Annotated in this window: 61 protein-coding genes (1 of these 61 cut by a window edge); 33 read left to right on the top strand and 28 right to left on the bottom strand. The window is 65.2% G+C overall.

Annotated elements, in window-relative coordinates; translation table 11 throughout:
- The 7 genes from AO501_RS26430 to AO501_RS26460 all read left to right on the top strand — a co-directional run.
- Positions 1 to 852, top strand: the 3' portion of a protein-coding gene (locus tag AO501_RS26430; RefSeq protein ID WP_055580538.1) for an amidohydrolase family protein. Its footprint begins 447 nt before the window's first position; 852 of the gene's 1299 nt are visible here — the last part of the coding sequence; its start codon lies beyond the left edge, outside the window; it ends in the stop codon at positions 850 to 852.
- Positions 853 to 942: 90 nt separating this feature from the next.
- Positions 943 to 2109, top strand: coding sequence for an acyl-CoA dehydrogenase family protein (locus tag AO501_RS26435; RefSeq protein ID WP_055580539.1), 1167 nt, complete (start codon positions 943 to 945; stop codon positions 2107 to 2109).
- A gap of 95 nt (positions 2110 to 2204) precedes the next feature.
- Positions 2205 to 3353 carry a thiolase family protein gene (locus AO501_RS26440; RefSeq protein WP_055580540.1) on the top strand — a complete coding sequence of 383 codons (1149 nt, stop codon included), beginning with the start codon at positions 2205 to 2207 and terminating at the stop codon, positions 3351 to 3353.
- Between the two features lie 99 nt (positions 3354 to 3452).
- Complete coding sequence (locus tag AO501_RS26445; protein ID WP_055580541.1) at positions 3453 to 4067, top strand: TetR/AcrR family transcriptional regulator; 615 nt, start codon at positions 3453 to 3455, stop codon at positions 4065 to 4067.
- Positions 4064 to 4567 carry a hypothetical protein gene (locus AO501_RS26450; protein ID WP_055580542.1) on the top strand — a complete coding sequence of 168 codons (504 nt, stop codon included), beginning with the start codon at positions 4064 to 4066 and terminating at the stop codon, positions 4565 to 4567. The genes AO501_RS26445 and AO501_RS26450 overlap by 4 nt, the downstream gene beginning before the upstream one ends.
- Before the next feature lie 95 nt (positions 4568 to 4662).
- Positions 4663 to 5937, top strand: coding sequence for a cytochrome P450 (locus AO501_RS26455; RefSeq protein WP_055580652.1), 1275 nt, complete (start codon positions 4663 to 4665; stop codon positions 5935 to 5937).
- The gene (locus tag AO501_RS26460) at positions 5934 to 6122 is read left to right on the top strand and encodes a ferredoxin (protein ID WP_055580543.1); all 189 of its coding nucleotides are present in this window, start codon (positions 5934 to 5936) and stop codon (positions 6120 to 6122) included. Before AO501_RS26455 ends, AO501_RS26460 begins: the two co-directional genes overlap by 4 nt.
- A gap of 100 nt (positions 6123 to 6222) precedes the next feature.
- Here AO501_RS26460 and AO501_RS26465 read toward each other — a convergent pair whose 3' ends face one another.
- The 6 genes from AO501_RS26465 to AO501_RS26490 all read right to left on the bottom strand — a co-directional run bounded on the left by AO501_RS26465 (position 6223) and on the right by AO501_RS26490 (position 11834).
- Complete coding sequence (locus AO501_RS26465; RefSeq protein WP_055580544.1) at positions 6223 to 6411, bottom strand: ferredoxin; 189 nt, start codon at positions 6409 to 6411, stop codon at positions 6223 to 6225.
- A complete protein-coding gene (locus AO501_RS26470; protein WP_055580545.1) occupies positions 6408 to 7613 on the bottom strand; it encodes a cytochrome P450 in 1206 nt (401 codons plus the stop codon). The genes AO501_RS26465 and AO501_RS26470 overlap by 4 nt, the downstream gene beginning before the upstream one ends.
- A gap of 114 nt (positions 7614 to 7727) precedes the next feature.
- On the bottom strand, positions 7728 to 8609 hold the full coding sequence (locus AO501_RS26475; RefSeq protein WP_055580546.1) for an alpha/beta hydrolase: 882 nt from the start codon (positions 8607 to 8609) through the stop codon (positions 7728 to 7730).
- Entirely contained in the window at positions 8606 to 10270 is a 1665-nt protein-coding gene (locus AO501_RS26480) for a thiolase C-terminal domain-containing protein (protein ID WP_055580653.1), read from the bottom strand. The genes AO501_RS26475 and AO501_RS26480 overlap by 4 nt, the downstream gene beginning before the upstream one ends.
- A complete protein-coding gene (locus AO501_RS26485; RefSeq protein ID WP_055580547.1) occupies positions 10267 to 10563 on the bottom strand; it encodes a ferredoxin in 297 nt (98 codons plus the stop codon). Before AO501_RS26485 ends, AO501_RS26480 begins: the two co-directional genes overlap by 4 nt.
- Positions 10560 to 11834 (bottom strand): NADH-ubiquinone oxidoreductase-F iron-sulfur binding region domain-containing protein, encoded by a 1275-nt coding sequence (locus AO501_RS26490; protein WP_055580548.1) that lies wholly within the window; start codon positions 11832 to 11834, stop codon positions 10560 to 10562. Before AO501_RS26490 ends, AO501_RS26485 begins: the two co-directional genes overlap by 4 nt.
- 27 nt (positions 11835 to 11861) lie before the next feature.
- On the opposite strand from AO501_RS26490, the gene AO501_RS26495 reads away from it, so the two are divergent.
- Positions 11862 to 12335 carry a hypothetical protein gene (locus tag AO501_RS26495; protein ID WP_055580549.1) on the top strand — a complete coding sequence of 158 codons (474 nt, stop codon included), beginning with the start codon at positions 11862 to 11864 and terminating at the stop codon, positions 12333 to 12335.
- Positions 12336 to 12340: 5 nt separating this feature from the next.
- Here the strand turns inward: AO501_RS26495 and AO501_RS26500 are convergent, their stop codons facing one another.
- From AO501_RS26500 to AO501_RS26530, 7 genes are all read right to left on the bottom strand, one after another.
- Positions 12341 to 13207 carry an alpha/beta fold hydrolase gene (locus AO501_RS26500; RefSeq protein ID WP_055580654.1) on the bottom strand — a complete coding sequence of 289 codons (867 nt, stop codon included), beginning with the start codon at positions 13205 to 13207 and terminating at the stop codon, positions 12341 to 12343.
- Positions 13208 to 13218: 11 nt separating this feature from the next.
- Positions 13219 to 13611 carry a Rieske (2Fe-2S) protein gene (locus AO501_RS26505; RefSeq protein WP_055580550.1) on the bottom strand — a complete coding sequence of 131 codons (393 nt, stop codon included), beginning with the start codon at positions 13609 to 13611 and terminating at the stop codon, positions 13219 to 13221.
- The gene (locus AO501_RS26510; protein WP_055580551.1) at positions 13612 to 14757 is read right to left on the bottom strand and encodes an amidohydrolase family protein; all 1146 of its coding nucleotides are present in this window, start codon (positions 14755 to 14757) and stop codon (positions 13612 to 13614) included.
- Positions 14758 to 14783: 26 nt separating this feature from the next.
- Entirely contained in the window at positions 14784 to 15881 is a 1098-nt protein-coding gene (locus AO501_RS26515) for an amidohydrolase family protein (protein ID WP_055580655.1), read from the bottom strand.
- Positions 15882 to 15995: 114 nt separating this feature from the next.
- Positions 15996 to 16883: an NAD(P)-dependent oxidoreductase gene (locus AO501_RS26520; protein WP_055580552.1), complete on the bottom strand. Its 888-nt coding sequence runs from the start codon at positions 16881 to 16883 to the stop codon at positions 15996 to 15998.
- 3 nt (positions 16884 to 16886) lie between these two features.
- The gene (locus tag AO501_RS26525) at positions 16887 to 17267 is read right to left on the bottom strand and encodes a carboxymuconolactone decarboxylase family protein (RefSeq protein WP_055580553.1); all 381 of its coding nucleotides are present in this window, start codon (positions 17265 to 17267) and stop codon (positions 16887 to 16889) included.
- A gap of 88 nt (positions 17268 to 17355) precedes the next feature.
- Positions 17356 to 17751, bottom strand: a complete 396-nt coding sequence (locus AO501_RS26530; RefSeq protein ID WP_063892925.1) for a DUF4189 domain-containing protein — start codon at positions 17749 to 17751, stop codon at positions 17356 to 17358.
- Positions 17752 to 17985: 234 nt separating this feature from the next.
- Here AO501_RS26530 and AO501_RS26535 point away from each other — a divergent pair, with 234 nt between their 5' ends.
- The gene (locus AO501_RS26535; protein WP_055580555.1) at positions 17986 to 18621 is read left to right on the top strand and encodes a nitroreductase family protein; all 636 of its coding nucleotides are present in this window, start codon (positions 17986 to 17988) and stop codon (positions 18619 to 18621) included.
- A 158-nt stretch (positions 18622 to 18779) separates the two neighbouring features.
- On the opposite strand, the gene AO501_RS26540 is transcribed toward AO501_RS26535, so the two are convergent.
- From AO501_RS26540 to AO501_RS26550, 3 genes are read right to left on the bottom strand one after another with little or no spacing between them, the layout of a single operon-like run.
- Positions 18780 to 19760: an NAD-dependent epimerase/dehydratase family protein gene (locus AO501_RS26540; RefSeq protein WP_055580556.1), complete on the bottom strand. Its 981-nt coding sequence runs from the start codon at positions 19758 to 19760 to the stop codon at positions 18780 to 18782.
- A complete protein-coding gene (locus tag AO501_RS26545; RefSeq protein ID WP_055580557.1) occupies positions 19760 to 20860 on the bottom strand; it encodes an NAD-dependent epimerase/dehydratase family protein in 1101 nt (366 codons plus the stop codon). The genes AO501_RS26540 and AO501_RS26545 overlap by 1 nt, the downstream gene beginning before the upstream one ends.
- Entirely contained in the window at positions 20857 to 21357 is a 501-nt protein-coding gene (locus tag AO501_RS26550) for a nuclear transport factor 2 family protein (RefSeq protein ID WP_055580656.1), read from the bottom strand. Before AO501_RS26550 ends, AO501_RS26545 begins: the two co-directional genes overlap by 4 nt.
- Positions 21358 to 21468: 111 nt before the next feature.
- Between AO501_RS26550 and AO501_RS26555 the strand changes: the two genes are divergently transcribed.
- Together AO501_RS26555 and AO501_RS26560 are read left to right on the top strand one after the other, a co-directional pair.
- A complete protein-coding gene (locus tag AO501_RS26555; RefSeq protein ID WP_055580657.1) occupies positions 21469 to 22467 on the top strand; it encodes an acyl-CoA dehydrogenase family protein in 999 nt (332 codons plus the stop codon).
- The gene (locus AO501_RS26560) at positions 22451 to 23626 is read left to right on the top strand and encodes an acyl-CoA dehydrogenase family protein (RefSeq protein WP_055580558.1); all 1176 of its coding nucleotides are present in this window, start codon (positions 22451 to 22453) and stop codon (positions 23624 to 23626) included. The genes AO501_RS26555 and AO501_RS26560 overlap by 17 nt, the downstream gene beginning before the upstream one ends.
- A 70-nt stretch (positions 23627 to 23696) precedes the next feature.
- Here AO501_RS26560 and AO501_RS26565 read toward each other — a convergent pair whose 3' ends face one another.
- The 3 genes from AO501_RS26565 to AO501_RS26575 are packed head-to-tail and all read right to left on the bottom strand — an operon-like array spanning position 23697 to position 25989.
- Entirely contained in the window at positions 23697 to 25058 is a 1362-nt protein-coding gene (locus AO501_RS26565; protein WP_055580658.1) for a cytochrome P450, read from the bottom strand.
- A gap of 20 nt (positions 25059 to 25078) precedes the next feature.
- Positions 25079 to 25273, bottom strand: a complete 195-nt coding sequence (locus AO501_RS26570) for a ferredoxin (RefSeq protein WP_055580559.1) — start codon at positions 25271 to 25273, stop codon at positions 25079 to 25081.
- A gap of 14 nt (positions 25274 to 25287) precedes the next feature.
- Positions 25288 to 25989 carry an SDR family NAD(P)-dependent oxidoreductase gene (locus AO501_RS26575; RefSeq protein WP_055580659.1) on the bottom strand — a complete coding sequence of 234 codons (702 nt, stop codon included), beginning with the start codon at positions 25987 to 25989 and terminating at the stop codon, positions 25288 to 25290.
- 287 nt (positions 25990 to 26276) lie between these two features.
- On the opposite strand from AO501_RS26575, the gene AO501_RS26580 reads away from it, so the two are divergent.
- The 10 genes from AO501_RS26580 (at position 26277) to AO501_RS26625 (ending at position 38655) form a co-directional block, all read left to right on the top strand.
- The gene (locus AO501_RS26580; RefSeq protein ID WP_055580560.1) at positions 26277 to 27812 is read left to right on the top strand and encodes an aldehyde dehydrogenase family protein; all 1536 of its coding nucleotides are present in this window, start codon (positions 26277 to 26279) and stop codon (positions 27810 to 27812) included.
- Positions 27809 to 29014: a CaiB/BaiF CoA transferase family protein gene (locus AO501_RS26585; RefSeq protein ID WP_055580561.1), complete on the top strand. Its 1206-nt coding sequence runs from the start codon at positions 27809 to 27811 to the stop codon at positions 29012 to 29014. Before AO501_RS26580 ends, AO501_RS26585 begins: the two co-directional genes overlap by 4 nt.
- Positions 29015 to 29291: 277 nt before the next feature.
- The gene (locus AO501_RS26590; RefSeq protein WP_055580562.1) at positions 29292 to 30098 is read left to right on the top strand and encodes an MlaE family ABC transporter permease; all 807 of its coding nucleotides are present in this window, start codon (positions 29292 to 29294) and stop codon (positions 30096 to 30098) included.
- Between the two features lie 29 nt (positions 30099 to 30127).
- The gene (locus AO501_RS26595; RefSeq protein WP_055580563.1) at positions 30128 to 30973 is read left to right on the top strand and encodes an MlaE family ABC transporter permease; all 846 of its coding nucleotides are present in this window, start codon (positions 30128 to 30130) and stop codon (positions 30971 to 30973) included.
- 19 nt (positions 30974 to 30992) lie between these two features.
- Complete coding sequence (locus tag AO501_RS26600) at positions 30993 to 32252, top strand: MCE family protein (protein WP_055580564.1); 1260 nt, start codon at positions 30993 to 30995, stop codon at positions 32250 to 32252.
- Complete coding sequence (locus AO501_RS26605; RefSeq protein WP_055580565.1) at positions 32249 to 33280, top strand: MCE family protein; 1032 nt, start codon at positions 32249 to 32251, stop codon at positions 33278 to 33280. The genes AO501_RS26600 and AO501_RS26605 overlap by 4 nt, the downstream gene beginning before the upstream one ends.
- Positions 33273 to 34355 (top strand): MCE family protein, encoded by a 1083-nt coding sequence (locus AO501_RS26610; RefSeq protein ID WP_055580660.1) that lies wholly within the window; start codon positions 33273 to 33275, stop codon positions 34353 to 34355. The genes AO501_RS26605 and AO501_RS26610 overlap by 8 nt, the downstream gene beginning before the upstream one ends.
- A complete protein-coding gene (locus tag AO501_RS26615) occupies positions 34352 to 35761 on the top strand; it encodes an MCE family protein (RefSeq protein WP_082658852.1) in 1410 nt (469 codons plus the stop codon). Before AO501_RS26610 ends, AO501_RS26615 begins: the two co-directional genes overlap by 4 nt.
- Positions 35758 to 37023 (top strand): MCE family protein, encoded by a 1266-nt coding sequence (locus AO501_RS26620; RefSeq protein WP_082658853.1) that lies wholly within the window; start codon positions 35758 to 35760, stop codon positions 37021 to 37023. The genes AO501_RS26615 and AO501_RS26620 overlap by 4 nt, the downstream gene beginning before the upstream one ends.
- Positions 37024 to 38655, top strand: coding sequence for an MCE family protein (locus AO501_RS26625; protein ID WP_055580566.1), 1632 nt, complete (start codon positions 37024 to 37026; stop codon positions 38653 to 38655).
- Between the two features lie 11 nt (positions 38656 to 38666).
- On the opposite strand, the gene AO501_RS26630 is transcribed toward AO501_RS26625, so the two are convergent.
- The 3 genes from AO501_RS26630 to AO501_RS26640 form a co-directional block, all read right to left on the bottom strand.
- Positions 38667 to 39182, bottom strand: a complete 516-nt coding sequence (locus AO501_RS26630) for a hypothetical protein (protein ID WP_055580567.1) — start codon at positions 39180 to 39182, stop codon at positions 38667 to 38669.
- Positions 39183 to 39260: 78 nt separating this feature from the next.
- Positions 39261 to 39728, bottom strand: coding sequence for a twin-arginine translocation pathway signal (locus AO501_RS26635; protein ID WP_231752615.1), 468 nt, complete (start codon positions 39726 to 39728; stop codon positions 39261 to 39263).
- Between the two features lie 53 nt (positions 39729 to 39781).
- Positions 39782 to 40477, bottom strand: coding sequence for a hypothetical protein (locus AO501_RS26640; RefSeq protein ID WP_055580569.1), 696 nt, complete (start codon positions 40475 to 40477; stop codon positions 39782 to 39784).
- Between the two features lie 175 nt (positions 40478 to 40652).
- Here AO501_RS26640 and AO501_RS26645 point away from each other — a divergent pair, with 175 nt between their 5' ends.
- Positions 40653 to 41057, top strand: a complete 405-nt coding sequence (locus tag AO501_RS26645; RefSeq protein WP_197419954.1) for a hypothetical protein — start codon at positions 40653 to 40655, stop codon at positions 41055 to 41057.
- A gap of 7 nt (positions 41058 to 41064) precedes the next feature.
- Here the strand turns inward: AO501_RS26645 and AO501_RS26650 are convergent, their stop codons facing one another.
- On the bottom strand, positions 41065 to 41352 hold the full coding sequence (locus AO501_RS26650) for a hypothetical protein (RefSeq protein ID WP_055580570.1): 288 nt from the start codon (positions 41350 to 41352) through the stop codon (positions 41065 to 41067).
- Between the two features lie 59 nt (positions 41353 to 41411).
- Complete coding sequence (locus AO501_RS26655; protein ID WP_231752618.1) at positions 41412 to 41924, bottom strand: TetR/AcrR family transcriptional regulator; 513 nt, start codon at positions 41922 to 41924, stop codon at positions 41412 to 41414.
- 175 nt (positions 41925 to 42099) lie between these two features.
- Here AO501_RS26655 and AO501_RS26660 point away from each other — a divergent pair, with 175 nt between their 5' ends.
- From AO501_RS26660 to AO501_RS26675, 4 genes are read left to right on the top strand one after another with little or no spacing between them, the layout of a single operon-like run.
- Positions 42100 to 42879, top strand: coding sequence for a hypothetical protein (locus AO501_RS26660; RefSeq protein ID WP_055580664.1), 780 nt, complete (start codon positions 42100 to 42102; stop codon positions 42877 to 42879).
- Positions 42876 to 43631: a hypothetical protein gene (locus tag AO501_RS26665; RefSeq protein WP_055580572.1), complete on the top strand. Its 756-nt coding sequence runs from the start codon at positions 42876 to 42878 to the stop codon at positions 43629 to 43631. Before AO501_RS26660 ends, AO501_RS26665 begins: the two co-directional genes overlap by 4 nt.
- Before the next feature lie 53 nt (positions 43632 to 43684).
- Positions 43685 to 44215, top strand: a complete 531-nt coding sequence (locus tag AO501_RS26670; RefSeq protein WP_055580665.1) for a cytochrome c oxidase subunit 3 — start codon at positions 43685 to 43687, stop codon at positions 44213 to 44215.
- Between the two features lie 3 nt (positions 44216 to 44218).
- The gene (locus tag AO501_RS26675; RefSeq protein ID WP_055580573.1) at positions 44219 to 44500 is read left to right on the top strand and encodes a cytochrome C oxidase subunit IV family protein; all 282 of its coding nucleotides are present in this window, start codon (positions 44219 to 44221) and stop codon (positions 44498 to 44500) included.
- Positions 44501 to 44503: 3 nt separating this feature from the next.
- Here AO501_RS26675 and AO501_RS26680 read toward each other — a convergent pair whose 3' ends face one another.
- On the bottom strand, positions 44504 to 45775 hold the full coding sequence (locus AO501_RS26680) for a cytochrome P450 (RefSeq protein ID WP_055580666.1): 1272 nt from the start codon (positions 45773 to 45775) through the stop codon (positions 44504 to 44506).
- Between the two features lie 209 nt (positions 45776 to 45984).
- On the opposite strand from AO501_RS26680, the gene AO501_RS26685 reads away from it, so the two are divergent.
- On the top strand, positions 45985 to 46680 hold the full coding sequence (locus AO501_RS26685; RefSeq protein ID WP_055580574.1) for a TetR/AcrR family transcriptional regulator: 696 nt from the start codon (positions 45985 to 45987) through the stop codon (positions 46678 to 46680).
- On the opposite strand, the gene AO501_RS36330 is transcribed toward AO501_RS26685, so the two are convergent.
- The gene (locus tag AO501_RS36330) at positions 46596 to 47018 is read right to left on the bottom strand and encodes a hypothetical protein (RefSeq protein WP_082658854.1); all 423 of its coding nucleotides are present in this window, start codon (positions 47016 to 47018) and stop codon (positions 46596 to 46598) included. The genes AO501_RS26685 and AO501_RS36330 overlap by 85 nt on opposite strands.
- Positions 47015 to 47779: an enoyl-CoA hydratase/isomerase family protein gene (locus tag AO501_RS26690; protein ID WP_055580575.1), complete on the bottom strand. Its 765-nt coding sequence runs from the start codon at positions 47777 to 47779 to the stop codon at positions 47015 to 47017. The genes AO501_RS36330 and AO501_RS26690 overlap by 4 nt, the downstream gene beginning before the upstream one ends.
- Positions 47780 to 47892: 113 nt before the next feature.
- Between AO501_RS26690 and AO501_RS26695 the strand changes: the two genes are divergently transcribed.
- The 3 genes from AO501_RS26695 (at position 47893) to AO501_RS26705 (ending at position 51059) form a co-directional block, all read left to right on the top strand.
- Positions 47893 to 48321: a lipoprotein LpqH gene (locus AO501_RS26695; protein WP_055580576.1), complete on the top strand. Its 429-nt coding sequence runs from the start codon at positions 47893 to 47895 to the stop codon at positions 48319 to 48321.
- Between the two features lie 102 nt (positions 48322 to 48423).
- Positions 48424 to 49614, top strand: a complete 1191-nt coding sequence (locus AO501_RS26700) for an amidohydrolase family protein (RefSeq protein ID WP_055580577.1) — start codon at positions 48424 to 48426, stop codon at positions 49612 to 49614.
- A complete protein-coding gene (locus AO501_RS26705) occupies positions 49611 to 51059 on the top strand; it encodes a FadD3 family acyl-CoA ligase (RefSeq protein ID WP_082658856.1) in 1449 nt (482 codons plus the stop codon). The genes AO501_RS26700 and AO501_RS26705 overlap by 4 nt, the downstream gene beginning before the upstream one ends.
- A 50-nt stretch (positions 51060 to 51109) precedes the next feature.
- Here AO501_RS26705 and AO501_RS26710 read toward each other — a convergent pair whose 3' ends face one another.
- Positions 51110 to 51898, bottom strand: a complete 789-nt coding sequence (locus tag AO501_RS26710) for a TauD/TfdA dioxygenase family protein (RefSeq protein WP_055580578.1) — start codon at positions 51896 to 51898, stop codon at positions 51110 to 51112.
- A gap of 248 nt (positions 51899 to 52146) precedes the next feature.
- On the opposite strand from AO501_RS26710, the gene AO501_RS26715 reads away from it, so the two are divergent.
- From AO501_RS26715 to AO501_RS26725, 3 genes are all read left to right on the top strand, one after another.
- Entirely contained in the window at positions 52147 to 53283 is a 1137-nt protein-coding gene (locus tag AO501_RS26715; RefSeq protein WP_055580579.1) for an LLM class flavin-dependent oxidoreductase, read from the top strand.
- Positions 53280 to 54047: a DUF1684 domain-containing protein gene (locus tag AO501_RS26720; protein WP_055580580.1), complete on the top strand. Its 768-nt coding sequence runs from the start codon at positions 53280 to 53282 to the stop codon at positions 54045 to 54047. The genes AO501_RS26715 and AO501_RS26720 overlap by 4 nt, the downstream gene beginning before the upstream one ends.
- 453 nt (positions 54048 to 54500) lie before the next feature.
- Positions 54501 to 55376, top strand: coding sequence for a hypothetical protein (locus AO501_RS26725; protein ID WP_231752616.1), 876 nt, complete (start codon positions 54501 to 54503; stop codon positions 55374 to 55376).
- The last annotated feature ends 70 nt before the right edge of the window (positions 55377 to 55446 follow it).

Genomic DNA, 55446 nt, shown 5'->3' on the forward strand with positions numbered 1-55446 from the left:
ATGGCGATTCCGGTGATCTGGGACGCCGAGGCGTGCGCCGCCGAGGTGCGCCGGGTTGCCAAGAAGGGCGTACACGCGCTCACCTTCACCGAGAACCCGGCCGCGATGGGCTACCCCAGCTTCCACAACGAATACTGGAATCCGTTGTGGAAGGCGTTGTGCGACACCGACACCGTCATGAATGTGCACATCGGGTCCTCGGGCCGGCTCGCGATCACGGCGCCCGACGCCCCGATGGACGTGATGATCACGCTGCAGCCGATGAACATCGTGCAGGCGGCCGCTGACCTGCTGTGGTCTCGGCCCATCAAGGAGTACCCGGACCTCAAGGTCGCGCTGTCCGAGGGGGGCACCGGATGGATTCCCTACTTCCTGGAGCGCGCGGACCGTACCTATGAGATGCACTCGACCTGGACGCATCAGAACTTCGGCGGGAAGCTGCCGTCCGAGGTCTTCCGTGAGCACTTCCTCACCTGCTTCATCAGCGACAAGGTGGGCGTGGCGCTGCGCAACATGATCGGTATCGACAACATCTGCTGGGAGGCCGACTACCCGCACAGCGACTCGATGTGGCCGGGAGCGCCCGAGGAGTTGTGGGACGTGTTGTCGCTGAACGACGTACCCGATGACGAGATCCACAAAATCACCCACCAGAACGCGATGCGCTGGTACTCGTTCGACCCGTTCACCCACATCACGCCCGAGCAGGCGACGGTCGGCGCGCTGCGCAAGGCCGCCGAAGGGCACGACGTGTCGATTCGGGCGTCGGGCCACGCAAAGGACACCCGTGGTGGTTCGTCGTTCGCCGACTTCGCCGCCAACGCGAAGTCCCTCTCCGGCAACACGGACTGACGTTCTACCGGCGAGCAGACGCGAACTCGCATCATCTGGACCCAGATCGTGCGAGTTTGCGTCTGCTCGCGCAAGGAAAGGTGCGGGCAGATGGAGTTTGAGCTCACCGAGGATCAGGAGCTGATCCGCCGTTCGGTGGCCGAGTTGGCGGCCAGGTTCGACGACCACTATTGGATGGAAAAGGACCAGGCGCACGAGTTCCCCGCCGAGTTCTACCGCGCCATCGCCGACGGCGGCTGGCTGGGCATGACGATCCCCGCCGAATACGGCGGCCACGGCCTCGGCATCACCGAGGCCACGATCCTGCTCGAAGAGGTCGCCAAATCCGGCGGCGCGATGAATGCGGCGAGTGCGATCCACCTGTCGATCTTCGGCATGCAACCGGTTGTGGTGCACGGCTCCGACGAACTCAAAAAACGCACCCTGCCGAGCGTTGCGACGGGGGAGACCCACGTGTGCTTCGGGGTGACCGAGCCCGGCGCCGGGCTGGACACCTCGCGCATCACCACGTTCGCCAAGCGCAACGGCGACCACTACGTCGTCAACGGCCGAAAAGTGTGGATTTCCAAGGCAATGGAGTCCGACAAGATCCTGTTGCTCACTCGCACCCAGGCGTACGACGAAGTCGCCAAGAAGACCGACGGCATGACGCTGTTTCTCACCGATCTCGACCGCAGCCGGGTCGACATCCGGCCTATCAACAAGATGGGCCGCAACGCCGTCAGCTCCAACGAGCTGTTCATCGACAACCTCGAAGTCCCGGTCGAAGACCGAGTCGGCGAGGAGGGCAAGGGGTTCCAATACATCCTCGACGGGCTGAACCCGGAGCGGATGCTGATCGCGGCCGAGGCGCTCGGTATCGGCAGGGTCGCACTGGACAAGGCCGTGAAGTACGCCAACGAACGCGAGGTCTTCGGCCGGCCGATCGGGATGAATCAGGGCATTCAGTTCCCGCTGGCGGATTCCCTGGCCCGACTGGATGCCGCCGAGCTCATGCTGCGCAAGGCCACGTGGCTGTACGACAACGGCAAACCCTGTGGGCGCGAGGCGAATACCGCCAAATACCTGTGCGCCGACGCCGGATTCGCCGCCGCGGACCGGGCGCTGCAAACCCATGGCGGCATGGGCTATGCGGAGGAGTACCACGTCACGCGCTACTTCCGGGAAGCGCGGCTGATGAAGATCGCCCCGATCAGCCAGGAGATGATCCTGAACTTCCTCGGCTCGCATGCGCTTAAGCTGCCCAGAAGCTACTGACGTAATTTGTAGCCATCGAACGTGAAGTGATGGCGAGTTTTTCGCGTTTTTTCCGCCGTGAGTGCACGTTCGGCGACTGAAAGGCGGAGTGGAGCATGCGCGAAACAGTCATCGTCGAGGCGGTGCGCACAGCGGTCGGCAAGCGCAACGGCGGGCTCGCGGGCGTGCACCCCGCCGACCTGTCGGCCGTCGTCCTCAACGAACTGATGGAACGCGCCGGCGTCAGCCCTGAGCTCGTCGACGACGTGATCTGGGGCTGCGTCAGCCAGGTCGGCGATCAGTCCGCCAACATCGGCCGCTATGCCGTGCTGGCGGCGGGCTGGCCGGAGAGCATCCCCGGGACCGCCGTCAACCGCGCCTGCGGATCCAGCCAACAGGCCCTCGACTTCGCGGTGCAGGCCGTCATGTCGGGTCAGCAGGACGTGGTGGTGGCCGGCGGCGTCGAAGTGATGAGCCGGGTGCCGCTCGGCGCGGCCCGGGCGACCGGCATGCCCTACGGCCCGAAAGTCCTTGCACGCTATGATGATTTCTCGTTCAACCAGGGGATCAGTGCGGAGCTGATCGCCAAGAAGTGGGGCCTGTCGCGCGCCCGGCTCGACGAGTACTCCGCCCGGTCTCACGAACTGGCCGCCGCGGCTCAGGACAGCGGCGCCTTCACCGAGCAGATCGTTCCGGTGTTCTGCGATGACGGTTCGATAGTGCACGAGGACGAAGGCGTGCGCCGCGGGACGACGGCCGAGAAACTCGCCGGACTGAAACCGGCTTTCGTCGAGGACGGTGTGATCCACGCCGGCAACTCGTCACAGATATCCGACGGCGCCGCCGCGCTGTTGGTGACGACGTCAGAACTCGCGCTGGAGATGGGTCTGACGCCGATCGTGCGTTACCGCGCCGGTGCGGTCGCCGGCGCGGACCCGGTGCTGATGCTGACCGGGCCGATCCCGGCGACGGAGAAGGTGCTCGGAAAGTCCGGCGTCCGGGTCGACGAGGTGGGCGTGTTCGAGGTCAACGAGGCCTTCGCGCCCGTGCCGCTGGCCTGGCTCGCCGAGACCGGCGCGGACCCGGATCGGCTCAATCCGCTGGGCGGCGCGATCGCGCTGGGTCATCCGCTGGGCGCCTCCGGCGCGGTGTTGATGACGCGAATGGTGCATCACATGCGCGCCAACGGAATTCGCTTCGGACTGCAGACCATGTGCGAAGGCGGCGGTACGGCTAACGCGACGCTGGTTGAGTTGATCGGCTGAAAGACGGCACCTGAGGGCCCTCTTGTCACGTGCCGCAAACCAACCTACTGTGTATTCACTAGGTTGGTTTCCGCCCGCAACGGTTCGACGAGGAATTCGGTGCCCGACGTACGTCCGTACGAGACGCTTCTCGCCAAAGGCGAAGACCGCAAACAGCGGATCCTCGAGGTGGCGCAGCGGTTGTTGTCGCGAAACGGCTGGCGCAGTACGACGCTCGCGCAGATCGCCCGCGAGGCGGGGGTGACCCCCGCGGGTCTGCTGCATCATTTCGACTCCAAAGAGCAACTTCTGCACGCGGTCCTGGACGCGCGCGACCTCGACGACGACACGCACTCAGACCGGGGCGGTGATCTGCTGGGCGAGATCGCTCAGGTGGCCGACCGCTTCAGCCGGCAGCCCGAGCTGCTCGGCACCTTCACGGTGCTGCTGGTGGAGAACATCGCCCCGGACGCCCCGCTGCACGACCGCCTGGTGAACCGGCAACGGGCCGCCACCGAGATCGTCGCCGCCGGCATCCGCCGAGGCCAGGCCGCGGGCCGCTATCGCGCCGACATAGACCCCGCCGTCAAGGCAGTGGAGATTCTCGCCTTCATCCACGGAATGGAAATGACATGGCTACTCGATCCTTCGATACCCCTGGCCGAGGTGTTCAAGGAGTACGCGGAGACGCTGGCGCGCGACTTCTCTCCACCCACTCCGACGAGCGCGACATGAGATACCGGCTCGACGTCGTGGCTTCCAGCGTGGTCGACGTGGTGACGTTCGCCGGCGGATGGCTCTTCGACCGGTCGATGGCGGGCTGGGATGTCACGGTCCTGCTCACGGACCGCCCCGACGACCGGCCCCTGCACATCCTGGGCGCCAAGACTCTCGACCTGGAGTCGGTGCTGGCGTCGGTGGGGACCCATCCGCGACCCCAGGCCCTGGCCGCCGCCGCTGACCTGCTGGGCTCGGACCCGCGGGTGCGGACGGGGGTGTTGCAGGCGCTCGACCACGGCGTCACCGAAGTCACGCTCTGGGGTACCACCTGGCCCGCTGAGCTGGATGACAGCGTGGGACGGGTTCAGCACCGGTTGAGCATGGCCGCCCAGACCTTCAAAGCGAAGGCGCTGGCCGCCGCGGCGGTGCCGGCCGAGTCGGTCGCCAACATTGAGACGTTCCGCAGCGGATTGATGGCGGGCCGGTCGGTGGCCGCGGATCTGCTGCCGGCCTGATTACGCGACGTTGCGGTCCGGGACGTCCTGTGGAAATGTAATACTCGTATGTGAGAGTCCCATTCTCGAATGTGGAGATTCGAATGGAGCAAGACATGGCGGATGATGTCACCGAACTGGATTTCTTCCGCGACCGCCAGCTTGTCGAGGACCCCTACCCCTACTACGAGGCGCTGCGGCAGCAGTGTCCGGTAGCCCGGGAACCGCACCACGGCGTCACCATGGTGACGGGCTGGGAAGAAGCCTGCGCGGTGCTCAACGACGCCAAGACATGGTCGTCGTGCACGTCGGTAACCGGTCCGTTCCCGGGATTCCCGGTGCCTCTGGAAGGCGACGACGTCACCGAACTGATCGAGCAGCACCGTGACGAGTTGCCGTTCAGCGACCAGCTGCCCACCCTCGACCCGCCCACCCACACCAATCACCGCTCCCTGTTGATGCGGCTGATCACCCCGAAGCGGCTCAAGGAGAACGAGGACGCCATGTGGGCGCTCGCCGATCAGGTGCTCGACGAGTTCCTGGCACCGGGTAAGGGTGAGTTCATCAGGGGATTCGCCGGTCCGTTCACGCTGCTGGTGATCGCCGACCTGCTGGGTGTGCCGATGGAGGATCGCGATTCGTTCGTCAAGGGCATCCGCCAGCACTCGGGTGGCGGCATCGGGGGCACCGGCAAGGAGTCGCTGGCGCACAGTCCGCTGGAGTTCCTCTACGGCCTGTTCTCGGACTACGTTCGCGACCGCCGCGGCGAACCCCGCGACGACGTGCTGACCGGCCTGGCCACCGCGACCTACCCGGACGGCTCGATACCGGAGATCGAAGACGTGGCCCGCGTCGCCAGCAACGTCTTCTCGGCGGGGCAGGAGACCACCGTGCGGTTGCTGGGCGCGGCGTTGCAGATCCTGGCGGAGCGTCCTGACATCCAGCAGCAACTGCGCCGGGACCGCAGCCTGATCCCCAACTTCATCGAGGAGGCGCTGCGGGTCGAGAGCCCGGTCAAGGGAGACTTCCGCTTGAACCGGGTTCCCGTCAGCGTCGGCGGGGTCGACCTTCCGGCCGGCACGACGGTGATGATCCTGCAGGCGGCCGCCAACCGCGACCCGCGCCGCTTCGACGACCCCGCCACCTTCGACCCGGGCCGCAAGAACGCACGTCAGCATCTGTCGTTCGGTCGGGGCATTCACAGTTGCCCCGGCGCACCGCTGGCGCGGGCCGAAACCAGGGTCGCGCTCGAGCGTCTGCTGGACAGGACGTCGGACATCAGGCTCGATGAGCGGGAGCACGGGCCGGCGAATGACCGCCGCTACCAATACGTTCCGACGTACATCCTGCGTGGCCTGACCGAGTTGCACCTGGAATTTGCGCCGGTATGAAAGTTTGGGTGGATGACGGGACGTGCCGCGGCCACGGCATGTGCCTGACGCTGTGCCCGGAAGTCTTCAGTCTCACCGACGACGGCTATGCCGAGGCGATGTCCGGTGACGTTCCAACAGAATTCGAGGCGGCGACCCGCGAGGCCATCGAGTGCTGTCCGGAGCAGGCGATCAAAGAACGCTGACGGTTTCGTAGCCGGGCAGACCGTCGCCGAACGTGAACTGAGGGCGGGAATTTCGGCGTCGGGCCACCGCCAGTTCACGCTCGGGGCGCAGCGCCTGCTGTTAGACGATGGATATCGCCTGGCGCGGGCACTGCCGCACCGCTTCGCGAACCAGTTCCTCGTTCTCGGGTGTGACCTCTGGCTGCAGGACGGTCAACATGTCGTCGTCACCGAGCAGGAATACGTCGGGTGCGATGCCCATGCACACGGCGTTGCTCTCGCACAGATCCCAGTCCACTTCGATTCTCATGGCAGCACCTTTACTGGAACGTTCTTCCATCCCGCGACATTCTGCATATGCACGCGGTTGCAATTCTCCCAGTCCACCTCATAGCGCGGCATGAAGTCGAGCAGTTTCTCCAGCGCGATCACACTCTCCATGCGGGCCAGCGCCGCGCCCAGGCAGCTGTGAATTCCGTAGCCGAAGCTGAGATTCAGCGCCTCATGCCGGTCCCGGTCGATGTCGAACTCGTCAGGATTGGTCCAGGCGGCCGGATCACGGTTGGCCGCGGCGTTGATCAGGAACACCGGCTTCATCGCCGGGATCGTCACGCCATGCAGCTCAACGTCTTTCAGCGAGCAGCGCACCTGGTACTGGGACGGCGCCTCATAGCGCAGCAGTTCCTCGACCGCGGCGGGAACCTTGCTGCGGTCGTCGAGCAGCTTCTGCCACTGCTCGGGGAACCGCGCGAACACCACCGGCGCATTGCCCACCAGCTTGGTCACGGTCTCGGCGCCGGCTCCGCCCAGTAACGTTGCGAATCCGGCTATCTCGATGTCGTCGAGCTTGGTCATCTGGCCGTCTTCGCGCTCGATCTCGGCGTTGATCAGCCTGGTGAACAGGTCGTCCCGCGGCTCGGCGCGACGTTGTTGCAGGAGCTCGTAGTACAGCATCCAGGTTTCGATGTTCGCCTGCATGCCGCGTTCGCCGACCTCGACCTGTCCTGGCTCGCGGTGCAGGGACTCGTCGATCAGGTGGCGCACCCGCTGCGCATGCTCCTCGGGGACTCCCAGCATCGTGGTGATCACCTCGACCGGGAACGGCCCCGAGAAGTCCTGCACCACATCGAATCGGTCCTTGTCGACCTGGCCGAGGTACTTGTCGATCTTCTCGCCGACCATGTCCCGCTGAGACTGTATGGCGCGCGGTGTGAAGACCTTGTTGAGCAGGCTGCGCATATGGCGGTGATCCGGTGGGTCCATGAAGATGATCGACTTCTGCTCCGGCGGCTTGCCAGTCCGCACCATCGACAGGTCGATACCGTAGGCCGAGGAGTAGGTCTGGAAGTTCTTCAGGCCGGCCGCGACGTCGGCGTGCCGGGTCAGCGCATAGAAGTCGTACTCCTCGCTGTAATACACCGGCGCCTCTTCCTGCATGCGCCGATACGTATCCCAGGCACCGTTGAAGAAGTCTTCGGAGAACGGATCGAAGGTGACCTTCGATTTGGTCATATAACGCTCCTCGCTGCTGAGCTGCGGGCTGACACCGTTACAGCTGAACGCCTGACTGTAACCCTAACGGTAGCGGCTTCCGGGTGCGGCGAAAAGGAGCACAAGGTCCCCTTTTCATCGGTCTTCCGCCGACCGTGAGGCGCCACCCGCTGCCGCGCATTCGTCGACAAACGCGAACACGGTGCGGTGGTAGTCGGCGGCGTTGAGCCCAAGGCTGAGGTTGTGTCCCGCCTCGGGAAACCGGTTGCTGGTGAAACGCGATGCTTGAGAGAACATTTGGGCGATTTCGGCGAGGTTATGGTCGTCGCCCCGGTAGACCCGGTCGTGCTCGCCGATGGTGAACCGCACCGGGACCCGCACCGCAGGTGCGAGTTCGGGGAAGTAGCGGTGTGGCCAATTCACGGCTACGTCTCGCTCGTAGGGCGGGGACGTCGACGAATTCGTGGCCCCGCGCAGGATGTCGGGCGGGTAGAGGCGCATCGGCTCCCACAGCAGCTCGCGGGTGCCGGGCGGACGCTCCTTGACGGCCGCCGCCTTCATGATCTCCTTGGCGACGTCGTGATAGCGCCTTCCGGTGCCGCCCAGTTCCAGGCCCAGCAACGCGGCACCCCGGTCGTCGGCAGCCATTCGGGTCGCCAGCTCGCAGCCGCCGGAATGGCCCAGCAAGAACAATCCCGCACCGCGTGATCGCTCACCGAGAATTCGTTCGACGGCACCGTATGCAAGGTCGACGCGCTGCTCCGGGGTCTGCACCGCCTCCGGGTACGGGGCTGAACTTCCGTGCCCAGGCCGGTCGATCGCGATCACCGTATAACCCAGCGCCGCGCCGAGCCGCAGCAACGACAACTCGGGGTGCCCCGGGCAGTCGAAATACGCGGCGGTGGTGCCGCCGCCGTGGATCGCCACGATCACTGCCTTGGGCTCGTCGGCCTCGGCGATCACGCCGGACATGGGCACACCGTCGGCAATCACCACGCGTGGGCGGGGGGCGGTCATGTGTCCGCCCGCAACAGAATGACGCCGCTGGGCGTCAGCCCGCCGCTGCTGACCACCCCGACGCGGGCTCCGGCGACCTGCCGCTCGCCGGCGTCGCCACGCAGCTGCGTGACCGCTTCGTGCAGCAGGCCCATGCCGTGGGTGCGGCCGTGCGACAGCTGCCCGCCGTGGGTGTTCAGTGGTATGACGCCGTCGCGGGCGATGTTCTTGCCGCCGTCCAGGAACTCGCGCGCCTCGCCGATGCCGCAGAAGCCGAGCGCCTCGATCCACGAGAGACAGTTCATGGTGAATCCGTCGTAGAGTTCGGCGACGTCAACGTCGCCGGGACGCAGTGAGGTGCGCGTCCACAGATGCGCCGCCTGGCCCAGCACCTGCGGTTCGTGAGTGAGCGTGCTCTGATCCCAGTCGATGCGTTCGATGATCTGCGTTCCCACCGCCTCGACCAGGACAGGCGGCTTGGCCAGATCTCGGGCGGCGTCGACGGCGGAGACGATGACGGCGATCGCGCCATCGCAGGGGACGTCGCAGTCGTAGAGGCCGAACGGCGTGGTGATGGGCCGCGCGTTCAGGTAGTCCTCCATCGTCATCGGGTCGCGATAGACGGCGGTCGGGTTGAGGGCGGCGTTGGCGCGTTGATTCAGCGCGATCCAGCCCAGCGTCTCTTTCGTAGTGCCGTAGCGATGGAAGTGCCGCTGCGCGTTGAGCGCCAGCGTGTGGGCGGCGGAAGTCGCCCCGAACGGCCACTGCCAACTCGTGGTGCGCCCGCCGGACGGAACGATCTTGCCCTGCTTCATCAGCTCGTTGAAGGTCGCTTCCCACAGCGTCCGGAAACACAGCACGTGACGAGCCAGGCCGGCCGAGACCGCCAGCATCGCCGCGATCACCGAACCGCCCGGACCGAAGGTCTCCATGCCGCCGTTGTGCCAGGTCGGCCGGATACCCAGCGCCGCTTCCAGTGCGGTGACGCCGCCTTCGCCGAAGCCGCCGAAGTTGCCGCCCCCGGGGTAGGTGGACAGGCCGTCGATGTCGGCGAAAGTCAGGCCGGCATCGGCGATCGCGGCCTCACAAGCCTGCACGGTCAGCGACAGGGCGGGCACCATCTGACGGCGACCGATCGGCGACATGCCGATGCCGGTCAGCGCGACCTTGTCCTCGAACTTCTCCGTGGTCAGCATCGGGCGGACGTACTCGCCGAAACGTTCCGGCGCGATCTCGTCCTCGGGCAGCGGCGAAGGCTCAGCGTCCGGGACGGGGCGGAACAACGGCAGCCACACGTCCTCGATCTGGTCGAACACCACCTCGACGGTCTGACCGAGTTCCAGTTCGTCGGGATCGGAGCCGATGATGTTGGTGGTCAACCGAACTCGGGGATCCTCGACGATGGCCACCTCTGCGATGACGTACGGCGCCGGCATTCCCGGCACGCTGAACCGGTGGTTGACCGTGAAGCCGGCGAGGGTCGCACGGCCCGAAACCTCGCGCACGCCGATGTCGCGGCCGCGGCAGTAGCGGCACACCGGCGCGGGCGGGTGGATCAGCGACCGACAGCCCCGGCACTCCCGGAAACGTAATACGTTGTCAGCGCCGGCTTTCCAGAAGAACTCGTTCTCATCCGTGAGCTGGGGCAGCGGACGTCCCGGTGCAGCTGACTTGCCGGTCAACGGATGAATCCCCACTCCGCTTCGTTGTCCTCGGTTTTCACGTGCGAGGCGGGGTCGTCTTCGTCGTGCAGTTCCGGGTGCGGGATGCTCGGTTTGGGCTCGCCGATCTCGGTGATGGCGTGCACCGGGCAGTCCAGCAACGCCCGCATCACCTTGTCGTGGTCTTCTTCCGGCACGTTGCCGTCGCCGATCAGGCAGGCGTAGCCCCAGTCGTCGAGCGAGAAGTAGCCGGGAGCGTGCTTGCCGCACAGTCCGAAACCGTCGCACACGGTGCGGTCCAAACGAATTCTCATGATCCCCCGATGGCTTCGTAGGGGCGCTCGGCGCGATATGCACCGCGACTGCAGTCCGGACAGGTTCCATCGAGATGGCGCCCCACCTCGTCGGGAAACTCCTCGAGCAGGGTGGCCGCGACGTTGCAGGCGGCATCCAGCGTGCCGCAGGCGCCACGGCCCCGGAGCACCACCGACCAGCGCTTCAAACGGTCGAGATCCTCAGTGGTCGCCACACCGTCGCGCAGCGCCCCGGCCGCGGCAGCCATCGCCGCGGTGCCGTTGAAGCACGAACCACACTGCCCGGCGTTCTCCCGGTCGAAATACGCCGCGACCGCTGCCGCGACCGCGACCGGGCACTCGTCGGTGATCAACGATATTGCGCCGCAGCCCAATCCGCTGCCGATGCCCCGAATCGTCTCATGATCCAGAGTGGTGCCCAGCACCCGCCGGTTGACCAGCCCGGCGAAGTAGCCTCCCATCAGGACACCGCGTACCTTTGCCGGTGAAACATTATGCCGGGCAAGCAGTTCGGTAAACGGCAAGCCATGCGGGATCTCGTAGAGAACGGCTGGCCCGCCGCCCCCGGTGATGGTGGCCAGGAAGGTCCCCGGTGACTGCGCCGTGCCTTGCGAGCGGAACACCGCCGCGCCGTGGCCGTGGATATACGCCAAGTTGGCCAGCGTCTCGACGTTGCTCACCAGCGTCGGACGCCCGTCGACCCCGGATTCGAAGGGACGCGGCGGCTTGTCGGTCGGTTTGGCCGGTCCGCCGTTGATGGCCTGCACGGCCGCGGTTTCCTCGCCGGCCACGTAGCCCGGCTGCACCGGGAACACCTCGATGCTGACATCGCGAGTGTCGACTTCCCCCAGCGCGGACTCGACACTGCGCGCCGAATCCGCGTCAGAGACAAACACATAAGCGCGCGGGGCACCTACGAGTGCCGCAGCCAGGCGCAGCCCGTCAAGCACCAGGTGGGGCCGGTTGCGCAACAACCACCGGTCCTTGACCGAAGCGGGCTCACCCTCTTCGCCGTTCGCGACGACGACCGGGGCGCCCGAGGGCCCGTTGGCCCGTACCGCCCGCAGTTTCACCGCAAGCGGGAACGCCGCACCGCCACGGCCCAGCAGTCCGCTGGCGTCGACATCGGCGAGCAGTTCATCGGCGTCGCCCAGCAGTCGGTAGCCACCCCGTTCGCGGTAGGCCGCCAGATCCTCGCGACCCTCGGCGAGCAGTCGGGGTGGGTAGCCCGGCCACGCGACGGTGCTGATCGCAACGTCGGCGGTGGTCATCGACCGGCTCCGGTTAGGCTTGGCCGCATGCGGACTGCGGTGGTGCGCGTCAACGTCGACGAGTCCGGTGTGCTCACGCCGGAGCAGTTAGGTGAGGGCATGGCCACGCTCCTCGGTCTTGCTGGTCAAAACGGTGCTGAGGTAGTCGAAAACGATCTCGCCAGCAGGCCGCCGCGCCGGCGAGAGGTCGAACTGCTGATCGCCGGTGCGGACGTCGAGTTCACTAAAACCGCGGCAATGGAATTGTGCGGCAAGGCGTTTGGCACCGAACCGGTGGTCGGCGTGGTGACCTTCATCAGCAGGGGAACCGACGACGACGCCCACGGCGTACTGGCGGCGTTCGGCCTGTCCGGCGACATCGTGCGCGAACCCGGTGATGACGGCTACGACATCGTCTACGTCACGCTGCCCGAAGCCGACCTCGACCGGGTGCCGGAAAGCCGGATCCACACCGCGCTCGAGGCCTCGCTCAACTGCGAGGTCCACATCCGCACCAGGTGAACGCATCAGCGATCCAGGAACTCGAGGATCGCGGGCGCGGCCTGTACCCAGGTGTCGAACATGTTGAAGTGAGTCACCCGGCCCGCGGCGCGGTCTTCGGATGCCCGTTCCCAGGCGTCCTCCGGCCACGGCGGGTCGATCAGCTCCGAACCTTTGACCAGGCAATGCACTTCCAGCGAGGTGCGCTTAGGGTGATCCATATCGTTCTCGCCGCCTCGGATGATCAGCGTGGGAACCCTGATGCGGTCGAACATTTCGTCCTCGACGCCCGGAATGGTCTGTCCCGGTTTGGAGACGAACGCATTGAGCCAGCGCAGCATCACTTTGAGGAAATCGGCGGAGTCGAAGTCGAGGAACCGCTGCTTGTTGGCGGGGTTCTCGGCGATGCGATCGCGCCACTCCGACACCTTGATCACACCGTCCATCCCGGTGCCCCGCACCGCGAGAATGCTTGGGACGATATAGAAGCTACCCAGCACGAACGTGCCGTAGATGCCGCCGACGATGTTCCACACCACCAGCTTGGTGACCATCTCCGGGTAGAGCATCGTGGTGAGCATGGAATCCCTTGCGCCGCCGGAGCCTCCGGCCAGGATGCACTGCTGGAAACCCAGACCTGTCACCAGCTTGTGCAGGGTTTCGGCGCGCATGTGCGATTCGCTCTGGCCGTAGAACTGCACATGGGAGGCGCCACAGTTGGGGCGGTCCCACAACAGCACACGGTAGCCGCCGTCGACCAGCGCCTCAGCCAGCGGACGCAACCCCTCGATGTCCTTGCTGAACCGGCCGCCCGGCGTCAGGGCGATGAGATCGCCTGCCTCGCCCAGCATCTCGTAGACGACGTTGCCGCCGTTGATCTCGAGCGACGACACGCCGGGGCCGGTCACGCCTGCACCAATACGTCGTTGCCGATCACACGGACCGGATAGGTGCGGATGCTCCACTCCGGCTTGACCGCGGTGGTACCCGTCGCCAGCTCGAAACCCCACTGATGCCAAGGGCAGTAGATGTATTCCAGATCGCGCACCATCACCGCGTCACCGGCTGCCGTCTCGTCGACGACGGTGCGTCCGCGGGCCCGTCCCGAGCACAGCGGACCACCTTGGTGCGGGCAATAATTCGCGATCGCGTAGAAGGTGCCGTGTACGTTGTACACGCCCACCCCGTGCCGCCCGATCGGCACCAATTTGTGTGTGCCCGGTGGAATTTCGTCCACCGTCGCGACGACGTGTTCGCGACCCTGAGCCAGGCGGGGTCGCGGCTTCTCCTCGAGCATTCAGAGCACCCGGACCTGACCCTCGAGGACCGGGACGGTCTCCGGGAGGTGGTAGGTGGCGATGCCGTTCTTGTACATCACCGCATCCCGGGCACCCTTGGGCAGATGCTTGACCAGCCAGCGCGGATCGTCGAAGGTCCAGTGCGGGTAGTCCGAGGAGAACAACAGGATCTTCTCGCACTCCATCCACTCCAGCATCCGGGTCAACTCGGTCTTGTCCTCGGGATAGTCCAGTGGCTGGGTGGTGAACTTGATGTGGTCCTTGACGTAGTCCGACGGCTTGCGCTTGATGTCGACGCGGGACTTGCGGGCTTCGTAGATCGAGTCCATCCGCCACATCAGCGGCAGGATCCAGGTGAAGGCGTGCTCGACGAACACGATGCGCAGCGTCGGGAACCGGTCGAAGACGCCGTCGAAGATCAGGCTCATCACCTGGTTGGCAGCCAGCAGCGAGTAGGTGACCATGAAGTCGTGGTTGTAACTGGGGAACCCGACGGGCGGCGTCGGCAGCATCTCGTAGTTGCTGCGGGACAGGTGACAGCTCACCGTGATGTCGTGCTTGGTGGCCGCCTCCCAGATCGGGTTGTACATGGGATGTCCCCATGACGGGCGCGGTTCGGCCTTGATCAGAATCTGCGCCATATAGGGGTGGCCGGCCCACTCCTCGATCTCACGGGCGGCGCCCGCGGGGTCTTCGACGGCCGCGCAGATCGACCCACGCCAGCGCTGGTGCCAGTTGTTGTGACCGTCCAGCCAGTGGTTGGCCTGCCAGTGGTTCAGGGCCGTCGAGTAGGCCTGGTGAGCTTCGGGTAGCCGCGGGGTGCGCCCACCTGGCTCCAGGATCGCGATGTCGGAACCGGCTTCCATGATCAGCTGCCGAAACGCCATGTCCGGGTCGCTGCCCGGGAATTCGCCGTCGGGCGGGAAGGTGTCGACCCGCATCGCGAAGGAGTGCGCGTAGTCGGGTGCGTCGTAGTAGATCAACTCGCCGACCTTGTGGTCGAGGAAGAACTTGCTGCGCCACGGCTCGGGGATGTACTGGGTGATCTCACCGCGTTTGGGCACCGGGTGGACGTCGGAGTCGACGCACCGGACGGCGATGCGCTCGGCGGCGGGAACCCGTTCGTGTATGTGAGTCAGCGACATTGCGATCTCCTAGCTCTCACTCACTTCTACTGTGCGCCCGAGCCGACGGCGATGTCTATGCCGTAGAGCTCGGCCGCGTTGCGCCAGCACAACTTCTCGTGCTGCTCGGCCGAAAGTGCCTGGGGCAATTTGGTGATGTCGCCGCACTGCCAGTGCGGGTAGCTGGAGCCGAACATCACCATGTCGTCCTTGCCGGTGAACCGCAGCCAATCCCCGGCGAAGTCGACGTCACCCGGTCCGTCCATGGCGCCCTGGACGAAGTACACGTGGCCCGGCAGGTAGTCACTCGGTATCCGCGGTGCCCACGGTGTCTGCTCGAGATGCGGGCGGCCGAACGTATCCATCCGCCAGATGAACGGCGTGACGAAATCTCCCGCGCCGTCCGCGAATACGAATTTGAGGGCCGGAAAGCGCTCGAACACGCCCTCGGCGATCATGTTCATCAGGTGATACAGGTAGTTCAGCGCCATGAAGCTGACGTATTGCTCGTAGGTGCGGGTATGTCCGGAAGGCGTCGGCGGGAACCCGATGCCCTCGCCCGACTCGATGTGCACGGCCACCGGAAGGTTCGCCTCCGCCGCCGCTTCCCACAACGGCCAGAACTGCGGTTTGCCGTAGACCTCGCGCGACTGCAGTGGGACGCCGATCTGCACCACCCGCGGATGCCCCCGCCATTTCTCCAGTTCGCGCACCGCGCCGGCGATGTCGTCGGGGTTCACCCGGATGGTGCCACGGAAGCGGTCACCGAACTCGGCGTGCTCGAGCCAACGCGACACCATCATCTCGTTGTGTGCGGCGTGCAGTGCGGTACCCAGGTGGCGGTCCGGCATGATCCCGCGCCCCATCGGGTGCAGGATCGCCACATCCACCCCCCGATTCGAAAACAGCTCATTGGCAACGAAATCCGGGTCCGACCCGGGATAGCGGCGGCCGCGCTCAGGTCCTTCGGTATTCGGCGCGTACTCGCTGCCGGGTGCGCCGTACCAGTCCATCTCGTAATCGGGGAAGCCGCGGCTCTTGAACGGCTCACGTAGGAAGCCGCGCAGGTCCTTGTTGGTCGGGAAGAAGATGTGAACGCTGGCGTCGATGACCGGCGTACGCGTCCCATTGGCGTGTTCGATCATGTAGTCCATCCTCCCGCCGCCACTGCATATGTCCTGGTAACAGCGCTTTTACGACCCAATACGCGAGTATTGTTCTTAAAACCGGATAATAACATTCTCTACTCGAAATGTAACTCAGCGTCTCGCCGGTCCGACAGTGACGCCCGCGGCCTCTTCGAACGGCTTGATCACGGTCGTGAAGTCGGAATCGGGCCCCTGGGACTGCGCTGCCGCCTCCCAGAGTCGCCCCACGGTGTCGGCGATCTCGATGGGGACGCCGAGCGCTCGGGCTTCCTCGAGATACAGGCCTACGTCCTTGACCATCAGTGCGGTGGCGAACCCGTAGTCGAAGGTGCGCGGCAGAATGGCGCGTGGGAACTTGTCGCGACTTGCGCTGGTGGCACCCGACCCCGCGTTGAGCACCTCGATCATGACCTCCGGGTCCAGGCCTGCCTTGACGCCCATCACCACGACCTCTGCCGTCGCGACCAGCACGTTGGCCGCCAGCATGTTGTTGGCCAGCTTCATGGTCTGGGCGGAACCGGGTTTGTCGCCGACGTAGACCGCGCGGCCCAGGACACCGAGCACCGGCCCGACGGCATCGAATTCCGCGCGCGGGCCCGACACCATGAGGGTCAGCGCGCCGCGTTCGGCGCCGCCGACGCCGCCGCTGACCGGGCTGTCCAGCGTGACGATGCCGCGGGTGGCCAGCAGATCGTGCATCTGTACCGCCGCCACGCTGCCGACGGTGGACAGGTCGATGAAGCGCTTGACGCGGGAGCCTTCGATCACCCCGGCCGGGCCGGTCGCCACTTCCAGGGACACGGCGGGGCTGGGCAGGCTGGCCAGCACGGTCTCGGCGCGATCGGCCACGTCTCGGGGCGACGTCGCGGCCTGCGCCGCCCCGAGTTGCGCGATGGCATCGCCGCGCCGGTCGAAGGCGACGACGTCATGGCCCGCTTCGACGAGGCGGCGCGCCATCGGCTGCCCCATGTTGCCCAGGCCGATGAAGCCGATGGTCACGCGCTAACCCTCGTCCAGTTCGGCGAAGACCTCGCCCGCGGTCCGGAAGCTGTCGACCGCGGCCGGCACCCCGGCGTAGATGGCGACCTGCAGAAAAACCTCGCGGATCTCGTCGCGCGTGACACCATTGGTCACTGCGGCTCTGAGATGGGTACGCAGTTCGTGCGGCCTGTTCAGCACCGATGTCATGGCCAGGTTGAGCATGCTGCGCGTCTTGCGCGTCAGGCCCTCGCGCCCCCACACCGCACCCCAGCAGTACTCGGTGACCAGATCCTGCAGTGGCCCGGTGAAGTCGTCGGCCTGCGCGATCGCGTTGTCGACGTATTCCTTGCCCAGGACTTCGGAGCGGATCTGCCGTCCACGCTGATAAGTTTCGCTGTCCAATGCCGTGCTCCTTTGCTACGAGTGCGAGTAGCAGGAGTCTAGGCCGTCAGCGAATTATCTTGCCGGAAAACGGCATTGCGTGGCCGGCTCAGTGACACGCCCAGTTGACGACCCAGCCGCCGCCGAGATTGGCGATGGCGCGTTGTTCGGCCGCCTGCCGCGAGAGTCCTACGCCGCCGTGGTAGGTGGTGCCGTCGTGGGCGACCGCACCGCACTTCGTGAAGCTGGACACGATGGTGCAGGTGTCGATGCCGCAGCGCTGCAACGCCAGTCGCTCGGCCGTCGATTTGTTCTTCTGTCGCCAGGCTTTACCCGAGGAACCGTCGTGTCCATAGGCGATGGCCCCGTAGAAGGTGTGATAGGGGGGCAGGTTGGCCGGGTGGGTACGGGCGTCGGCAGGGTGAATCAGAGTGGAGGCCATCGCGATGGCCGCCAGCAGGCTGGCGAGCACCAGTGCGACGCGACGCCGTTGTCGTGTCGTCATGCGTGTGAACCCTTTCAGTGCGTATGAACATGTAACAGCCATGTTACCGAATCCTCACACTGCCGTCCCGGTGATGGGCCAGGTCAAAACACGAAGAGTGGAGTGGGCTTGTGCGAGTCCGGTTTTCATATCGCTTTGGTTCTCTCAACACCGCCCGCGCGGCGCTGCGGTAAACTTCGCACACTTTACAGATCCGACTGAAAATGTCACGCTGCGGGGCGGAGGGAGAAGTTCATGACCGGGGCGAGCGACGACGTCTGGGAGGTGATGTCGACCGCGCGCACCATCCGGCGCTTCACCGACGAATCTGTCGATGACGCGACGTTGACGCGGTGCTTGGAAGCTGCCCGGTGGGCACCTTCGGGAGCCAACGCACAGGGCTGGCGTTTCATCGTGCTGCGATCGCCCGAAATGCGTGCGGTGGTGGCCAAGGCCGCGGCGCAAGCACTATCGGTGATCGAGCCCGTCTATGGCATGAGTCGCCCCGGCCCAGGCGATGACAGCCGCCAGGCCCGGAACAACCGCGCTACCTACGAATTGCACGACCGGGCAGGCGAATTCACTTCGGTGCTGTTCGCCCAGATCCATTATCCGACGGCGTCCGAACTGCTGCTGGGTGGGTCGATCTTTCCTGCTATGCAGAACTTCCTACTGGCCGCCCGCGCCCAGGGTCTCGGCGCTTGCATGACCAGTTGGGCCTCCTACGGCGGCGAGCGGCTACTGCGGGAAGCCGTTGGTGTGCCCGCCGATTGGATGTTGGCCGGCCATATCGTGGTCGGCTGGCCCAAGGGCCGCCACGGACCGGTGCGGCGGCGACCGCTCGCCCAGGCGGTCAACCTCGACCATTGGGGCGAGCCGTATTCGGTCTGAAGGGTGCGGGCCGTGTAGTGAACCCTGCGGGTCAGATCCGTGGTCCCACCAGCCACATCAGTAACCGTCAGCTGGACGTGACCCTCTGCTGAAATTTGATATCGCCGCCGATGTCAACAGGATTCGTCCTTACGATGATGAACCGCATTGGCCACCAATTACCCGGGCGCCTGCGCGGCGAACCACCGCGCAGCCTTCGCGATGGATTTTTCGACAGGCTCTGGTTTCCAGCCGAGTTCGCGCTCGGCCTTGCTGTGGTCCAGCGGCGACATCAGGTCCGCCATTCGCGCGCCGACGTAGGCCATCGGCAGGTCGCGGTTCAACAGCCGCGCCGCGAGGTCGTTGACGCGGGAAGCGGCATACATGACGCTCATCGGAATCCGGATGCGAGGCGGACGCCGGCCGACGGCGCGGGCCGCTATCGCGTGGACCTCTCTGGTACTCAGATAGCGGTCGGAGATGATGTAACGCTCGCCGTCGCGGCCATGGTCAGCGGCGAGAAGCATTGCCCGGGCGGCATCTTCGATACCGACAACCTCAGAAGAGAACCCCATGTAGAACGGGAATCGGCCGGCGGCAACCTGGGCGATGAGCGCGCCGTGCGGAGTCGGTGCCCAGTCGCGTGGTCCGTAGGTGGTCGAGATGCACAGCGCGACGGCCGGTAATCCCAGTTCGCGCGCGTAGCGCAGCACCAGATCCTCGGCGGCGACCCGGGATTCGATGTAGGGGCCGCCGTCATTCCAGTTGTGTGGGTCCTCTTCGGTGACCGGCCGCTGATCGCTGATCGCCAATGTGCCGCTGCTGCTGGTGAAGACGAACCTGCGTAGCTCGGCGCGGACTGCCGCGTCCAGCACGTGACGCAGTCCCTCCACATTGGTGCGGAACAGCGGTGCCGGGTCGCGCAGCCACATCCGGGCGTCGACCACGCAGTAGTAGACGACGTCGCAACCCGCCATGGCCTCCCGCAGGGCGATGTCGTCGAACACGTCGCCGTAACGGCGTTCCACCTTCAGGTCGTCGATGCCCTTGGTGGAGCTGGTTTTTCGCACCATGACCCGCACGTCTTCACCCGCCAGCACCAGTTGACGGGTGACGTGGGAACCCAGGAAACCGCTGGCGCCGATGACCAGTTTCTTCATCACGCCTCGGTGCCGGCCAGCATCTCAGGTCCGTACTTGCCGCGCATGAACGTCCACGGGTCGGCATACCGGCCACGGTGCTCCAGCCGGCGCTGCAGCGCGAGGAACACGAGTATCACCGGCCGGATGGCTGGTCCGAGCGCTCGCAGCAGCAGGCGGCGAACGCCCACCGACTCGGCCACCCACGTGACGGTGTCCGACCAGTCGTGTTCCTGATAGTCCAGCAGCTCTTGGGATTCTGTCGTGTCGAACCAGCCGGTGAATGCCCAGCCGCGGTCGTCGTGCGGATCACCGGGCAGGCCGACCGCTGGGCCGAGGCGGCCGATGCCGAGGGCGGCCATGATGTCGTCCTGCATATCACCCATCGTGCAGAGATTGGTGTCGTTTCCGGCGATCACGAACACCTTGCCGGCGACAGCAGCACGCCGGTCGACGGCGTTGGCGAACGCCAGCGCGACGTCCCGGGCATCTGTCGCATGCATGCGGTTGTCCACCGGAGTGGCCCGCACGAGCGCCAGATGGTCGCCGTTAAACGTGGCGGCAGTGTCGGGCGAGACTATCGCGGCAAGTCGGAGCAGCGCGTAGGGCACCCCGCTCCTGACAATCGCCCGCTCGGCCAGCACCTTGTCTTCGCCGTACTGCTCGATCGGATTGACCGGCGTCTCGCCGGTGATCAGTTCCGGGTGGCGGTGCGGATTGCGGGACCCGTAAACGGCCGCGCTGGAGGCGAATACGAACAGGGGAGGGTCGTTCATCGACCGCGCGGCCGTCACCAAATGCCGGGTGCCTTCGACATTCACCTTGCGGGCGAAGCGCGGGTTGCGGTAGGAGGGCGGTGAAACGATCGCGGCCAGGTGCACAATCGCGCCGGGCCGGTGGCGTCTCACGACGGCGTCGACCGCGTCGGAGTCGGTGAGGTCGATGAACTCCGGGACGAGGGTGCCCGGGTGCGCGGCGCCGGCCAGAGTCTTGGCTGCCGCCGTCGAGGCGTCGGTGCCGAGGTCCACGGCAATCACGGTGTGGCCCCGGCGCAGCAGAATTTCGGTGCAGCGCTTGCCGACCTGTCCGAAGGCGCCGGTGATCAGCGTGACGGGGCTCATTTGCCGAACCTGCGTGCCAGCGCGGCCCCGGCATCCCGGAGCCGAGGCGAGATACGCACGGACAGAAAAGGATTGAACACGTCCTCCCGCAGCCGGGTCAGGGTCGAAGACTTGATCAGCCAGCGTCCGTCGACCTTTTCGTAGGTTTCGTGGTAGTGCCCACGCCCGATGAGATTGATCCCCGGCCCCAGCCGGACCACGTCCTCGAGTGCCCACACACCGGTCGCCCTCGTCTCCGACGTCAGCTCGATCTCCGGCGCGTGCACCTGATGGGCGGTCGGCTGGGACGCCTTGCCCAGCGTGCCGCGGACGAAGGCCACGAACTCGTCGGCCCCGCTGATCAATTTGCCGCCCGACGCGGAGGTGTCGCTGATGAAGTCGTCGGTGAACAGCCGCCGCCAGTCGTCCCACCGCTTGGTGTCCAGGTAGCGGCAGTAGCGGGCTTTGAGCTGCTTGATCGCCTCGATCTCCCAGAGCGCGGTTGCGGCGTCCGGCATTTGCGGGCCCCTTCGTAACTCGTATGTAAGGCGTAGGCAGATTTCGAGATTACTACTTCCATCAAAGAGAATGTTATTCTCGCCAGGTACTCGTGACGGGAGGCGGCCCGGATGCTCTTGGAGTTTGATGCCGATCAGCGGCTGTGGCAGGACACGGTGCGCGACGTCGTCACCAAGCAATGTCCTCCGTCTCTGGTGCGGAGCGTCGCTGAGGACGGTGCCGACACCGAGCCGCTGTGGAAGCTCTACCGCCAGCTCGGCTGGACCGAACTGAACGATCCGGCCGGCGCGGTGGAACTGGCGATCGTGCTCGAGGAACTCGGCCACGCCACGGACCCCACCCCGTTCCTGGCGACCATGAGCCAGTTCGCTCCGCTGGCGGGTGAGCAGTTCGATCCGAACCAGTCCGGCACCGCCGTGTACGGCGGAGTCTCCGCGCGCCGCAACGCCGAAGGCTGGTTGCTCGACGGCACCGCCCGTCATGTGCTCGACGGTGACCGGGCGGAGCGCGTCGCGGTGGTCACCGAAGCTGGGGTGTTCCTCACCGATGCCGGCCAGTTGTCCGCCCGGCGGGAATCCGTGTTCGACCCCGTGCTGCACGTGGCCGATCTGTCGTTTGACGACGTTCGGGTGCCCGACAGCGACCGGGTGAACGTAGACCGCGAGCGAGCGCACCACATCGCTCTGACCGGTATGGCCCTCACCATGGTCGGCGCCTGCCAGCGCATCCTGGATCTGGTCCTCGAACACGTCCGCAGCCGGCACCAATTCGGCGTTCCCATCGGATCTTTCCAAGCCGTCCAGCACAAGGCGGCCGACATGCACGTCGCCGTGCAGCGAGCCAGGGCACTGGCCTACTTCGCCGCGCTGACCATCTCCGTCGACGATCCGCGACGACGGCTGGCCGCGGCCATGGCCAAGGCATCGGCAGGGGAGTGCCAGTCGCTGGTTTTCCGGCATGGGCTACAGCTGCACGGGGCGATGGGATTCACCTGGGAGAACGACCTGCAGTTCGCGCTCAAGCGCGCGAAAGCGGGCGAGCTGATGCTCGGAGGCGCGGCCGAACACCGGGCGCGGATCGCCGAGGAGTACCGTGCAGCTGACTTTTGACAGCGACGTCGAGGAGTTCCGCGCGGAGTTTGCCGCGTTCCTGGACGAAAACCTGCCTGCCGCAAGCGAAACCGTGGAACGGCCCCGCTCGGTGTCGCACATGCCGGGCTGGGCCCGTCGTTGGCAGCGGCTGTTGTTCGACAACGGCTGGCTGTTGCCGACCCAGCCCCCGGAGTTCGGCGGGCGCAATGCGACGGTGTTGCAGCAGTACGTCTATCTCGAGGAGCTGTGCCGCCGCCGGATCTACCACAGCCTCAATCCGCAGGGTGTCAATATCGTTGCGGCTTCCCTGATCTCGTTCGGTAGCGAGGAGCAGAAACATCGCTGGGCGGTGCCGATTCTGCGTGCTGAGATCACCGCGTCGCTGGGCATGAGCGAGCCGAGTGCCGGTTCCGACCTGGCGTCGTTGCGTACCCGGGCAGTGCGGGACGGGGATCACTTCGTCGTCAACGGGCAGAAGGTGTGGACGTCCGGCGCCCACGACGCCGACGTGTTGTTGACGTTCGTGCGGACCGATGCCGACGCGCCAAAACACAAGGGCATCAGCGCATTGCTGATTCCCACCGACACCGAGGGCGTGGTGCGCCGCCCCTTCGCGTCGATCTGCGCCCACGACGACCTGGACTTCAACGAGGTGTTCTTCACCGACGCGAAAGTGCCGGCGGAGAACCTGGTGGGCGAGCTCAACCAGGGCTGGCGGGTGGCCAACGGCTCACTGGGGCACGAGCGCACCATGATGTGGCTGGGATTCGCCGACCGCATGGACAACATGCTCGCCGATTTCCGTCCGGCCACTGACCTCGACCGCGACCAGTACGCCAGCACCATCATGGACAAACAAGCCCTGCGTCTGCTGGGTTCGGTGGCGCTGGCCCGGGCCTCCCGCGGCGAGGACGACACCTCGGCGATCTCGGTGCTGAAACTGCTTGGCTCCGAGGCTGAGCTGCGCATCAGCGAACATGCGCTGGAGGCCGCCGGTGGTGACGGGCTCGTGCACCCGGGGCTCACCGGACCGTATGCGCCGATGAACCTCGACCACTACTTCGCCAGCTGGTTCGAGCGCTACGCGCGAAGCTTCTCCGGCACCATCGCCGGGGGCACGTCGGAAATCCAGCGCAACATCATCGCCCAGCGCATCCTCGGCCTGCCACGGGGCTGAGTTCCCCTCGCGAGCAGACACAAAATCGCACAATCGCAAGCGATTTAGTGCGAGTTTGTGTCTGCTCGCGCTAGGAAATCTCCGCGGATTCCTTGCGCTCGGTGATCGGACGAGCGAGTTCCTGCTCGTCGCAAATGCGTTGTAGCTTCTCGAGAGTCTCATCCAGGCCGGCGCCGACGCGGGGGCCGGGCGTGAAAGTGGCCGGCAGCTTGCGCATGCCCTGGATCACGCCGATCGTCTCGTAGTGCACGGTGTTGGCCAGGTGACAGCGGTAGTCGGGCATCCGGTCGAGCACCGCGTTGAGCATCGACTTGAACACCGTACGCGCCACATTCGAGCCGATGCAGCGGTGCATACCGATGCCGAAGCTGAAGTGCCGGTTGCCCTTACGGTCCAAGAGCACGTCATCGGGATCGTGGAACACAGCGGGGTCGCGGTTGGCCATGGCCCACGAGATCCACAGCCGCTCACCCTCTTTGAACTGCGTGCCGTCGAGTTCGGTGTCCTCGGAGAAAGTGCGACCGTCTCCGGGTGCCGGCGTGAAGTAGCGCAGGAACTCTTCGGTCGCAGGGTCCAGAAGTGTGTCGCGCTCGCGCCGAAGCCGTTCCCGCTGATCGGGATTGTCCGACAGCCATTCCAGCGAATGCGCCGTCAGCGCTGTGGTGGTGTCGAAGCCGCCGCCGATGATCAGGCCGAGGTTGCCGAGGATCTCGAGATCGGGAGCCGGCTCACCGTCGATCCGCATCTGCAACAACGCATTAACCAGGCCGGGACGCGGGTTCTCCCGAATCTCGATCATGTTGTTGACCATGTCCAGGCCCATCTGGCGGTGCATCTCGGTGACCCGTTCGATGTCCGGTGAGTGCTCCGGTGTGTAGACCGCGGCATGGACCGGCTCGCTGTACAGGTTCCACTTCGCCAGCGGGATGCCCAGCATCGCCAGAGTCAGCACGGCCGGAACGACATTGGCCAGGTCGTCCACGAAATCGATCCGGCCGGTCTCGATCGCCTCGTCGAGGCAGGCGCGGGTCACGTCGTCGATGAATGGCTCCCAGCGCTTGACGGCCGCGGGTGACAGGTACGGGTTGAGCACGGTGCGATAGATGCGGTGCTCGGGGTCGTCCATCTCCAGGATGCCGCCGCGCACGACGCTGACCCGGCGGGCGGTCGGGATCGAAATGCCCTTGTAGCCCCGACGTTCGCCACGGATATCGTGGTCGTTGGACACGGCGGGACAACGGGCCAGCTCGAAAACCTCGTGGCTGCCCGCGGCGACCCAGTGCCCGCCGTAGGTGTCGGTCCACGCCATCGGGCACCTGGCGTGCATCTCCTCGGTGATCGTCTTGAACTGCGAGCGGTACTCCGCGGAGTGGCGGTCGAAGTGGTAGCTGTGCCTCTTCCGGTCGTCGGCCACGACATCATCGACGCTCAATGCGTTGTCTCCCTTGGTGTTCAATCGCGCAGAATGATGGCCTGCTCGGGGCAGGACTGCGCGGCCTCGCGGACCTGATCGACCTGATCCTCCGGCACCACCTCGTTGACCGCCGACGAACTACCGTCAATGTCGCTGAGCTGGAAGGAATCCGGTGCGATCATGGCGCACAGGGTATGGCCCTGGCAGCGTTCCGGATCAACCCAGACCTTCACGAAACCTCCCTCGCTCAGGTGTTCCGACCGCCGTTGACACCCAGTATCTGACCGGTGATGTAACTGGCCTCATCCGAAGACAGGAAGGCACACGCCGCGGCGATGTCCGCGGGCTTGCCGATGCGGCGCACCGGTGTGCGGGCGATGTTCTGTTCGACATCACCCAGGAACCCCTGGTTCTCGGCATTGCGCAACATCGGGGTGTCGATGAAGCCAGGGGGCACGGCGTTGACCGTGATGCCGCTCGGCCCGTACTCGAGCGCCAGGGACTTCGTCAGTCCGTTGACGGCGGACTTGGCGGCCACGTAGTGCGACATGTACGGAACGCCGGAATGCGTGCTCGACGAGGAGATGTTGACGATGCGTCCCCAACCCGCGTCCAACATGTCGGGCAACACCGCCTGGATCATGTGGAACACGCCGTGCAGGTTGACGTCGATCACCCGCTGCCAATCCTCGAACGTGATGTTGGTGAACCGCTTGAAGCCGTCCAGTCCTGCCGCGTTGACCAGAATCGTGACGGGTCCCAGGCGCTCCCGGATTGCCGACAGCGCCGCGTCGATCTGCGAGCGGTCGGTGACATCCGCGGTGTAGCAGAGGTCGTCATCGGACGGCTTGAGGTCTATGGTCGCGACTGCGCGCCCGTCCGCCTGGAGGCGTTGCGCAACCGCCAGGCCGATGCCGGACCCGCCTCCGGTAACCACCGCAGTTCTCACGGTCACCGACTCCGAGTCGTCACGTTGTCGATCTCATACACAAAGAATCTCCCTCGCAATTATGAGAATCGTACTCTCAGTCTGAAGCGGCCCGCAAGAGAGGCGAGAAACCGCCCTGGACGTGCGGCAAGCTGCCAGGACGGGAGGTCGCTGAGCGGTCGCTCAGCCCGTGACCTGGGTAATCAGGGGTGAGAACTCGCTTGTCTTCTCACGTCCCGAATGTAAGATTCGCCGGAGATGAGAATGAAATTATCGTGACGGCCACCACACCAAGCGCGAGAGGCCCTATGTCAGTGCAGGACGCGGCCGCGACCCAGGACGCTCACGTGGGCGATCAACCGACCCGGGACGGCGCTGAGTCCGGCGACGGGCCGAGCCGCAGATTGCTGATCGACGGTCGACTGGTGCCAACGGAGCAGACGTTTCCCACCATCAATCCCGCCACCGGCGAAGTGCTGGGATATGCGCCCGACGCCGGCGTCGAGGAGGCTGAACAGGCCATCGCGGCGGCCCGGCGCGCCTTCGACACCACCTCTTGGTCCACCGATGTCGAGTTCCGCATCCGCTGTCTGGATCAGCTGCATCAGGCGCTGCTCGAACATGCCGACGAATTGCGTGAACTGACGATCGCCGAGGTTGGCGCCACCCGCGCGCTGACCCACGGCGCGCAGCTCGACGAGCCGATCGGCATCGTCCGGTTTTACGCCGACCTGTTGCGCACCTATGAGTTCTCCGAAGACCTCGGGGAGAAAGAGTCGCGCGGCATGCGCCACCACCGCTGGGTGGAGAAGGAAGCCGCGGGGGTGGTCGCGGCGATCATCGCCTACAACTACCCGAACCAGCTCGCGCTCGCCAAGCTGCCGCCTGCGCTCGCCGCCGGCTGCACCGTCGTACTCAAGGGAGCGCCGGACACGCCGCTGGTCACGCTGGCCCTCGGTGAGCTGATCGCCAACCACACCGACATCCCGCCCGGCGTGGTCAACGTGCTGAGTTCTTCGGATCCCGCGGTGGGCGAAGCGCTGACCACCAGTCCCGACGTCGACGTGGTGACCTTCACCGGATCCACGGCGGTCGGGCGCAAGATCATGGCCGCGGCCAGCAACACCGTCAAGCGCGTCTTCCTGGAGCTGGGCGGCAAGTCCGCGGTGATCATGCTCGACGACGCCGACTTCGCCGGTGCGGCCATGTTCGCCGCGTTCAGCATGGTCACGCATGCCGGCCAGGGCTGCGCGCTCACCTCGCGGCTGCTGGTGTCGAGGAAGCACCATGACGAGATCGTCGACCTGATCGCGCAGAACTTCGCCAAGGTTCGCCACGGCGACCCGGGCGATCCGAAAACCTATATGGGACCGCTGATCAACGAGCGCCAGCGCGACAAGGTCGACGGCATGGTCCAGCGGGCCGTCGCCGCGGGTGCCACGCTGGTCACCGGCGGCAAGCGATTGGATCCCGGTTTCTTCTACGCGCCGACCCTGCTCACCAACGTCGACCCGGACAGCGAGATCGCACAGGACGAGGTGTTCGGACCGGTGCTGGCAGTGATCGCCTTCGACGACGACGACGATGCGGTGCGCATCGCCAACAACTCGATCTACGGGCTGGCCGGTGCGGTCTTCAGTCGCGACCAGGAACGTGCCCTGTCGGTCGCGCGCCGGATCCGTGCCGGATCGTTTTCGGTCAACGGCGGCAACTACTTCGGCGCGGACAGCCCGTTCGGCGGCTTCAAACAGTCCGGCGTCGGCCGGGAGATGGGGGTTGCCGGGCTCGAGGAGTTCTTGGAGGGCAAGACATTCGCAGTGCCGGCCGGGGGAGGTAAGGCGTGAGACCGCTCGAGGGCATCCGCGTTCTGGAAGTTGCCATGTACGGGTTCGTACCGTCGGCGGGTGCGGTGCTGCGCGAATGGGGAGCCGACGTCATCAAGGTCGAGCACGCGGTGACCGGTGACCCGCAGCGCGGACTGCGCCAGACCGGCATGTTGCGCGTCGAGGGGGACCCCAACCCCAATATCGAGCACGCCAACCGCGGCAAGCGCAGCATCGGCCTGGACATGTCGGTGCCCGAAGGCAGGGAGGTGCTCTACGAACTCGCCCTTCGTGCAGATGTTTTCCTGACCAGCTTCCTGCCGGACCATCGGCAGAAGTTCGGTATCGATGTCGACAACATAAGAGCGGTCAACCCGAACATCGTCTACGCTCGCGGGAGCGCGCTCGGGCCACGCGGCAGTGAAGCCACCAAGGGTGGCTACGACATGACCGCCTTCTGGTGTCGAGCCGGAACCGCGGCCACCATCACCCCGATGGGTTATGAGGGCATGATCAATCCGCCCGGTCCGGCATATGGCGACACCATCTCCGGCACCAACCTGGCCGGCGGTATCGCCGCGGCCCTGCTCAAACGTGAACGCACCGGGGAGCCCTCGGTCGTCGACGTCTCGCTGCTCGGCAGCGGGCTCTGGGCGCTGGGCCACACGGTGGCGCTCACCAGACACCTGGGTCAGCTGATGCAGGCGCCGCCGCCGGGCATTCACGGTTCGCCGGTCAATCCTCTGGTGGGGGTGTACCCCACGTCCGACGGACGCTACATCTCCTTGGTGATGATGCAGCCCGGCAAGTTCTGGGCCGATGTGTGCCGGCACATCGACCGTCCGGAACTGATCGACGACCCGCGGTTTGCGAACGGCGAGACGATCGCCGCCAATACGGCAGATGCGGTGGAGATCTTGACCAAAGTCTTCGCAACCCGCACTCTTTCCGAGTGGAGCGAACGCTTTGCGACGCTCGCGGGACCTTGGGCGCCGGTGCAGGACACCCTGCAAGCGGCCGACGACGCGCAGATCCGGGCGAACGAATACATGGTGCGCGCAGGCGAACTCGAACTTGTCGCCAACCCGGTGCAATTCGATGTCGCCGCGCCGCAGACCGGCCCCGCTCCCGGTTTCGCCGAGCAGACCGACGAGATCCTGCTGGAATTGGGACTGGACTGGGACCGCATCATCGAACTCAAGACCGCCGGCGCGGTCACCTAGGACATGAGGTGGCAACGGTGTGCGCGCAGATAACGGTTGTGCGATTTCGGTTCCCACGGGACGCGGCATGAGTCATAATCGCCGAACGCTTCCAGGGTTGGCGCGCGGGCAGCTGACCTGGTCTGGAAACGGCAGCTCACGCAACCGAATGGAGAAACCGGCGTGAGATTGATAGCGCGTGTTGAGGGCGTCGGAAAGCCGCAGTCGCAGCCGATGATGGCGCTGGCGGCCCGAATGCTCCACGCGCACAACACGATCCGGAGAGGATCTCATACCGATGGCGAGTAAGGGAGCGGAGCGTTGGACCCCGGGCATCGTGCTGGGTCGTGGTTCCAAACCCATGGAGGCCGTCGGTGCCCTGTTCGCGATGTCGGCCGATGCCATCAAGTTCGCGTTCCGCCGGCCCGTCCAGTGGCGTGAATTTCTGGAGCAGTCGTGGTTCGTCGCCCGCGTCGCGCTGGCGCCAACGTTGTTGGTGGCCATCCCGTTCACGGTCCTGGTCAGCTTCACCTTGAACATTCTGTTGCGCGAACTCGGCGCCGCCGACCTCTCGGGTGCGGGTGCCGCATTCGGTGCGGTCACGCAGGTCGGGCCACTTGTGACGGTGTTGATCGTGGCCGGTGCCGGGGCCACGGCGATGTGCGCCGACCTGGGATCCCGAACGATCCGCGAGGAGATCGACGCGATGGAAGTCTTGGGGATCAACCCGATTCAGCGGTTGGTGACGCCCCGGATGCTGGCCTCCGGTCTGGTGGCGCTGCTGCTGAACAGCCTGGTCGTGATCATCGGAATTCTTGGCGGCTACATCTTTTCGGTGTTCGTTCAGGACGTGAACCCGGGCGCGTTCGCCGCCGGCATCACCCTGCTGACCGGCGTGCCCGAGGTGATCATCTCGTGTGTCAAGGCAGCGCTTTTCGGTCTGATCGCCGGGTTGGTGGCCTGCTACCGCGGCCTGACGATCACCGGCGGTGGAGCCAAGGCCGTCGGCAACGCGGTCAACGAGACGGTGGTGTACGCGTTCATGTCGCTGTTCGTGGTCAATGTCGTCGTCACGGCTATCGGCATCCGGATGTCGGCGAAGTAGCGCATGAGAAGGAGGTGTAAGCACTCACCGTGGCGCTGAGAGCCGTCTATCCGCGTTTCACGCGGCAACTCCAGAGACCGGTCGGCAGTCTGGGCCGAATCGGCGATCACACGCTGTTCTACGGTAGGGCGCTCGCCGGTATCCCCTTCGCGGTGAGCCGCTACGGGCGCGAGATCATCCGTCTCATCGCCGAAATCAGCATGGGTGCGGGCACTTTGGCGATGATCGGCGGCACACTGGTGATCGTCGGCTTCCTCACCCTCGCCGCGGGCGGCACGCTGGCGGTCCAGGGGTACAGCTCGCTGGGCAACATCGGCATCGAGGCGTTGACCGGATTCCTCGCGGCGTTCATCAATGTCCGCATCGCTGCGCCGATCGTGGCGGGCATCGGCCTGGCGGCCACGTTCGGCGCCGGGGTGACGGCCCAGTTGGGCGCTATGCGGATCAACGAGGAGATCGACGCGCTGGAATCCATGGCGATCCGGCCGGTTTCGTATCTGGTGAGTACCCGAATCATTGCCGGGATGCTGGCCATCACGCCGCTGTACAGCATTGCGGTCAGCCTGTCGTTTCTGGCCAGTCAGTTCACCACGGTGATCCTGTTCGGGCAGTCGGGTGGGCTCTATCAGCACTACTTCACGACGTTCCTCAACCCGATCGACCTGCTGTGGTCCTTCCTGCAGGCCGTCCTGATGGCGATCACCATTTTGCTGATCCACACGTACTACGGCTTTTTCGCCTCGGGCGGCCCGGCCGGTGTCGGCGTCGCCACCGGCAACGCGGTGCGGACCTCGCTGATCGTGGTGGTCTCGGTGACACTGCTGATCTCGTTGTCCATCTACGGTTCCAACGGCAACTTCAACCTGTCGGGCTAGGGGAGGTGCGGAGAGTTCAGTGACAGCAAACGTGCCGGCGGGCCGCCACGGCCCGAGTACCAAGGGACGGTCGCACCATTCCGGCCGTCCCAAGCCACGCGGTTACGTGCGCCCGCTGATGGGCCTGGCCACCGTCGTCGTCATCCTCGCGATCTTCGCCCTGTCAATCGGGCTGTTCCAAGGCGATTTCACCGAAAGCGTGCCCGTCACTGTGGTCTCGCCTCGCGCCGGCCTGGTGATGAACCCCGAAGCCAAAGTGAAGATGCGCGGCGTCATGGTAGGCAAGGTCGAGTCCATCGAGGAGCGGCCGAACGGTCAGGCGGTGCTGCACCTGGCGATGCAGCCGTCGGCAATGCGTCTCATCCCGCGCAATGTGCTCGTCGACATCGCTTCCACGACCGTCTTCGGCGCGAAGTTCATCGAGTTGATTCCGCCCGACCAGCCTTCGCCGCAGACCCTGCAGCCGCACCAGGTACTCGAGGGCAAGGGCGTCACGGTCGAGGTCAACACCGTCTTCCAGCAACTCACCAACCTGCTGTCGAACATCGATCCGGCCAAACTCAACGAGACGCTCGGCGCGATTGCTTCGGCGATGAACGGTCGTGGCCACAAGATCGGTCAGGCACTGTCCGACCTCGATGCCTTTCTGGCCAAGCAGGATCCGGCGCTGCCCGCGCTGAACCATGACCTCTCGGTCCTGCCCGTGGTGAGCAACGCCTACGCCGACGCGGCACCGGACCTGATCGGGTCGGCCGAGAACGCGATCAGGATCAGCAAGTCGGTCGTCGAAGAGCAACAGAACCTGGACGCATTCCTGATCAGCTCAATTGGTTTGGCCGACATCGGCAACGAGGTGATCGGCGGGAACCGGCAGGCCCTGACCGACGTCTTACACCTGCTCCTGCCCACCACCAACCTCACCAACGAGTACCACCAGGCGCTGTGGTGCGGCCTGGCCGGCTCCCTCGTGAACCTGCACTCGCCCAACCTGCCCGAGCCGATGATCAAGGTGTTGGTGTACATCGGGTTCGGCGCCGAGCGTTACCGCTACCCGAGCAACCTGCCCAAGGTGGCCGCTACGGGCGGCCCACAGTGCCAGACGCTTCCCGTGGTGCCCTATGACGTCGCGCCGCCGTTCGTGGTGGCCGACGTGGGCGCCAACCCGATGGAGTACGGGAACCAGCAACTACTGCTCAACTCCGACGCCCTCAAGCAACTGCTGTACGGGCCGATCGACGGACCGCCGCGCAACACGATGCAAATAGGACAACCCGGATGAGCAACTCACGCGGGATGATCATCAAGTTCGGCGCCTTCGCGCTGGTCATGGTGTTGCTGACGATTTCCCTGTTCTTCATCTTCGGCCAGTACCAAACCGGTTCCACCACGGAGTATTCCGCGCTCTTCACCGACGTCTCGCGCCTCAAAGAGGGGCAGACCGTGCGGGTCGCCGGTGTCCGGGTGGGCACGGTGAACAGCGTCGAATTGCGCTCGGACAAAAAGGTTCTGGTCAAGTTCGACGCCAACCGCGACGTGGTGCTCACCGGAGGAACCCGCGCTGTCATCCGGTACCTGAACCTGGTGGGTGACCGCTACCTCGAGCTTCTCGACGGTCCGGGCAATACCAAACCGCTGCCGGGAGGTGCGGAGATCCCGATCGACCGCACCGCGCCGGCTCTGGACCTGGACCTGTTGCTGGGTGGATTGAAGCCGGTCACCAAGGGCCTGAAGGCCGAAGACGTCAACGCGCTCAGCGCATCGCTGATCGAGGTGTTCCAGGGCGAGGGCGGGACACTGCAGTCGTTGCTGTCCAAGACGTCGTCATTCTCGAACACGTTGGCCGACAACAGCGATACCGTGCAGGCCCTGATCGACAACCTCAACACCGTGGTGGGCACCGTCAACGCCGAGGGCACCAAGTTCTCCGGCGCGATCGACCGGTTGGAGCGCCTGATCAGCGGACTGTCCTCCGACCGCGACACGATCGGTGCCGCAATCACCGCTCTGGACAACGGAACCGCCTCGATCGCGGATCTGTTGACCCGTGCCCGTCCGCCGTTGTCCGGCACCATCGACCAACTGAACCGGCTGGCTCCGCTGCTGGACAAGGACAAGAACCTGATCGACATTTCGCTGAAGAAGTTGCCGAACAACTACCGCAAGCTGACCAGGCTGGGCGCATACGGCGCCTGGTTCCCCTACTACCTGTGCGGCCTTGCGCTGCGGGTCTCAGACCTGCAGTACCGAACGGTCGAGGTGGGTGTCACCCACCAGGTCACCGGGAGGTGTGCGGAACCCGATGCTTAAGTACCGCGGAGCGCGCCTGATTCGAGCCGGATTCATCGGTGTCGTGTTGATAGTTCTGGTCATCGCCGTGGGTCTGTCCCCGGACCAGTTGCTGCAGCGGGCCACCACGGTCCGGTACCAGGCGGTGTTCGCCGACGCCGGCGGCCTGGTGACCGGCAATGACGTGACGGTGTCGGGCATCAAGGTGGGCAGCGTGTCGGGCATGTCGCTGCAGGGTGGTGATGTCCTGGTGACGTTCACCGTCAAGGGTGCCGTGCAACTCGGTTCGGCCAGCACCGCCCACATTCGCACCGGTTCGCTACTGGGCCAGCGGGTCTTGACCGTCGAATCCACCGGCAGCGGCAACATGCGCCCGATGGCCGTCATCCCGCTGTCGCGAACCTCCTCGCCCTACTCCCTGTCCGAGGCCGTCGGTGACCTCGCCTCAGACATCGCCGGGACCAACACCGACACCCTCAACCAGTCCCTGGACACGCTATCGAACACGCTGAATCAGATTGCGCCACAACTGGGCCCGACGTTCGACGGGGTGACCCGGCTGTCGTCGACCCTGAATGAACGCAATCAGACGTTGAGTCAGTTGCTCAAGGGCGCAGCCGATGTCACGCACATCCTCTCGGAGCGCAGCAACCAGCTGAACACCCTGATCCTCAATGCCGATGACCTGCTGTCCATGCTCGTCGAGCGGCGGCAGGCGATCGTGCGGTTGCTCGCCAGCACTTCCTCGGTGGCCAAACAACTCTCGGGTCTGGTGCACGACAACGAGGCGAAGCTGGCGCCGACGCTGACCAAGCTGAACTCGGTCACAGCGATGCTGGAGGAGAACCGCGACAACCTCGGCAAAGCGTTGCCCGGGCTGGCCAAGTTCGAGTTGACCCAGGGTGAGACCGTATCCAGCGGTTTCTACTACAACCCGTTCATCCCGAACATCTTCACGCTGCAGTTCTTCCAATGGTTGTTCGACTACGCCTTCGGCTTCCGCGCCTACGGTGCGCCGGGACAACCGCCGGACAACGCCGGCCCGCGGGCGTTGCTGCCGTTCCCGTTCAACCAGAACCCGGGAGGCTCGCGATGATGCGGCGCAAGGGTTTCAAGCTGGCCCTCGCTGTCCTGCTGGCGGTGCTGCTCGTGGTCGGCGCGGGGGTCGCCATCCGCAACACGTTCTTCCGGCCCACCACGATCATCGCCTACTTCCACACCGCCACCGCGATCTATCCCGGCGACGATGTGCGGGTATCGGGCCTGAAGGTGGGCACCATCGAATCGATCGAACCGGCCGGAACCCAGGCCAAAATGGTGATGCACGTGGACCACGGCATCTCCATTCCGGCGGACGCGAAAGCGGTGATCGTCGCCCAGAACCTGGTGGCGGCGCGCTATGTCCAGCTCACGCCCGCCTACCGCTCCACCGGTGCCACGATGGCCGACGGCGCGGTGATACCGGTCAACCGGACCGCGACACCCGTCGAGTGGGACGAGATCAAAGACCAATTGATGCGGTTGGCAACCGATTTCGGCCCCAACAGCAGGGTGTCGACGCCGTCGGTGGCGCGTTTCATCGACGCCGCCGCGAACGCGCTCGGCGGCAACGGTGACAAGCTGCGCCAGACGCTGGGCCAATTGTCGGCGCTGGGACGGATTTTCGCCAACGGCAGCGGCAACCTCGTCGACATCATCAAGAATCTGCAGACTTTCGTCGGCGCCCTGCGGGACAGCAACGTCCAGCTCGTGCAGTTCAACGACCGGCTGGCCAGCCTCACCAGCGTGCTCGACGACAACAAATCCACCCTGGACGCGGCGCTGACCGACCTCTCGAGTGCGGTCGGAGAAGTGCAGCGGTTCATCGCGGGCAGCCGTGACCAGACCGCTGAGCAGATCACCCGGTTGGCCGACCTAACCCAGATTCTCGTCGATAACAAGATGGCGCTGCAGAACGTGCTGCACGTGGCACCGAACGCACTTGCCAACGCCTACAACGACTACGACCCCGACGTCGGCAACGTCCGCGGCGGCGTCGGCCTGCAGAATCTCAGCAACCCCACCAACGCCTTCTGCTCGCAGATCGGCGCGCTGGAGAACGTCACCTCGGTCGAGACCGGCAAGTTGTGCGGCCTGTATCTGAGTCCCGCACTGAAGGTGTTCAACCCGCTGACCTATTTCAACTTCAACTATTTCCCGATCCCGGTGAACCCGATTCTGGCCCCGGCATTCGATCCGAAGAACGTCGTCTACACCGAGCAACGGCTGGCGCCGGGCGGAGAGGGCCCGAAGCCGACGGCGCCCGAATTACCGCCCGCCGTGTCGGCATACACGGGCCTGCCGGGCGACGTCCCGGAAGCGCCACCACCGCCCGGGCCGCCGGCGCGGATACCGGGTGCGGCGATGCCCGAGCCGCCGCCGCCGAGTGTGCCGCCGGCGCCGGCGCCGGCGCCGCAGAGCGTGCCAGAACTGCTGTTGCCCGCGGAGAGGCCACAACCATGAGGACCCGCAGCGCGATGCGGCGAATCCGCATGATGATCGGTGTCGGTCTGTGCGTGATGCTGACCTCGACCGGCTGCGCCTTCAGTGGCCTGAACTCCCTGCCACTGCCGGGGGCGGTGGGACGCGGCCCCGGTTCGACCAGCTATCACGTCGAGATAGCCAATGTCGGCACGCTGGAAGCCAATTCGCCGGTGATGATCAACGATGTCATCGTCGGCAGCATTCGGAAATTGTCGGTGCGGGGCTGGCACGCCGATGTCGAGGTGTCCGTGCAGCCTCACGTGGTGATTCCGGCCAACGCAGTGGCCAGCGTCGGCCAGACCAGCTTGCTGGGATCGATGCACCTGCAACTGAACACGCCGCTGGGCCAGGCGCCGACCGGCCGCCTGCAACCGGGCGCCACCATCCCGCTCAACCGTTCCTCGACCTACCCGTCGACCGAGCAGACGCTGTCCTCGTTGTCGGTGGTCCTCAACGCCGGCGGGCTGGGACAGATCGGGGACATCATCAACAACTTCAACGCCGCGCTCTCCGGCCGCGCGGGCGACGTCCGGGATCTGCTGAACCGGCTCGACCGGTTCGTCGGCACCTTTGACGCCCAGCGCGACAACATCGTGGCGTCGGTCCAGGCGCTGAACCGGCTTTCCGGCACGCTGGCCGGGCAGCGCGACGTGATCACCCAGGCGCTGAACAAGATTCCGCCGGCGCTCGACGTGCTCAACCGGGAGCGGCCCCGCCTCACCACCGCGTTGAACAAACTCGGCACGTTCAGCAACACGGCAACCCGACTAGTCAATGACGCGGGCGACGACCTGGTGAATAACCTCAAGAACCTCGAGCCCACCATCAGCGCGCTGGCCGACGTGGGACCCGATCTCGATGCGGCCCTTGCCTACGCGCCGACTTTCCCGTTCACCCAGGGCTTCATCGACCGCTACGTCCGGGGCGACTACGTCAACGGTTACTTCATCATCGACCTGACGAACGCGGCGTTGCGCAGGAGCATCTTGCGCGGCACCCATTGGGAACGGCTAGGGGCCGAGAGCGTCCCGGCGGCCGGCGAACCCGAGTACCTGCAGTTCCGGTACGGCGCGCCCGGTGCTCCCGGCTCGTACCTGCCCGGTCCGCCCCCCGCGGCTGCACCCGGACCTCCGCCGGCCGCACCCGGACCGCCGCCCTCGTCGGCGCCGGCGGCCGATCAGAGCGCAACACTGCCAAACGGGTTGCCGCCCGCTGTCGCACCGGCGGAGGGGAGTGGCTAGATGCTGACCCGCTTCATCCGAATCCAGTTGGCGGTCTTCGCGATCGTGGGCGTCATCGGCCTGTTCGTGATGGTCATCTACTACGTGCAGGCCCCGACGCTGCTCGGGATCGGCAAGATGACGGTGACACTGGAACTGCGTGAGACTGGAAACCTCTACCGCTTCAGCAATGTCACGTACCGCGGCGTACAGATCGGCAAGGTCACCGGCGTGGAGCTGACCGCCCGTGGCGCGAAAGCCACGATGCGGCTGGACACTTCGCCGAAGATCCCTGCTGATCTGGATGCGGAGGTGCGCAGCATCTCTGCGGTGGGCGAGCAGTACGTCGATCTGCGCCCCCGGACCGACTCGGGACCCTATTTGCACGACGGTTCGGTGATCGCGGCAAAGGACACCAAGACTCCGCAGCCGATCGGTCCCGTACTGGATCAGACCAGCGCGCTACTCAACAGCATCCCGCAGGGCAAGCTCACCCAGCTGCTCGATGAATCGTTCAAGGCATTCAACGGCGCGAGTTACGATTTCGGCTCCCTCTTCGATTCGTCGGCCCAGATCTCCGGTGACCTCAACGGCGTCTCCGACCGGGCGCGCAGTCTGACCGAGGACACCGGGCCATTGCTGGACAGTCAAGCGCAGACCGCCGGCTCGATCCGGCGCTGGGCCCACAGCTTGGCCGGGTTCACCGGTCAACTGGCGACAAACGATCCGCAGGTGCGCACGCTGCTGGAAAACGGGCCCGAAGCGCTGAACGAGGCGTCCCGGCTGCTGGACCAGATCAAGCCGACGCTGCCGGTGCTGCTGGCCAACCTCACGACGATCGGCCAGATCGGGGTGACGTACCACGCATCGCTGGAGCAGGTATTGGTGATTCTGCCGCCGTTCACCGCAGCCATTCAATCGTTCCTGGGCACCAAGAGCCCGACCGGATTGGCCACCGGCGCCTTCAATCTCATCCTCAGCGACCCGCCCGCCTGCACCGTCGGATTCCTGCCGCCGAGTCAATGGCGCTCGCCGGCCGACACCACCACCATCGACACCCCCGACGGGTTGTACTGCAAGCTCCCGCAGGATTCACCGATCGGGGTGCGTGGCGCGCGCAACTACCCGTGCATGGGACACCCGGGTAAGCGCGCGCCGACCGTCGAGATCTGTGACAGCGACAAGCCGTTCATGCCGCTGGCGATGCGGCAGCACGCGTTCGGCACCTACCCGCTCGACCCGAACCTGCTTGCCCAGGGGATTCCGCCGGACGACCGGGTCAACTGGAACCGTGAACGGATCTTCGGCCCGGTCGATGGAACACCGCTGCCGGCCGGCGTGGTGCCTCCGCCGGCGGGGGCACCGGTGGCACCGGGGATCACGCCGCAGGCGCCGATGGGCCAGGTGACCTCCATCGCACCGCTCGACACGGCCGGCGGCACGTCGCCGCCGCCGGCGGCGGCGCCCGGCGCCGCGCCGTCAGCCGCGCCGAGTGCGTTCGGGCGCAACGAATCCCCGGGTCCCTCGGTGGCGTTCGCTCAATACAACCCGGAGAACGGCAGCTACGTGGCGCCCGATGGCCAGGTCTATCGTCAGACGGATCTCGTCGCTTCCAAGGCTCCGAAGACGTGGAAGGACATGTTCGCTCTCTGAGGCGGGTGGGTTCAGCCGATCCTGTCCAGCCGGAACGGTTGCTCGATGTACAGCGGGGCGTTGGTGCCGCAGGCACCGCTGGCGCCGGCTATGTGTTCCCGCCCGGCCAAAACCGATGAGCCGAGCACGTTTTCACCGGTTTCCGGGTTGGCGGGATAGAAGTAGAAAACTTCATGCCCGGTGAACGTGGTGCCGTCGTCGCACGTCTCCCAGTTCGGTACGTCCCGCTTGACGTACCAGTTGAGCCCATCGTGCATGGTCATCTGCGCCGTCCAGCCCTGGTCGCTGACCACCTGGCCACTGCAGTCCTGCGCGGTCGAACACGACGAGCTGATCGTCCAGGTGCTCTGCACCACGGCTTCGTCGTGATACACGGTTCGGGTCCGCGCCCAGTCGCCGATCAGGGTGGCGGTGAATCTGCCGTTGATGGCCGGGTTGTAGGCCGAGGCAGTCGGGGCCGTGTGGAGCATGACCGCCATTCCGCCCACCGCGAGGGTGGCGCTGACCGCCGCACTTACTGAACGCATCACCTGCTGCTCCTCGACGCGCCGTATTCGGAGAATTTCACCTGCGGTCGAACGTTCACAGCGAAAGTAGATATGAGCTCACATGCTCTCGAATTTCTCAATTAGCCATGAACTGTCGACCTTTTTCAACGTTACCCGAAGGCTGCTCGATGTCACCACCGGTTCCGGCTTTTCCTTGCTTGCCGTCTTTTGTTTTACGAAAACCAGTACCACGGCCGAATTCGGATTCAGTTCGGCGACCGCCGCCTTGACCACGGTAGCGGTGGTGGTGACCTGTGCACGCTGGGTCGACGGTCCCACGATCTGGTCGGCGAACTGCTGGTAATAGCGCAGGTAATTCTCGGTGATCCTGGATTTGGCGTTGTCCATATCGCGGCCGAGCGTGGCGGGCGAATAGGACAGCAACGCCACGGTGCCGTCGCTGGCGGCCTTGACGACCTCGCGGGTGACCGCGCGGTCGGTGTCCATGTCGGATCGGTACACGAAGTAGAAATAGCCGGCGCTGAACCCGGTGGTGCCGACAACCAGCATCGTCAGCACGATCACCCGCCACCGCGACAGGCAACGATGCAGCCGGCGCCGTTCGGTGCGCGCAACCGTCACGGGACGAACTCGATCTTGGAGATCTTGAGCTGGCTGCCCTCCCGCTCGACGTCGACGACCAGTCGCCAGGTGCGCGTCTCCGGCTTCGCCTGATCGGTCTTGGTGATCTCCGACTTCGCCGCCACCAGTACGACTGCCGAATCCTCCGTCATCGATTGCACGCCCACTGCTTGCACCGCGGCTTTCGCGACGACTTTGGACTGTTCCAATGCCCGGACCATATCCTCGGCGCCCATCAATACGCCGGCCTTGAATTGGCCGGTCGTCTGGTCGGCGAAACGTTGCATGTCCTCTCTCGCCTTATTCGGGTCGATCGACATCATCAGCACAACGGCGTTGCGGGCCGCGGTCGCGAATTCCGTGGAGCGGTGGCTCTGTTGCACGACGTGGCGGTGGTGCCACACCAAAAAGCCGCTGCCGGCGAGCGCGGCGACCGAGACCATCAGCGCGGCCGCGGCGATGAGGGCCTTTCGGCCGGGCCGGCGTGGTCGCCATCGGCGAAACCGGGACGGGCCCGTTTCGGCGTCGGTCTCTGGGGGAGACGATGCCTCCTCTGCTTGCCTGCGCAGCTCGCGCGCACGGGCACGGGCGGCCTCGGCGCGAGCCTCCACCTCGGCGAGATCGTCTGACTGGAGGTCATCGACGCCGGTCTCCGTAGCGGACGCTTCGGCCGAGGTTTCGCGTGACGGCATGAATCACCTCCTCACCCCGCGACTACAAGAGAGTCACATTATCACCGGCACCTGTTGGCGCCCGTGCCGATCGGCGCGTTGCCGGACTCACAGCACCCTCTCCGAATGAGAGAATTTTCTTACCAGCTGCCGCCAACATAATGAATTTTCTTTGCAGCTGTGGCAAATTAAGGTGGTGCGATTCATTGTGCCAGCGATCGCCGCGTTGCTCGGCCTGGGTGGAGTGGCGGCGCCGCACGCCGCCGCTGATCCGGTCGGGTGCGATTATCCGGACTGCACGCCAGGGATCGCCGGACACCAGGTGCTCGGAGCGCCCTGCGACAACACCACCTACTACGTGTTCGGCACCGCCGACTACTACGTGTCCTTCGCGACCGAGCCGGGACGCTTGATGTTCTGCGGTTCACCCAGGCGGTATGAGCCTCGCTGGTTCCGTTCCCCGCCGATGGTCGGCGTCAAGAATGAGAACTCCTCGTGCAGCGATTACCCGGATTACTACGTCGCACAGGCGCCGGATGGTTTGTTCCTGGTCTGCAACTCCCACGACGGTAAGAAGGTCTGGGAGCGCGGCGACACCTGAGCAGACGTCACGGCCGGTTGTTGGGAATCTCCGGCCAATCCTGGAAGGGGCTGGGACCGAAGTAATCACGGCTGTGAATCGTGCCGTCCATGTCCCGATGGTGCGCGTCGTGGCAGGTGGTCTGGTCGAACTGCGGTCCCCAGGCCCCAGCGTTGAAGGGCTGGCCCGGGCACCAGTGGTATCCCACCCATGGCCAGGGGAGGTCGTCATCGGCTTGGGCCGTGCCGATGCCTGCCAGCCCGAAGCCGTTGGTGGCCATGATCGCCACGGCGGCGAGACGTTTGACACTGTCCATACGAGAACGGTATCCGAGCGGCCCGCCTGTGAAAATGGAACGGCGAGAATCGGTTCTGATCAATCCGCGTCGAAGAGCCGACGAGTGATCCGCAGCAACTGGGCGCGCAACGCCTCATCGTCGATGCCTGCCACCAGAGGGTGCATGACTCCCACAGCGATGGCGCCCGAGAGCATCGCGGCCGAAACCCGGGCGTCCTCGGCCATGTCATCGACGAGCACCCCGAAGAGCCGCTGAATGAAGTGCTGGAAAGGCTCGTGCTGAGCGAGCAGTCGCACCACGACCGGGTCGAACTGCAGGGTGCTTGCGGCACCACGCCGCTGCACGGCCACATCGATGACGCGGGTGAGAAGAACGTCGCGGGCCTCGATCCGGTGGTCGTGGGCTTCCGCTGCCTCCAACGCTTCCTCGAGTCCGCCTAATTCGCGCTCGGTGAGCGCGATGACGATCTGCTCCTTGGTGTGAAACTGATGGTAGACAGCGGCTTTCGTCACCCCGATGGCATCGGCGATCATCTGCAGCGAGGTGCCGCCGACGCCGTGCTCACCGATCAACTTCAGCGCGGCATCCAGCACGCGCGTCTGCGCGGCGCTGTGCGTGATGAACCGGAACTGGCTCCGGGGCGTCGCTTCGACCACACCGGGCAGCGTAGCCGATCGGCTATTGACCCCGGAATAGCCGATCGGCTAGCTTCGGTGTCTGGGCCGACCTTAGTCGCACGATGACGTGCGCTGGAAGGATGCACTGATGACCGACATCGGCACGACTCAGAATTCAGGACCGCTGCGAGTTGGGTTGCGGCGCACGGATGGTGAGTTGATTCTGTTGTGGACGCTGCCCGTCACGGTGATCATCTGGATCGCCGCCTTCCTGTTGTTTCCCGGCTTCAATCCGCCGATGTCGCCCACCATGTCGGCGGAGCAGGTTGCCGCGTTCTACCGCGATCCGGCGCATCTCCCCGAAATCCGGTACAGCATGATCATTTTGAACTGGTTCGGGGTGTGTCTCGTCCCGATCCTGGCGCTGATCGTGATGCAGATCCGGCGAATGGCGCATCGCACGCCGATCTTCTCTTACGCGATGCTGGGTTGCGCGGCCGGCGGTCCGACGCTGTTCCTGGTCGCCGACGTCTGCTGGCTGCTGGCCGCTTTTCGTCCGGAGCGAAGTCCCGAGCTGACGCAATTGCTCAATGATTTCGCGTGGATCACCTTCACCGTCCTGGTTCCCTTCCTGATCGGGCAGAGCGTGATCCTGGCGCTGGCAATCTATTTCGACGATCAGCCGCAGCCGGTCTTCGGCCGCTGGGTCGCCCGCTTCAACCTGCTCGTCGCCGCAGCCCTGGTGCCGGCGGCCTTCGCCGGCGTGACGTTGTCCGGCCCGCTGGCGTGGGACGGTGTGCTGTCGTTCTGGGTGAAGAACCTCGCAATCGGTGTCTGGATCGTCGTGATGGGCGTCGTCCTGGGACGGGCGGTGTATCGGGAGCGCGCCGAGAAAGACTCGGTCGCAACAGAACCGGGCAGCGCGTGAGCGTCGCAACGAGCCTGCGGCAGAACCCGAAGCGCGAGCTGTGGCTGGCCTGGTGGACCCAGATCGTGTTCTACAACGTCTTCTTCCCGGTGTTCTTCATCGTGGCGCAGGTGCAGCCGCCGCCGCAGCCCACCTGGGACCTCGCGACCCAGGTCCACTGGTTCGAAGAACGCCGCCTGGGGATACCCATCGGGTTCGGCATCATTTTTGTGATCACCGGAATGACCGCAATCAACAACGCTCTGATCGCTTACTCGATGCGACGTATGTCGGTCAGCCGCATCTTCGGATACTCGTACCTGGTCATCTACTCGCTCGCCGCGGTACCCGGCATGCTGCTGCTCTGCATCGCGCTCATCGCCGGAACGTTGCGCCCCGGCCGGGACCCCAGGGTGCTCGGCTGGCTCTACGACTTCGCCTTTCTGTCCTTCGACGGAACCATGGGGGTGTTCCTGATCGGCTCGCTGATCTGGATGGTCGCGATCCTGATCGACAACAACCGGGTATTCCCCAAATGGTTCGGCTACCTCAATCTGTGCAATGCGCTCACCGAGGTGGTCGTCGCGCCCTGCTGGATCTTCGGACGCGGTGTCTTGGCCTGGAACGGGCAGATCGCCTGGTGGCTGGACATGGTCGTATTCGGGATCTACCAAGTGACTTTCATCGTCATGCTTTTTCAGCTGATCCGGCGTGAAGACTTTGGCACGGGCCCGCTGCCGGACCTGCCCACGAAGAGAGTGGCCGCGTCGTGACGGACTCCACCGGGAAGGCCGGGCGCACGACCGCCGTGCCGGGGCAGCCGGACATGTGGGCTTTTGTTCTGTTCGAGACATTGATATTCACCGCATATTTCGGCTTCTACCTCTTCTACCGCGCCAGAAGCCCAGCATTGTTCCTGCAGTCTCAGGCTCATCTGGATCTGCGCGTCGGGGTGCTCAACACCCTTGTCCTGCTGCTGAGTTCGTGGTCGGTGGCGCGGTGCGTTCAGTCTGCGCGGGCTGGCGCCCACCGGGCGGCACTGCGCGACGCCGTCCTCACAGCCGCATTCGCCGGGGTCTTCCTGCTCTTCAAGGTCGTGGAATGGGCCCGCCTGGTGCAGACGGGAAACGGCTTGGACAGCAACGACTTCTTCACGTACTACTTCTTCCTCACCGGCATCCACTTCGTGCACCTGCTGATCGGTTTCGTCGCCCTCGGCGTCATCGTTTACCGGCTGCGGGGCGCCAGGCGTGGCACCGGTGAATCCCAGGTGCTGATCGAGACGGCCGCGACGTACTGGCACACAGTCGATTTCCTGTGGGTGCTCATCTTCGCAATGCTGTATGTGGTGAGGTGAGCGGTGAAATTCAATAGAAGGCTTCTTGTTGTCTGGTTGGTGCTGGCCGCTCTGACGGTGAGCTATCTGTGGATCGACCATTCGGCAAACGGATCCCTACGATCCAACGTGGTGGTCACCTGTGGCGTCATCGTCATCGCACTGGTCAAGGTGCGCATCATCTTTCGCGAGTTCATGGAGGTCAGGCAGGCCCCGGCCCTGCTCTGCCGGCTGACCGACGCCTGGGTGCTGCTGATCGCCGCGGGATTGTTCGGCAGCTACTTCGTGGGGTTGGCGTTGAGCTGAGGGTTATTGCGGGGTGAACGTAAGGTGCAGTTGGTTGAGCCCCCGCAGGATGTACGTCGGCTCATAGGTGTACCGGCGGGCGTCGGCGGGGCCGTGCTCGGTCTCATCGATCCCGATGTCGGCCATGCGGTCCAGAATGCGCTCGATGGATACCCGGCCCTCCACCCGGGCCAGCGGACCACCCGGGCAGGAGTGCACACCACGCGCGAAAGCCATGTGCTCCCGTACGTTTTTGCGGTCGATCTGGAACTCGTGCGGATTGTCGAACCGGCGCGGGTCGCGGTTGGCCGCTCCCGGTAGCACCATCACCACGGTGCCGGCGGGAATGTCTACCCCGCCCACCTGAGTGGCCCGGCGGGCCAGTCGCGAGTCGCTCTTGACCGGGCTCTCCATCCGCAACGATTCTTCGATGAACCCGGGTATCAGGCTGCGGTCGTCGCGCAGTTGCCGCTGGATGTCCGGCCGGTCGCCGATCACCTGCAACGCGGCGCTGAGCAGCTTGGCCGTGGTCTCCTGCCCGGCGGCGAAAAGGAAGGTGGCCGAACGTACTACGTCGATGACTTCGGGCGTCGACCCGTCCGGGTACTTGGCGGTGGCCAGCGCGGTCAGCACGTCGTCGCGCGGGTGTGCGCGCCGGTCCTCGATGTAGGAGGAGAATTTGTCGTCGAGAAACTCCAACGGGTTGATACCCACCGACTCGTGGTCAAGTGCCCCCACCCGTCCCGGGCGGTCAGCGCCGAGGACGACCCGGAACTCCTTGTGGTCCTCCTCGGGAACACCGAGCAGATCGGCAATCACCAACGTCGCGAACGGCTTTGAATACTCCCCAATGAACTCGCAGCGGCCGTTGACCAGGAACTCGTCGAGTTGACGGTCGGCGAGGCGCCACATGAACTCCTCGTTCTGCTTGAGTCGGCTCGGAGTCAGCAGCCGGCTCAGGATCGACCGGGCGCGGCTGTGGTCGGGCGGGTCCATGGTGACCATGTGCTCGTACATCGGGAAGCTGGTGCGGTGCGCGTCGATCTGGGCGTTGATGTCGTCGCCCTCGGGTGTGAACGGGAGCGGGGGGAAAGGACCGCCCAGCGCAACACAATTCGAGAAGGACTCGGTGTCTTTGTAGACGGCGGTCGCCTCTGCGTGCCCTGTCACGGCAACGACCCCGTGATGGGGAAGCTTCAGCACCGGGTTGCAGCTACGCAGATAGTCGAAATACGGATACGGATCGGGAACCAGTGACGGATCGGTGAAAAAGTCGATGGTGTCGTACTCGGTCATGTTTTCGCGTGCCTCCTGGAGCCGGGCCTGCGTGGCGCCGATGCTGAGTCGGCGACGAGAGCTGGCGCCGCCCGAATGAGATGCTTTGCTGAGCACTTGCTTAGCATGACGGTAATGTCAGGGTCAAGGTTGCGCGGCCGGCCCGGCCGGGTCCGGTGACTACGATCGGCGTGACCGCCAGGTGAGTGCGCAGAGTACGGAGTACAGCGATGACATCGGCCCGCAGGATCGGGGCGCCGGACGCGAAGAATCGCGGGCTGCTGCTCGACGCGGCCGAAAAGCTGATGCTTGAAGAGGGCTACGCCGCAGTGACTTCGCGGCGGCTGGCCGGCGAGGCGGGACTCAAGCCGCAGCTGGTGCATTACTACTTCCGCACGATGGAGGAGCTTTTCCTGGCTGTTTTTCGGCGCCGGGCCGAGGAGGGACTGCAGGCGCAGAGCCGGTTGTTGCAGTCGCCGCAGCCCCTGTGGGCGCTGTGGAAGTTCGGTTCCGACCCCGGTTTCGCCCGGATTTCGATGGAGTTCATGGCGCTGGCGAATCACCGCAAGGAAATGCGGGCCGAAATCGCCTACTACGCCGAACGTTTCCGCGAGGAGCAGCGTCGCGCGGTGTCGGCTGCGTTGCAGCGTTACGCGGTCGACACCGACGATGTGCCGCCGATGGTTTGGACCGTGTTCATGACCAGTCTGTCGCGGTTCTTGGTTCTCGAGCAGGCGCTGGGAATGTCGGATGGTCACGCCGAGACGACGGAGTTCGTCGAGCGGCACCTGCGCCGTCTGGAAGGCGAACCGAGGGCGGACATGTTCGGCGGTGCAGCGGCTCACCAGGTCCGTAGCGAACAAAGCACGCCCTTGTCCCCGTCCTTGGACACCACGACGTTGCCGTCCACCGACACTGTGCAGTGAAACCCGGGCGCACCGGGTTGCCGCCCGGTGCTGACGCTGACCATCGCCCAGGCGTCGGGGTTGATGAGCATCACCTGCTGGGTCCACGGCCTGCCGGGGGCGATGTCGGCCTGGATGTTCGGTGTGAACGTGTAGGGATTGTGGCTGTAGTCGGAGAACTTGCTCGGGTCTTGATCCTGGTAGTAGATATCGGCGTAGATCGGGTTCTTGGCCGAGATGGTGTAGACGACCTGATGCATGGGCGGGTCGTCGTCGGCGTGGGCCGGGGCGGGGCGCAGCAGCCCGACAAGCAGCGGCGATATGGCCAGGACTGCGAGTTTCGTTGCGGTACTTGTCATATCGCTCCTCCGGCTGCTGGGCGCGGATTGGCTGTGCGGTTCATGACCCGCTCTGCGGCTTGCCAGTGCGCGTCTGCCACCCACAGCCGTGCAAATGATGCTATCGCCTCATCAGCGGAAACTCCGCTGATTACCCGCTTTATCTCGGCGGCGGGACGGCGGGCCAACGACGTGGCGACCGCGCGCCATCCCTTGTCGGGAGTGTCGAAGGATGCCCGCGGCAGCACGACGTCCACCAGGCCGATCCGTTCGGCATCGGCGGCGTCGAGCGCAGTTCCGCTGCCCGCCAACAACAGTGCCCGGCTCTTGCCGACCAGCGCGGCCAGGCGCTCGGCCCCGCCCCACGCCGGCATGATCTCCAACTGCACCTGATTGAACGCGATTCTGATGTCGTCGGCGGCAACCCGGATGTCCGCTGCCACGGCGACTTCGGCGCCACCGCCGAAGGCGTGACCGTTAAGCGCGGCGATCACCGGAGCGGGGAACGACGCGATCTGATCGCACACGGCCCGCATTCGTCTCGCCATCGCCGCGGCGGCCTCTTCGGTGCGCAGGGCGCTGAGTTCCTTGAGGTCACCGCCGGATACGAACGCCCGGTCGCCGGCGCCCTTGATGACCAGAGCGCGGGCGCCGGTGGCCGAGTGCAGGGCCCGCTCGAGCTGCCCCATGGTCTCCAGCGCGATGGCGTTGCGCGCGTGCGGCCGATCGATGGTGAGTACGGCCACCCCCGTGCCGAGCTCATCGAATTCCAGCTCGACCATGGGTGATCACTCCTTGGGGCGCGAGAACGGCGATATTGGCATTCTCGTCCACGGAGAATAGCATCATCGGTGCAGGTCCCGAAGTTGACAGAAGTTGTTTCAGGGGGTGCCAGGTGCAGAACCGAATCGCAGCAGTCATCGCGGCGGTGTCCGTGGTGGCCGCACTCGCAGCCTGCAGCACGCCGTCCCAGGGCCAGCTCGCCAGTACGGCGACCGTGAATATCAATGGCACCGAAGTGCGGCCCGATCTGGTCAGGTGCTACCAGCAGGAGTGGTACCGGACAATCGCTCTGGGCAACGACGAGTCTGGAGCCACGGCCATCCTGGACCAGCGTCAACACCCGGCGACCACTATCTCCGTGCGCTTTCACAATCTGGGTGGGTTCACCGGCACCACCACGGCCGCGCCCGGCGGCGGTGGCGCTGCCGCCACCCGTTTCGACGGCAGCAACTTCGTCATCAGCGGTACCGCCAATGGCGCCACCACCGCGAAGCCGAACGAGGCGGCGACGGTGGATTTCAAGATCAAAGCCACCTGCTGAGCGTTCCCCCGCGTGCTGCGCGCACACCCTGTCGCGCCACCCCGTCGTTGCGCACGCCCAGCGGAGAGAATAGTATTCTCACAAAACGCGAAGGAGGATTTCATGGGGCAGCTGTCGCACCGGGAAGACGTCCCGTTCCCGCTCTTTGACGCGGACAATCACCTCTACGAGCCGCCGGAAGCGCTGACCAAATTCCTGCCCAAGGAGTACAAGGACTACGTCCAGTACGTGCAGATCAACGGGCGCACCAAGATCGCGTTGCGCGGGGTGATCAGTAACTACATTCCCAACCCGACATTCGAGGTCGTCGCCCGGCCGGGCGCCTGGGAGGAGTACTTCAAGTACGGCAACCCGGACGGCAAGACCAAACGCGAGCTGTTCGGCGAACCGATGCGCGCGATCCCGGCGTTCTTCGAGCCCGGTCCGCGTCTGGAGAAGATGGACGAGCTGGGCCTGGATCGCACCCTGATGTTCCCGACGCTGGCCAGTCTGATCGAGGAGCGGCTGCGCGACGACCCGGTCGCCATCCATGTGCTCATCCACGCGCTGAACCAGTGGCTCGACGAGGTTTGGGGCTTCAACTACCAGAACCGCATCTTCACCACCCCGGTCATCACCCTGCCCATTGTGGAGAAGGCGATCGAGGAGCTGGAGTGGGTGGTCAAGCGTGGTGCGCGCTGCATCCTGATCCGCCCGGCTCCGGTCCCCGGATTCCGCGGTCCGCGGTCGTTCGCGCTGCCCGAGTTCGACCCGTTCTGGGAGCGGGTCGTCGAACACGACCTGCTGGTCGGCATGCATTCCAGCGACAGCGGCTACTCCCGTTACACCTCGGAGTGGGACGGCGCCGACCAGGAGATGCTGCCGTTCCAGACCAACGCGATGGGCATCCTCAACGAGTGGCGGCCCATCCAGGACGCGGTGGGCTCGTGGGTGATTCACGGCGCGCTCTACCGCCACCCCAAGCTCAAGGTCGCGATCGTCGAGGCCGGGTCGAAGTGGATGACCCCACTGCTGGACGGCCTGGCCGAGGTCTTCCGCAAGGCTCCCGAAGCCTTCCCGAGCGATCCCGTCGAGACCGTCAAGAACCGGATCTACGTCAGCCCGTTCTTCGAGGAGGGCATCGACGATCTGATCAATCTCGTCGGCGTGGACCAGGTGCTGTACGGCTCGGACTGGCCACACCCGGAGGGGCTGGCGGAGCCGACGTACTACATCAACGCGCTGTCACACCTGCCCGTTGAGTCGCAGGCGAAGATCATGGGCGGAAACCTCGGTCGGCTCGTCACGGTGTGACGAGCCACCCGGCCAAGCAAACCTGGCGGACCATCCCCGAGATGGTCTTGAGCGCGGCGGACCGGTTCGGCGACGCCGAAGCGGTCGTGGACGGCGCGCTGCGCTACACCTTCGCCGAAATCGTTGAGCGGATTCGCTGCGCCGCAGGCGCTTTCGCTGGTTTCGGCATCGGCAAGGGGGACCGGGCGGCGATTTGGGCGCCCAACTCGATGGAGTGGATCGTCGCGGCGTTCGGTCTGCTCACCGCCGGCGGCGTGCTGGTGCCGGTCAACACCCGATTCAAGGCCGATGAAGCCGGGGACATCATCACCCGCAGCGGGGCCCGCGCGGTGCTCGTTCAGCAGGGTTTTCTGGGGCAGGAATACGGCGCTCCGGCGGATGTCCCCGTGATCGATCTGAAGTCTGATTTCCTTTCCAGCGGTTCACCTTTCGAGCGCGAGATGAACGGCACCGACATCTCCGACATCATCTTCACCTCGGGCACGACGGGCCGTCCGAAGGGCGCGATGATGAATCATCGCCAGACGCTGCGGATGTACGACGAATGGGCGACGCTGGCGGACCTGCGTGAGGGCGATCGTTACCTGCAGATCAATCCGTACTTCCACACGTTCGGCCTGAAGGCCGGACTGGTCACGTCCTTCCTGCGGGGCGCGACGATGTTGCCGGTAGCAGTGTTCGACGTCGACTCGGTGGTGGATCTCATTGAGCGCGAACGGGTCACGATGCTGCCCGGCCCGCCGACGCTGTATCACTCGTTATTGACGGTTTCCGACAAATCCCGGCTGTCGACGTTGCGTGCAGGGGTGACCGGAGCGGCGGACATCCCCGTCGAACTCGTCCGTCGCATCCACGGCGAGTTGCCGTTTCAGACGTTGATGACCGGCTACGGCCTCACCGAGGCCGGCAATGTGACGTTGTCCCGGCCCGGTGATTCCTTCGAGGATGTGGCCACGACGGCCGGACTGCCCTGTGCGGGGGTCGAGGTGCGTACCGGCGAGGACGGCGAGGTTCTGGTGCGCGGTTACGGCGTCATGCAGGGCTACCTCGACGACCCCGCCGCGACCGCGGAGGCGATCGATGCCGACGGCTGGCTGCACACCGGAGACCTGGGCAATTTCGATGAAACCGGTCGGCTGCGCATCGTCGGGCGCAAGAAGGACATGTTCATCGTCGGCGGCTTCAACGCCTACCCGGCCGAGATCGAAGGGTTGCTCATGGGCCATCCGGCGGTGGCTCAAGCGGCCGTCATCGGTGTGCCCGACGAGCGGCTCGGCCAGATCGGTAAGGCTTTCATCGTCCGGAAGAGTCCGGTCGAGGCAACGGAACTGATCGACTGGTGCCGGCAGCACATGGCGGGATTCAAGGTGCCCCGGACGGTGGAGTTCCTCGAGTCGCTGCCGCTCAACGCGACCGGCAAGGTAGTGAAGGACCTACTTCGTTAGCGGGCGGAGCGACGGACCGGGCGGAGTGGTGGTTCTCGCCGTCGGCGCCCTCAGCCGCCGATGACCTTGCGGTAGCTGCGGGGTCCGTCGTAGTCGTTGACCGCGAAATGCCACGCGGCCTGGTTGTCCCAGGTGACGAAATCACCAGGCTTCCAACCGAATCCGACCGTGAAATTGGGTGAGGCCGCGTGTGCCAGAAGAAACGGCAGCAGCGCTTGGCTTTCGGCCGGTTCGATGCCGGTCAGGCGGATCGCGGACGAACTGAGGAAGAGCCCCTTGCGGCCGGTGTGACGGTGCCGGCGCACCACCGGGTGTTCTGTCGTGTCGCTTACCGGGGGCCGGTGAGACGTACCGTCACCGGGATAGGCGGAGTGCACGGCGCTCACCGACTCGAGGAGTTCCTTGAACGGCTCGGAAAGCGCGTCGTAGGCGGCCTGTAAGTCGGCCCAGAGCGTGTGGCCGCCCACCTCTGGCACCGCCTGATAGGTCAGCGACTCGATAGCGAAGGGTGGGTTGCGCCACGTGCCGCCCACGTGCCACGTCGCTGCGCTGCCGGATTTCGCCAGGTCGAACACGTACACGAACCGATTGCGCTGATCGCGGTGCAGCCACAGCGGATGGTCGAACGGCTCATCGAATAGCCGCACGGCTTCAACATGCTCGTTGGGCGACAGGTGCTGATTGCGCAGGACGAGGACCTTGTAACGCCAGAAGTCCTCGCGGAGTGCCTCGGCGATCGACTCGTCGATGCCCTCGGCCAGGTCGACTCCGACGACCTCGGCCCCGAGCACCGGACTGGCCGGCACGATCCGATAGGGGGCGGTGTGGGTTCTCGTCATCTGCGTCCCCTTTGGCCCCCGCAACAACGGCTACCCATGCAAGGCAACCACCGGCGGCGGGGTAGTGGAATGGTTACGATCCAGCTGCGCCGATGCCGACGATGTCGGCTGCGTCAGCGAAATCCGAACTGACCCTTGGTGTTCGAAACTCCGGCGGTTTCACCGCCGCGGGCCCGCATCGTCGGGGCCGGGCAGCGGAACGTCGGGTAGGGAATGAAGTGAGGAGGCGCTCGGTTCGTTCTTACCGTATGAAATTCTTGCTGATCACGCTGATCACACATCTCCCGGACCCGGTGTCCGGTGAGAAGAAGAGTCCTGCGGCCCGGCTGCGCGACGTCGTCGACAAAGCGGTGCTTGCCGAGGATCTGGGATTCGACGGATTCGCAGTGGGGGAGCGGCACGAGGACCCGTTCATCTCATCTTCCCCGCCGGTGGTGCTGAGCAACATCGCGGCCCGCACGTCGAAGATCGGGTTGTTCACCGCGGTCACAACGCTGAGCCTGCTGGATCCGGTCCGGGCGTTCGAGGACTATTCGACACTGGACAATCTGTCCGGCGGCCGTCTGGAGCTGATCATCGGAAAGGGTAATGGTGCGGCACAGGCCGAACTTTTTCACGTGACCACCGCCGATCAATGGGACCGTAATCGCGAAGGGTACGAGCTGTTCCGGCTCCTCTGGGGCAGCGAGCACGTGACGTGGTCCGGTCGTTTTCGTCCGCCGCTTGCCGACGCGAAGACGCTTCCCCGGCCGTTGCAGGACCGCATCCGCATCTGGCATGGCAGCGCGACCAGCAAGAGTTCCGTCGACCTCGCCGCGAGACACGGTGACCCGATCTTCTCCGCGAACGTCAGCAACCCCGTCGAGCCCTACGCCGAACTGGTGCGGCATTACCGGCAGCGCTGGGAGTTTCACGGGCGCCGCCCCCAGGACGCACTGGTGGGTGCTGGGACCGCCGGCTTCTACGTCGCTTCGACGTCGCAGGAAGCGGTGAACCGTTACCGGCCGATCTTCGAGGCGCGCCTTGCGGTGCAGCGGCGCGCCGGAATGCCGGCCGAGTTCGACTCGATCGAAGACTTCATCGAACGGAGCTCGGCCTTGGTCGGCAGCCCCGAGCAGGTGATTGACACGGTGGGTCGTTACCACGAGCAGCTGGGTCACGAAGTGATTCACCTCAGCGCGGATGCTGACGGCCTGACACCCAGTCAACAGCGCAGCAGTCTCGAGCTCTTTCAATCCGACGTGGCGCCCATTCTCCGCGAGCGCATTCCGAGTCGCCCTCTCAGTGCACAGCTGGCCTCGGAATCATCAGAACCATCTGAATCATCGTCAGACATCACTCAGGTCAGGCCGATCGCCCCGGCCGGGAAGGAGCAGCTGGGATGACCACCGTTGCCGACAACGCTGCGGAGATCTTCGAAAGGGAGTGGAAGCACTGGCACACCGAACGCGAACGCTATTTCAGTGATCCGCTGGGTTGGGTGAGCCTGACCGGCTTGTACTGGCTCACCGACAGATTCGAGAACGTCGCCGACCTTCCTGGTCGGTGGCGCGCGGACGCCGATGCCGTGTACGTCGAGGGCCTAGACGGCACCAACAGGCTGGAACCTGTCGAAGGGGCGCCGGGATTGCTCGTCGATGCCGGTGAGCGCCGCATCGAAGTCATTCGGCGAACCGGCTCGGCCGCGTTGCGAGTGCACGATCCGAAATCCCCGCATCTGAAGGATTACCGGGGCATTCCCACCTATGCCCCCGGCCGGGAATGGGTAGTGACAGGCACTTTCACCCGGTATGCGCACCCCGAGGCGGTCACGACGGGCGCGGTCGTCGAAGGACTCGAGCACCACCTCAACGCCGTGGGCGTCATTGACTTCGAACTAGCTGGCGTTGCTTTGAGACTCGTCGCCTTCGGAGCGGCGGATGGTGCGTTGCACGTCTTGTTCACCGACGCGACAAGCGGCGTGACCACCTACCCCGCCGCCAGATCCCTGTTGATTCCTGCGCCGGCCGCCGACGGCAAGGTCACGCTCGACTTCAATCGGGCAGCGAATCTGCCATGCTCGTTCACCGACTACGCGACGTGCCCGGTCGCGCCGGCCGAGAACAGGCTGCCAGTCGCGATCGAAGCGGGTGAGAAGAACCCGCGGTAGCGACGCATCCGAGGTTGGCCCCGTCGCCGCCCCGCATGGTCGCCTAGTGGTCTCTGATCGAACTGGGCTGCGAAAATCATCGGAACTGAGAATGCTATTTCCACAGAACAGACTGCATTTCTGAGCTCCTCGGCCGACGGGTGCACCCACTGCGGGAACGAAAAGTGATAATCTCCCTCTCCGTGGGTTGTCGACGGAAGTGGTCGCACACCGCCGCATTTGTCGTCGCCAGTGATGGTGCCGAGTAGGGTTGGCCAACGGCGACCCCCGTGGCATCCCGCACGGCATCGGATCAGCGCTCCGATGTCCGATACCGTCGGCAGAGACACACCATTGTGTCGCCGACGGGCAAGCGGCAGAGGAGTTCAGATTGAGTGACGAGCGGCCTTGTTCTCACGCGCGTGAGCGGGCCTGGACCGTGCCTGCCGGCACGCTGACACGAAATCAGGCCGGGTGAAAAAAGGAGACACGCCGCACACGGCCGCCGAGATCCGGTCTCTCGCCGACCAGGCCGAGGCCGAGGCCGCCGAAGCTGAAGCTCTTGCCGCTGCCGCCCGTGCCCGCGCCCGGGCCATCAGGTTGCGTCGCGAGGCTGAACTCGCCGAAACCAAAAAGCCTGCCGAGGAAGACATCAGCGAAGCTGCCGCGGCCCAGGATGAGAAAGACGAAGCCGCGCCGACGGAATCGGTTGTCAGCGAGCAGGCCTCGCAGGACGAGCCGCAAGACACCGAATCCGCGGAGGAATCAGAGGAAGCCGGGACCGAGGCCGATTCCGCGGAGGCTGACGAGGATTCGCTGGAAACCGAAGAGTCCGAGGCGGGCCGACGGTGGCCGGGCCGCCCGAAATTGTCCGCGATTGCCGCCGTGCTGGCCGTCCTCGTATCGCTCGTCGCCGTGGGTGCCGGCGTGGAAATGGCGGTACTGCACAAGCACGCGGTGCGAGAGCGTCAGCAGGTGGCCGAGTACGCCGCAGCGGCGCGGCAGGGTGTGGTGACCTTGACGTCACTGGACTTTGAGCACGCGAAAGAAGGAGTGCAGCGCATCGTCGAAGTCTCCACGGGAACGTTCAAGGACGACTTTCTCAAGATGGCCGATGATTTCACCAACGTCGTCGAACAGTCGAAGGTGGTCTCGCAGGGTTCTGTCCAAGCCGCCGCGGTGGACCTGGATTCGATGACCGACAACTCAGCGGTGGTGCTGGTAGCCAGCACATCGGAAGTCACCAACGCGGCTGGCGCCAAACAGGATCCGCGCAAGTACCGGCTGATCGTGACCATGACACGAGACGGTGGACAGCTCAAAATGTCGAAAGTCGAGTTCGTCCCGTGAGTCCCAAGAAATCGACGACGGCTGAGGCCACCGAAGAGTCGGAGGCCATCGGGAAGTCGGACGAGCCGCG

It is taken from the genome of Mycobacterium gordonae, assembly GCF_001417955.2.
Classification (GTDB): domain Bacteria; phylum Actinomycetota; class Actinomycetes; order Mycobacteriales; family Mycobacteriaceae; genus Mycobacterium; species Mycobacterium gordonae_B.

Excerpts from the sequence above, each read along its gene's own strand:
- AO501_RS26620 (WP_082658853.1), top strand. The coding sequence starts at position 35,758 with ATGAGGACCCGCAGCGCGATGCGGCGAATCCGCATGATGATCGGTGTC.
- AO501_RS26640 (WP_055580569.1), bottom strand. The coding sequence starts at position 40,477 with ATGCCGTCACGCGAAACCTCGGCCGAAGCGTCCGCTACGGAGACCGGC.
- AO501_RS26685 (WP_055580574.1), top strand. The coding sequence starts at position 45,985 with ATGACATCGGCCCGCAGGATCGGGGCGCCGGACGCGAAGAATCGCGGG.
- AO501_RS26465 (WP_055580544.1), bottom strand. The coding sequence starts at position 6,411 with ATGAGAATCGAAGTGGACTGGGATCTGTGCGAGAGCAACGCCGTGTGC.
- AO501_RS26660 (WP_055580664.1), top strand. The coding sequence starts at position 42,100 with ATGACCGACATCGGCACGACTCAGAATTCAGGACCGCTGCGAGTTGGG.
- AO501_RS26605 (WP_055580565.1), top strand. The coding sequence starts at position 32,249 with ATGAGCAACTCACGCGGGATGATCATCAAGTTCGGCGCCTTCGCGCTG.
- AO501_RS26470 (WP_055580545.1), bottom strand. The coding sequence starts at position 7,613 with ATGACCAAATCGAAGGTCACCTTCGATCCGTTCTCCGAAGACTTCTTC.
- AO501_RS26550 (WP_055580656.1), bottom strand. The coding sequence starts at position 21,357 with ATGCCGGACGCCGCAACCGCGCTCTGGGAGATCGAGGCGATCAAGCAG.
- AO501_RS26535 (WP_055580555.1), top strand. The coding sequence starts at position 17,986 with ATGACCGGGGCGAGCGACGACGTCTGGGAGGTGATGTCGACCGCGCGC.
- AO501_RS26450 (WP_055580542.1), top strand. The coding sequence starts at position 4,064 with ATGAGATACCGGCTCGACGTCGTGGCTTCCAGCGTGGTCGACGTGGTG.
- AO501_RS26435 (WP_055580539.1), top strand. The coding sequence starts at position 943 with ATGGAGTTTGAGCTCACCGAGGATCAGGAGCTGATCCGCCGTTCGGTG.
- AO501_RS26590 (WP_055580562.1), top strand. The coding sequence starts at position 29,292 with ATGGCGAGTAAGGGAGCGGAGCGTTGGACCCCGGGCATCGTGCTGGGT.
- AO501_RS26650 (WP_055580570.1), bottom strand. The coding sequence starts at position 41,352 with ATGGACAGTGTCAAACGTCTCGCCGCCGTGGCGATCATGGCCACCAAC.
- AO501_RS26505 (WP_055580550.1), bottom strand. The coding sequence starts at position 13,611 with ATGCTCGAGGAGAAGCCGCGACCCCGCCTGGCTCAGGGTCGCGAACAC.
- AO501_RS26540 (WP_055580556.1), bottom strand. The coding sequence starts at position 19,760 with ATGAAGAAACTGGTCATCGGCGCCAGCGGTTTCCTGGGTTCCCACGTC.
- AO501_RS26460 (WP_055580543.1), top strand. The coding sequence starts at position 5,934 with ATGAAAGTTTGGGTGGATGACGGGACGTGCCGCGGCCACGGCATGTGC.
- AO501_RS26490 (WP_055580548.1), bottom strand. The coding sequence starts at position 11,834 with ATGACCACCGCCGACGTTGCGATCAGCACCGTCGCGTGGCCGGGCTAC.
- AO501_RS26625 (WP_055580566.1), top strand. The coding sequence starts at position 37,024 with ATGCTGACCCGCTTCATCCGAATCCAGTTGGCGGTCTTCGCGATCGTG.
- AO501_RS26715 (WP_055580579.1), top strand. The coding sequence starts at position 52,147 with ATGAAATTCTTGCTGATCACGCTGATCACACATCTCCCGGACCCGGTG.
- AO501_RS26615 (WP_082658852.1), top strand. The coding sequence starts at position 34,352 with ATGATGCGGCGCAAGGGTTTCAAGCTGGCCCTCGCTGTCCTGCTGGCG.
- AO501_RS26515 (WP_055580655.1), bottom strand. The coding sequence starts at position 15,881 with ATGATCGAACACGCCAATGGGACGCGTACGCCGGTCATCGACGCCAGC.
- AO501_RS26440 (WP_055580540.1), top strand. The coding sequence starts at position 2,205 with ATGCGCGAAACAGTCATCGTCGAGGCGGTGCGCACAGCGGTCGGCAAG.
- AO501_RS26510 (WP_055580551.1), bottom strand. The coding sequence starts at position 14,757 with ATGTCGCTGACTCACATACACGAACGGGTTCCCGCCGCCGAGCGCATC.
- AO501_RS26555 (WP_055580657.1), top strand. The coding sequence starts at position 21,469 with ATGCTCTTGGAGTTTGATGCCGATCAGCGGCTGTGGCAGGACACGGTG.
- AO501_RS26455 (WP_055580652.1), top strand. The coding sequence starts at position 4,663 with ATGGCGGATGATGTCACCGAACTGGATTTCTTCCGCGACCGCCAGCTT.
- AO501_RS26475 (WP_055580546.1), bottom strand. The coding sequence starts at position 8,609 with ATGACCGCCCCCCGCCCACGCGTGGTGATTGCCGACGGTGTGCCCATG.
- AO501_RS26700 (WP_055580577.1), top strand. The coding sequence starts at position 48,424 with ATGGGGCAGCTGTCGCACCGGGAAGACGTCCCGTTCCCGCTCTTTGAC.
- AO501_RS26580 (WP_055580560.1), top strand. The coding sequence starts at position 26,277 with ATGTCAGTGCAGGACGCGGCCGCGACCCAGGACGCTCACGTGGGCGAT.
- AO501_RS26545 (WP_055580557.1), bottom strand. The coding sequence starts at position 20,860 with ATGAGCCCCGTCACGCTGATCACCGGCGCCTTCGGACAGGTCGGCAAG.
- AO501_RS36330 (WP_082658854.1), bottom strand. The coding sequence starts at position 47,018 with ATGACAAGTACCGCAACGAAACTCGCAGTCCTGGCCATATCGCCGCTG.
- AO501_RS26610 (WP_055580660.1), top strand. The coding sequence starts at position 33,273 with ATGCTTAAGTACCGCGGAGCGCGCCTGATTCGAGCCGGATTCATCGGT.
- AO501_RS26690 (WP_055580575.1), bottom strand. The coding sequence starts at position 47,779 with ATGGTCGAGCTGGAATTCGATGAGCTCGGCACGGGGGTGGCCGTACTC.
- AO501_RS26485 (WP_055580547.1), bottom strand. The coding sequence starts at position 10,563 with ATGAGAATTCGTTTGGACCGCACCGTGTGCGACGGTTTCGGACTGTGC.
- AO501_RS26630 (WP_055580567.1), bottom strand. The coding sequence starts at position 39,182 with ATGCGTTCAGTAAGTGCGGCGGTCAGCGCCACCCTCGCGGTGGGCGGA.
- AO501_RS26680 (WP_055580666.1), bottom strand. The coding sequence starts at position 45,775 with ATGACCGAGTACGACACCATCGACTTTTTCACCGATCCGTCACTGGTT.
- AO501_RS26530 (WP_063892925.1), bottom strand. The coding sequence starts at position 17,751 with ATGACGACACGACAACGGCGTCGCGTCGCACTGGTGCTCGCCAGCCTG.
- AO501_RS26720 (WP_055580580.1), top strand. The coding sequence starts at position 53,280 with ATGACCACCGTTGCCGACAACGCTGCGGAGATCTTCGAAAGGGAGTGG.
- AO501_RS26670 (WP_055580665.1), top strand. The coding sequence starts at position 43,685 with ATGTGGGCTTTTGTTCTGTTCGAGACATTGATATTCACCGCATATTTC.
- AO501_RS26495 (WP_055580549.1), top strand. The coding sequence starts at position 11,862 with ATGCGGACTGCGGTGGTGCGCGTCAACGTCGACGAGTCCGGTGTGCTC.
- AO501_RS26710 (WP_055580578.1), bottom strand. The coding sequence starts at position 51,898 with ATGACGAGAACCCACACCGCCCCCTATCGGATCGTGCCGGCCAGTCCG.